Origin of the sequence: Paenibacillus sp. FSL W7-1088, from assembly GCF_037969855.1 — a bacterium.
Taxonomy (GTDB): Bacteria; Bacillota; Bacilli; order Paenibacillales; family Paenibacillaceae; genus Paenibacillus.
The window spans coordinates 7,147,806-7,205,476 of sequence record NZ_CP150216.1; the positions used below are offsets into that span (position 1 = coordinate 7,147,806).

Genomic DNA, 57,671 nt, shown 5'->3' on the forward strand with positions numbered 1-57,671 from the left:
CCATAGAATAAAAGTGTTCATGTGGCCTGTATTCAAAGTGATTACTTGCCGAAAAATTCGATTTGAAATTATCCTTCGTAATCATCTTCTAGTTTAGGTATGAATGGGGAGAGAAAGGGATCATTATTCTCCATTACTTTACCTCGGACTAAAGTGTAGACCTTAAACTGATTGAAGGTTTCCGTATCATCACTATCTCTTACATAAAGAATTCCATAGGAGCCTGGAGCTATTTCACCTACTTTTCTAAACACTTCGGTGGGATCATACTTTGATACAGGTTTGTGATTATCTAGGCCCGCTATCCATAGTTGAAAGTCACCATTAACTGCTCTCACGTCCAAAACACCTGTAGGCCAATTTAGCTCCTCTACATATTCCCGAAGATGTTGAATAACTAAACCATATTGATACTCATTTTCTTCAAACGACGCACACTCTCTAATGGTTGCCCATCCATGATATTCGTACATTACCTTTTACAGCTCCTTTATCCGTAAACTATGTTGACAGTGCTTCAAAACTATTTATCTTCTATAGTCGTTACTAACCTCAGAATATATACAGGATTGTACTTGCACTAATAAATGCGCTAGGTAATATATCTTGTACATTTTCAATTCTACTCGTCATATAATCTAACTCACTCCCGTTTAAATGTTCCTTTGCCCACTCCCTTAATCGTTTTAACTCAACTTCAGCAGCTTCTAATTGGTGAAAATATATTTTAGATCCATCCCGAATCAGGGCTATTCCTAATTCATGTATTGCTGCCTCCCAGTACTCATCGTAAAATTCCTGAGTAGCAATATTCTCACTGAGTGTAAGTTCACAGTTCCGATCTTCTATATCCCCGTTATATCTGTATAGGCCTACGGACATTACTATCCCCCCAAGATTGATCTACATGATCCTATTCGATGTCGCTAATATCTTGTACAGAAATATTTAAATGTCTCCAATACTTAAGAGGATAAGCTGAATCACCTACAACCATTTCGCCTTGTCTTATGGTAAAACTCTCGCCTTGTTCAAAGAGTTTTATCATCGGTTCGTAGAGGTCGATGTATTGAATTGCTTCACCCACTCCTTGATCTGCTAATTCGGAAACTTCTAAATAACCGTAGCAAATTACCTTCACATAAGGTTTTCCTAGCGTGTCCAGTTTTGAACAAGCCCGATATACCTTTTCATCTATAGCTTTTCCAAGAATTTTAGCAAAACTAAATAGGGGATATTGATCTATTGAAGCATCCATCTCATTTAATAATTGATTAACGCGTCTAAGGTATTCTTTAATCAAAACATGAGAAGAAGATTCTAGTGAGCTATCTTCTGTATCCTCAAATGAAATAGACGATAAACGTTCAATAGCTCTGGTTAGTAGCTGCCCCATGTGTTTCTCTCCTCTTGATTAACTATTAAACCTATTTAGAGTTACGTACAAGGTAACGACTAAATAACGCAGCCCTGGCAACTGCGTTATCGTTTTAAACTATGTTCTTTAATCTCAATCAGTCGTATTCAATATACACGCTGCAACCGTTCGTTTTGCCTAGTTCTAAAAATGTTGATATCTGATGTGCTACTTCTGGGAGAGTAGGAACAATATTTTTAACATTCTCTATTTGCTCACCAGTTACTTTACTCACATTGAAGGACTTAAATAAATGAATAGCTGAATCAAGGTCCTGTATTTCCCATGGACTTTCCTCATACCAACCTTCATGGGCATAGTATTCTTGTAGAATACCATTGTCAGTAGACTCATACTGGCACATAAGATCCAATAATGTATCAAAATATCCATTCCACATCTTTAGAACATTCTTTTGGGTAGGGTTCTCAAATAAAATTAATATTTCCGGTTGCCCCTCGTACCCCACATAAAAAACGTCATTAACTTTTTCTTCTTTCATCATATTACTCCTTCCAATGTCCTAGATCTAAAATCCGTACTTGTTCCGGTGTGGCAGTACCTGTTTTTCTTGCAGCTATTGCATCATACCACTTGTATCCCTCAACCCACTCGCTCTCTCCAATCTTGTAAAAAGACTGTGGCTTACTACCTCCACTACCTGGAATTGTCCTTTGAATTACCCAGGTGTTTCCTTGATCAATAGGAGCACCAGATGTCCTAGTGTGCCACCTAACCTCATACTTATATGTCCCATCATTCCATTTGTATGTTATCTGTTCATAGCCATCATTCATTGATTTAGCTTTCATGTTTGCACTTTCGGGAATCTCTATTGGAGCAGTCTGTGCATATCTTTTCGAAATAGCTAATTGTTCATCTGCATTCATATCAGAAAATTTCTTATTAGCTTGAATCTTTCCATTAGAACTCCCGTCTAGGCTTTTACCTGACTTCGCCTTAGCAGCCTCAATATGCTGCTTAATCTTCGCCACAGCAGGATTAGAAGCAGGCAATCGATAAGGCCCTTTACCACCCGGTATACTCCCACGAACCATCTGAATCGCCATGAATATCTGACTAAACTTCAGAGAGGTCACCATCATCTGAGCATACTTATCTGATACAGGCTCTCCTGTCGTAGGATGAATCCCCATCTCAAATGCCTTGATCTGTAACGCAAAAATATCTTCACCAGGCGGTTCAACGTTCACAGCTTGCATGCGATTAAAGTCCAGATTTCCCTGATCCCTCTGATAAGCCTGAAGAGCAGCCTGATCCGCAACACCATTCTCGTTGACAGGCATCCAGACCAATTTACCGAACATATTGATTTGCGCCATCCGATAGCCCTTATCACCCGAATTTGAATCACCTGATGATTTGGTCATCATAGCTGCGGCACCGACTGCTCCAAACGCACCACCCAGACTTCCCTTCTGGGCATCTGCATCCTGGAATCGCATGGCGATATCCTTCAATTCCTTGGATGTGTTCACCATACTCTCCAGCGCTTTATCCAGTATAGGTCGTGACTGCTCGAACTCATAGTAAAATCGCTCCTGCGTCGCGCCCATCCACATCATCTGAACGAACATGATCTGTCTCGTCAGATCACTTCGTATACTCTCCAACTGTTGTCTGGCTTGATCCACCTGATTCGATACATGATGTAGTTGTTCAGGGGTAACTTTGATTGTACTCATACGTTTCTCCGCTCATTCAAAATAGGATTATACTATGTTAGCAGAAGTGTAATATGTAAACTATCCGGCTAACATCCTGATTTCACCATGGTAAAAACACAAGCTGTGCTCCTCATCGGTGCTATGGTCCTATATGCATATACCCACCTCAAGGCATATTCTACCAGTTTCAGCAAATAGCTTTCCTACTTCATTTCCTCCAACATCACCCGATACCGTCCAATCTGCTCCGCTGTCGCCTCTTCGCGCAATGTTTCCAACAATGCCGTGCACCTTATAAAATACCGATCCATCTCAAGCTTATACGCTAACCGAATAGCCTGCAAAATGAACTCCACGGCCTCCTGTGGTCTTCCCATCCACTGTTCATACAAAGCCCGCTGGTAACAGCAATGGTACATATCATCGTTGTTTGAAGAATTCATTTCTGTACCATCGCCCTGTATCGGGTCCCCAAACATATGTAAAACCCGATCAACCTTCCACCTATACCGCACTGCTGCTTCCGTAATCACTTTCAGACCTGTCAGCCATTCCTCCGGATGCTCAAGCAAAAAGTTCACAAACTCCTCCAGCAGTTGCACCTGCCCGTCTTCAATCTCAAGAGCATACCGATTCACCTGTGCCTTATGCCTGAACTCCTGTACCACCTGCATACCTACCTCATCCAGATCCCCCATCCATCCCAGATCTGCATATTGATCGATACATGCTCGCGCCTGATCTACCTGTCCCATCATATGGTGAGCCATACCCCGCATTAGGTGACTGAACCCGTAATAGTAGACCAAAGGCCGCTCGGTATGTATATGTGGTGCAGGCACTCCCTTTGACCGATACTCCTGCCGCTCTTCATGGATCGCCTGCACACATTGATATAACATGTCCGCCCTCTCCATCACCTTGTTCCAACTTTCAAAAGCCACAGCCATCTCCAACATTTCAACAATGATGTCCGGTTTGAGTGATTTTAGGATAGATTTTCGCAAAAGGAGATCCTCCTTTGATAGAATATTACTCCTGTGAAGTGATGATACCCTTTTATTATACTACTTAAAATACGTAAATTGTACCATTATTGCTATATATTTTAACCTGACTTTTATGACCCATCTTATCTAAGCTTAATATGAGGTGATTCATATGTCAGGGTTACGCCAATTAATAGGCACACGAATTAGAGCAATGCGAAACACTAAAGGACTTACGCAACAAAAGCTGGCTGATATTGCTGGTTTAGATTATAGATATATCGGAGCATTAGAAAGAGGCGAAAGAAACTTTTCAATTGATACGTTAGAGAAAGTTCTTATCGCCTTGGATGTTGGCATTAATGAATTAACGCTAGCTTCAGGTGAAGACCAAGATAGCGTTAGGCAAAAAGCCATTGATGAGTATATTATTGGAAGTGCGAAACTTAACACTGAACAACTTCAATCACTCCAGAAAATTAATGGTGAACTATTTCGTATGCTTTAAAAATCACCTACCACTTTCCATAATAAAAAGAATAATTTAAACATAAAACAACCCAAATATACTCTTTGGGTTGTTTTATGTTTAACTATATTTGGGCTTCATTTAAAACATATTTTGAAAGTATATTCCCTCTCACTACCCTTGCTTGACGGCTAGTTGTTCCTGTGTACATATAGGCATAGTATTTACTAAAATCATTCTCTTCTCTTCCTAAATTTCGATTCTCCAGAACATTATCTTCAAGGAAAATCAATTTGTCGTGTACTGTCTTAAAGTCAAGCTTTTCTAATTCTCTGTTATATATTTCCACAAATAAGGTAAAGTAATTAGACTTACGATACCATATGGATTCCGATTTTAATCTTAATGCCTCTATAAAACTGAAAATCTCATTAAACCGCTTTTTATATGTTTCTTTATCTTCAAATTTATCATTGTATTCTATAATATATTTTTCGATCTCTCTATCTCGACTAAAGTATCCACCATGCATTACTGTAGCCAATAAACTAAGAATAAAGTACAAGTCCTCCATCCTCGATATCATTGACTCTGTTAAGAAGGGAAGGTTGTCCGTGTTTACTTTCTCTAAAATTTCTTTAGCAGTTGTAATAAATTTCCCATCATAAATCGCGTTATGGAGTTCAATATCATTCAAACCATATCTAGTTGAGTTTATTCTTTTAAATATATCAATTATTGTAGCACCATCAACATCACCGAGATCCCTAATTACAATATTGTAATTCAAAAAATCACGTTTGTCTTGATCCAATAGCGTTTTAAATTTAGGCACTAGATTTCCGAAAACTACTGAGTCCTCAGGCTCATCAATATATTGCAAAATGGTGCTCAAACGTTGTTGTCCATCTACAACTACCTCTTGCGTTTCAAGTTTATCCAGATCTATTCCAGATTGAGCAATATATACCTCTGGTATTGGCAGTCCATTCATAATTGTATCAATTAACTTTTCTTTATGTTCGTCACTCCATACAAATCTTCTTTGAAATGGCGGTTGTAGAATCAACGTAGGACTTGGACCTGAAAGTCGGGAATAAATATCTGATACTTTCTTTGTACTTGGTGTTGCTTGCATTTGTTTTGCCATGTTATTCTCCTTCTCCTCCCAAAATTTTCATACTATTATAGTAACCTTCTATCCCATTAATATAATATTTTTCCAAGTAATAGTGATTTTTATATAATCCAGCTTTCACTTCGTAATTTCCAACTTCGGATTTCCCGTTAGAAATTGAGTTGAAATAGCTAAACCACTCTTGCTTTAGAGCTTCAATTTGAAATGAAAGTGGTAACAAATCTGGTCTCATCCATCCTTTAACTAAATATCTCAAAAATTTGTTATATCTTTGCTTCTCATCTGGTGCAATGGTTTTATGAAACCGATCCATTGAATATTGGTAATCAGAAATTCTTTGATAAAAATATTCAAATAGTTGTTCATTTACGAGTACTACATCTATATCAGACTCGTAGCTGAAATCAGTACCTTTTATGTAACTAAATCCAAATTTTGCTGACCCAACGATAAATACTTCCCCAAAATTTATATTATACTGCCTTGCGATATTACTTCTAAACTCAAAATAATCATCTTCCCTTTCCTTAAAAACAAATGGAACACCGTGGAAGAAATATTTTCTTGTAAAATGTTTTCTTTCTTCATTACTTTTTGTACTTAAAATAGTTCTTTTAAATAGATCTAAATTCAACTGCTACTCCTCCCCACTATAACCATTGTACATCAATGATATTAGTATCACATATAGAATTACTGTCTTTCTTTCGCCACTTGAATGAATTCCCTCAGGCCCATGAGCCAAGTTTGCTGAGGAGGCTTATACGTGTCGTGAAGTCCTTTAGGTAATACCAATTGCAAATTGTTCGCGCGCATCTCATCTGTCTGATTTTCACTGATGCCGGGTTCCAACGTAAATAAATGTTTATTATCAACACGGTTAGCTTCAGCCAGCACCTGACGCCATCTGTCCTTACATGTAGACTTGACGCCCAGCATTGTCAATTTGGATTCAGGAAACGTCATATCACGATAATTTATTATATGTGGAAATAAGAAATCGGGCTTCGACTTGTTTTCCGTCATCTGTGTACGTGAATATGTAAGGTTATGAGCCTTGAAAATTTCCTCAAGATGATTTTCAAGTGCATACCCAACACGTGACTTTCTTCGATTATGAACACTAAGTGAGAACTGAATAAAGCTTTCTACATCAGTGCTTCCTTTACCCCGAAACCCTTCTTCAATTCGTTTAGATACAAAGTGACGCTCCAAGCGTTTGAATAGCTTCTCCTCCTGCTCAATCCATTTCAGTAAGGTCTGATCTGGCTCTTCATATGCAGAAACGTATTTCGTTGTTCTTCTAGCCAATTCGGAAAAAACAGAAGTACGCGGAAATCCGCCATCAAAATATGGTTCAAGTATATTATCCAGATAACTGCCATCAGGGTCTGCGACTTCAATACCCATCTCTTCCAAAATGTATCGAACAGCAAAATCTACTTGGGGGTCATGCCCATCCTCAATTGGTTGAAAATTAAAATCAAAACCGACTTGATCTACTCCAAACAACCAGAGTATCTGACTTTCCAATGTGCTCCCTGAGGGGATTAGAACCATAAAGATCTCTCCATTGGAACGCTTGGCCACAATAAGCGTATCACCTAGTCTTGCTTGGTCCATAACGTCATTGCTTTTAAAATAAAGTCTGTACTCAGTACGTATGGGGTGGGACTCACGAGCGTCATACCATGTAAGATTCCCCTCACAGGAGAAGCCCTCATTCTCTCCGGCCAACCAGAGAAAGCGGGCTTCATGTGCGATACGTTCAGAACCAAAAAGTATACGTAGTGGCTTACTCCCATTGAATTCATGTTGGTGTGACACTTCTTTGTTGACTTCGACTGAACTGAGGCGCTTTATAGCAATCCCCTCAAAATACTGTGAAAGAAATCCTTTTTGCATTGCGTAACACCCTCACAAATTATGGTTTATTAACACTGTCCGCCGATTTCTAAAGATGTCATATCTATTGTCTGCAACCATTGGGCACAGAGTTCTACTACTTCTTCTGTATTAATTCGATATTTCCCTTTTAATGAACATTCCCATATAACAGCTGTTCTCCATCCCATCTCTTGAAGACGGGCTATGTTCTCCTTATCCGAGCCCATATTCCGTGTGATCTTTGTTCGCCAAAACTCTGTATTGGACGAGGGCCACTTGAACAAGTGACACGAGTGACCATGCCAGAAGCATCCATTTGCAAAAATCACTGCATTATATCTGGGAAATACCATATCTGGCTTTCCCGGCAGTTTTTTGTCATGGAGACGATAACGAAATCCCAAACTGTGAAGTCCTTTTCTTAAAATCATTTCAGGTTTTGTATCTTTGCTCCGGATTCCGGCCATCATACGACTTCTTTCTTCAGGTGATACAATATCAGACATAAGCTTCAACCTTCTCAAATAGCATTTCTGCCTGATTGGTATCCTTGGTTGATCTCATTGCTTTAAAGATGTATGGTAACATATGTGAAGCTACAGCCTCCACAACAGGTACAGCAACTGAGTTACCAAACTGTTTGTAGGACTGCGTATCAGAAACTGGAATCACAAAGGGTGCCTGTCCTGCCTTATCAAAACCCATCAATCTGGCACATTCACGTGGAGTGAGTCGTCTAGGATTCTTTCCTTCCTGCTTGATAAGAATTTCTGAGCCATCTTTGTAGTATCTCGCAGACAAAGTGCGTGCAACATCTTCAGGACCAAACAAACCAAAACCAAACCCGTTACCTTTGGCTCTATGTTTCTCTGCATACCCCTGTAAATACTCCCATAGCCTGTCACTCAATGTGTATTTATCTGCCACTTTGGCATCAGTTAGTTCTGTATAAGGGAGTTCCGGCTCCTCTGATCCATTCTCAGGATGCAATATAGAACCAAGCTTCGGGCCAGATTGCGGAAGCTTCAAATCTTCAAAAGCGAATCCTACATCCTCACGGAAGCCTACTATAAATATACGTTCTCTGTGCTGGGGAACAAAAGGCTTTGCATCAATCACCCGGAAATCAACATGATACCCCAGCTCTTCTCTCAAAGTTTTAATTATTACTTTAAAAGTATTACCCTTGTCGTGACTCACGAGATTTTTAACATTCTCAAGCAAGAATGCCTTGGGCCGATTACGTTCTATCATTTGTGCAACATCGAAGAAAAGTGTTCCTTGTGTAGCATCATGGAACCCGTGAGGCAGACCAAGAGAATTTTTCTTTGAAACACCTGCAATTGAGAAAGGCTGACATGGGAATCCAGCAACCAAAACATCGTACTCGGGCATGTTATCCAGGTCAACTTCACGAATATCTCCATTTACAGGGTGATCACAATCATAATTGGCCTGATAGGTTTTTCTGCAGGCTAGATCCCACTCACTTGTAAAAACACATTTTCCGCCAATTGATTCAAAAGCTTTTCGTAAGCCTCCGATTCCTGCAAACAGATCAATGAATTTAAAGTTATACTCATCCGTCTGTTGTTGTCCGGAACGTACATTATAAATGGATGTAAGTTCTCTAAGCAGATTCTCTTCAGGCATGGACTCACCATTTTCCCAGCGATAAATTGTACGTTCACTTTTTCCAAATAGTTCAGCTACTTCCTTAACGGAATACCCTGTCATCTCACGAATATGTGCGAATTCTGTATCCTTGAATGTCTTCATAAATAATTTAGCCTCCCTGTCAAAAATATTCCCAGGGGGAACGTTTTTGACATAAGGATACCACGGACGAACACACTTTCGCAATTTTTATTTTATGTTTGTAAGCCATTGGAGCTCTCACATTTAACAAATGAAATTTAATACTCATTTTCCGCTCAATTTTCCTGTGTTATCAGCCGATATAATTATTGTAAATATTTGAAGGGGTGATATATTATGTCGATAATTAGAAAAACCTTGAGTAGAAATGATGTTAGTGAAACCGATGCGCATCAGGCTGGCATGTATATTTTGAAGCAAGACATCTCTTTTTTTCCTAGATTGGGAACTGATATACAAAACCCTCGTGCACATCTGGTTTTTGAAGATATGACAGGCAGGTCATGGACGTTTGATTTCATATACTACAACAATTCATTCTTTGGTGGAACAAGGGACGAATATAGACTGACACCAATGAATGATTACTTTAACCTGTACAACATAAGGGCAGGCGACACAATTATCCTTGAACGAACCGAAAATGGAAAATTTAAAATTAATCATGAAAAACAACAGTAAATTACCTGTAAATCATATCTCTCACTAAACTCTTCAAATAAGCTCTGGTCATAATTTTTGCAATTTTCAATATATGTAGAAGCATGACTCATCTGCCGAAATATTTAATCTACAGGACAGGAAGGTGCAGCGAAATGACAGTCGATGAATTAGGGGAAATTCTCAATAATATGTATCGAAATGCACCAGATGGAGATCAAGTGGTAAACATCCACTTGTTCGGTGTAAAATATGCAGACATTATTAACAGGAATGATTTCAGCGTAAAGGAAATTGTTATCGCATCGGGAATAAGCCTCTCATACACAACTGAAGTCAGTAAAGGAATTAAACTCTCTAAATATGTAGTTACCAAAGAATAATCATTGGATTTAGTATTTTAATATATGTATATTACAAAAAGAGTCATTCTTTTAGGAATGTCTCTTTTTAATTTAACTAATCGTTCTATAGTATGATTTAGAAAATTTAATAAATCTTTAATCATAATCTGAGAACAATCTTGAGTAATTATTTAATCTAACTTTAAATCAGAGGCATATGAAATGTATAAATATTACACATTCCCTTATTTCTCTTACTTTCAAACTACTCCCCGCTCAAACGCCGCAAACTCCACTCTGTTACGCCCATTCTGCTTCGCCTGATACAAGGCCTTATCCACCGCAGCAAACAGTTGCGTCAAATACCCCTCCGGATTCTCCGGCACATGCTCCACTTCAAAGTCCTCAAAGGAAAGAATGCCAATGCTAATCGTAATGGACACCTGCATAACCTCGTGATCCACCATAATGCGGTTGGACTCCACAGCGGTTCTCACGCGCTCCGCGATCTGGTTAGCCAAGTCATGCTCCGTGTGCGGAAGGTAGATCATGAACTCTTCCCCGCCATAGCGCGTCAGAATATCGGTACTGCGAATGGATTGTTTGACGGCCTCTGCCGTGTGGACGAGTACTTCATCGCCGATGACATGTCCATAGCGATCATTGATCGCTTTGAAGTAGTCGATATCAAGCAGCAGGAGTGAGAATGGTGTTTTGTATTGAATATTGGTAATGACCTCATGATTCAGGTGTTGGGTCAGATAACGGCGGTTGTAACAGTTGGTTAAACTGTCTGTCAGCGCGAGTTCCTCCAGTTTGCGATTGGCCTCGGATAACTCCTGACGGATCAAGTCCAGCGCCTGGTTTCGCTCCTGAAGCGTTACGTTCTGGCGATTCATCTCTTTCACATAGAAGCGCTCTTGTGAGACATCCTGGAACGTAAGGATATGACCGATCGGCACAAGAGCCGAATCCACAATCGGAGAAGATTGCAGAATATAGTGCCGAATGTTGTTGTCCCGTTCCACGATCACTTCAATATGAGAGAGGGTATTTTCTTTTTTCTTATAATGATTCACGAACTCCCGACAGCTGCCCACAACTTGAACAGACTCCAGAAATACCTCCATATCAAAAGAATCCCCCACATGCAGATCCATAAAGGATCGAGAGGCTTTGTTCGCTTCAACAATGACTTCATTCTCATCCAGTACCAGGATGCCATATGGAATCGTATTGATTACGTCCTCATGCGCGATGGAGACCAGATCGAACACATTGTATCTTTTGATCACATAGACGAAGAACAGGTCTGACAGAAAGATCCCCAGCGAAGTCATCCCAGGAATAATCGGTAACCAGTGGGCTAGAACGACATTCAGAATCGCATCAATGGTTGCAAAGACAGCCAAGACCAGGATGCCCCATAGGGTGATCCGCACCTGTTTTTTGATCATGGCAGACGTCTGCGATGAATACACCGCCCGGAACAGAACGACTAGAGACGTCAAGAAATAGCTCACCAGAATAACCATCACAACCCAGAACCAAGGGCCGTAAGCCCGCTCGATGTACCCGCCCTCCAGTGGAATGACGAACTCGTTCAATGGGTTGGCGACTACACCTATAGCCCCGATCACCGCAGGGATAAATAGCAGGAAGGTACCTTTTGCACTCAACCGCTCTGAATAACCGGTAATAAAGATTGTCAGCAGAAGCCACCCGCTCCCAAGCAGAGAGACCGCAACGAAAGACAACAAAACATAGAACAACTGCAGACCGGAATCATCCGTGAGCGTACTGGCAAATTGGCAGAAAGGCCAGAGCATCATCAACCCGTGGAATAAAAAGTACACCTTATGTAAGTTCGTAATTCTAACCGTAGCAAACACATATACACCTACACCGAACAATAGGACGAATAAAAAGAGATCATACCATACTAATGGGTTCACGAATCTTCTCCTTCTTAGATGCTACAATGACAACGTGATTGCTCATAATTCTATGTGATACCTATATAAAACTTCAATAAACACCTATACAATACCGCTACGTCAAACATTGGTTAATTTAACCATATCTTATCACACCACCATAAGGGTGAGTAGCCCATACACTGGAAGTCCGACCAACCTCTGATCGAAATCCTGATCTATTTTGCGTTTTTGTGAAGGAATCTGACTGTTCCATAAAAAAACCGCCCATATTCAACTGAGCGGCTAGCCAGCAACCTGTTCTTTTCAAATGATTTAAACCATTCGCGGAGTTAATCTCTCCGGCAGTAGTACTTCACCTGCTGATCAGGCTGCATCTACTCTTCTCGTATTTTGGCAATGACTTGCTCATGATTAAGTAACCGTTCGCCGTCAGCGACCTGTTTCTCTGCGACCAACAGCTCCGATTGCAGCTTATAACGCGTCTCGTTTCTGAGATACGCTTCATGACTCACCCCGACCAGCTCTGCTTCACAATTAGGTATATGAAGTGGTTCATTGTCCGAGAACAAGTCCGGATTTTCCTTGAGCATCTCCGTGATTACCTCTGCTGTCTTAGCCGCATCACACACTCTTACGACCGCATCACCGAGCTTTCCTTTACGCATCGCACCTTCGCGAACCAGTACCTCGTCTACTTTCCAGAAATGCTCCGACCATGGTAATCCACAATGTCTGCGGGACGGTACCGAAATCTGGCTTCCATCTGGTAAAACTGTATACAGCATCTCATGCTCGTCCGTCATTCTGCCAGGGATGTCCACCCACTCTTCGACCCCATGGATAAATGTATTCCGCTTCAAGTCAACGCCTACTAACAAGATCGTGGCTTTCCGATCGAGCAGTTTCCCCCATGCGGAACCTCTTGCACATGGCGTATCGTAGAGATGATCATCCTTCGTAAACGCCTCTGCATCCCGTCCCAGGGCTGCTACCGAGTGCGTTGGGTGCCACGAACGAACTACGCCCCGACGTTTACGAAAAAGTTCAGGCAGAACGCCCACGCAACAGGTAGAATTTTCCACGTGGAACAATGGGTTATCCGCATTGATGGTAGACCACGTATGGGTGGGAAGCACCAGCAATCCGTCTTTCATATAATCGCTAACGGCATCCAACACCGTATCTGCTCCACCTTCAACCTCGCCTAAACTCTTCATTGAAGAGTGCATAAGCAACGTACCTTGGCGATCCAAACCGAGCTGCTCCAGTTGCTGCATCAGGCTTTCTTTTGTGTACATATCCTTTCCTTACCTCCTTCAGTTCTTATCCCTTTTCAATGAAAAAGCAAACCCATGCTCAGTTTCACCTCATGCTTCTCAGCTTAACAAACAAAGGGCCGAGGGTTAACCCCCGGCCACAGAGAAAGATTTGTATAAGTTCATACAGTAGCTGCTAATTCACTTTTACTTAATCACAACGTACTCCAGATTCACCAGCTTCGCATAGGTTACGATTTGATCCGTAGTCAGGTTCAAGGATACAACCGTATGGTGACCGCCGCCATTCTCGATCCAGGCTTTAACCCCATCCTGGAAGTTAGGCTTCACATTCCACAATACACGGGCTACCGGAAGGTTAGGTGCAGGAACGGTTGGCTCAAATGCGGATACTTCATTGATCAACAGTTTGTAATGTGTACCGAAGTCTGCCATGGATACCACGACACCTTCGCCTGCTTTGCCATCGAATACGAGACGTGCAGGATCTTCACGATCGCCAATACCCAGTGGGGACACGATGATTCTTGGTTTCGTGCTGGCAAGTGTCGGGTCGACTTCAAGCATGTGAGATTGCAGGATCGCTTCCTGTCCAGCAGCCATCTCGTATGTGTAATCTTCCATGAAGCCCGTGTTCTCGTTATGGGCCATGATTTTCAGCAAGCGATCCAGCGCAGCCGTTTTCCAGTCACCCTCACCAGCAAATCCGTACCCTTGAGCCATCAGGCGTTGTACAGCCAGACCCGGAAGCTGTTTCATGCCATGCAAATCTTCGAAGTTCGTCGTGAAGGCACTGTAACCACCTTCGTCCAGGAAACGTTTGATCGCAATCTCATAACTCGCTTGCACACGTACGCTGGCTTCCCAAGCTTCCTTGCTGTTCGTGCCATAATCGAATTCATACAGGTCTGCATACTGAGCGATCAGATCATCGATTTCTTGCTCCGTTACGGCATTCACGTACTGCACGAGGTCGCCAATGCCGAAGTAATCAACGGTCCATCCGAATTGGATCTGTGCTTCCACTTTATCCCCTTCGGTCACACCAACGTTGCGCATGTTGTCGCCAAAACGAGCAACCTTGATGTTGAAGCTTTCGTTGTAGGCTACCGCTACGTCCATCCAATCTGCAACCTGCTGCTGCACTTCTGGACGCTCCCAGTAACCAACGACGATTTTGTTTTGTTTTCTCAGGCGTGCATTAATGAAGCCATATTCGCGGTCACCGTGAGCCGCTTGGTTCAGGTTCATGAAGTCCATATCGATGGTTGCCCACGGAATGCTCTCGTTGAATTGGGTTGCCAAATGCAGCAATGGTTTTTGCAGCAATTTTGTACCCCGAATCCACATTTTTGCCGGGGAGAACGTATGCATCCAAGTGATTACACCCGCCACTTCGTCGCGATAGTTCACTTCTTTCATAATGCTCGTGATTTTATCTGCGCTTACCGCCAAATCCTGCAATACGAGCGGGTACGGCAGAACACCGCTTGCATTGAGGGCATCCGTGATTTTCTGTGCGTTGGCTTTAACCTCGCCCAGTGCTTCTTCTCCGTACAAGTGCTGTGAACCAACCACAAACCAGAATTCTTTTGCTGCTGACATATTTTCATCCTCATTTCATTTTTATAGTTGAACAATATGGGTTTACACTAGCCACTCCGATTGCAGTACCATCTTCCGATCGCTGGTTATCCCCGGATTTCTTTAATCAATTTTAATAAGGATGATATCCGGTTATAAAGGCGAGCGCTTCGCTTCTTCAGATTGGTTCTGCCCTCTCCGTTATCGTGTAAAAAGTATAGTTGAACAAGTCATTCCCACACTAAACCACTTGGAAGCCAGAACATGCTTCCAGTCACTGTTATAACCAAATTACTTCTGTCCGTAATACGCGTCTTTCCCGTGTTTCCGCAAATAGTGTTTATCCAAAATGCCTTGCGGCAGTTCTTTAGCAAAGTTATTCAATTGCCGCGCGTACAGGTTCATTTTGCACACTTCCTCCAGCACGACACTGTTCACCACCGCAGACTTGGCATCTTTCCCCCACGTAAACGGTGCGTGACCATGGAGCAATACTGCTGGAACAGCCATCACATCAATTCCACGCTGTTCAAACGTTTCAATAATGACACGTCCCGTCTCCGCTTCGTAGCCCCGATCGATCTCGCCCTGGTTCAAGAAACGGGCACAAGGTACGGCACCATAGAACGTATCTGCATGTGTCGTTCCCATCACGGGTACGTCCAGTCCGGCTTGTGCCCAGATGGTCGCCCATGTGGAGTGTGTGTGCACGATGCCACCAATCTCCGAGTAATGCTTATATAGTACGGCATGTGTTGCGGTGTCCGAGGAAGGTCTCATCTCACCCTCCACCACATTACCGTCCAGATCAACCACAACCATGTCGCTTGCTTTCATCGTATCGTAGCTAACGCCACTTGGTTTAATGACGAACAGACCGCTTTCCCGATCAATTGCACTGACGTTACCCCAAGTGAATTTCACAAGTCCGTGCTTCGGCAGCTCCAGATTCGCCTCATAAACCTCTTCTTTCAGCTGTTCTAACATGTTATTCCCTCCCGTTCTCTACCAGATGATCTACCGCCGCCTGCTCAATCGCGAGACCCTTCCGGTAGCGTTCGATAAATGCTTCAAACCCTTTGACATCCGATGCATCCGGCGCAACTTCCTCACCCTCGACATCGCTAAAAACCTTCTGCTCAAGGAACACATCCAGGCTCTCCTGCTGATCCTTGTTGATCATGTACGAGGCCAGAAGTGCCATACCCCATGCGCCGCCTTCACCAGCGGTAGACATTACAGAGACCGGTACGTTCATCGCTGCGGCTACAATCCTTTGTCCGACGACAGGGGTTTTGAACAGGCCACCGTGAGCCAGAATGCTATCAATAGCTACATTCTCTTTCTCCGTCAGGATGTCCATGCCCAGCTTGAGTGCACCGAAGGCACTGAACAGATGTGTCCGCATGAAGTTTGCCAGATTGAAGTTGCTTTCCGGGGAGCGGACGAACAATGGACGGCCTTTCTCAAGGCCCGTAATGTTCTCACCAGAGTAGTAACCGTAGCTTAGCAAGCCACCACCATCGGGGTCTGCCTCCAAAGCCTTGTTAAACATCACGCTGAACAATTTGCCGGTATCCACTTCGTATCCCATCGCCTCGGAAAATTCACGGAACAAGCCAAGCCAGGCATTGATGTCGCTGGAGCAGTTATTGGCATGCACCATTCCTACTGGGCTACCATCCGGGGTGGTGACCATATCGATCTCGGGATACACTTTGGATAATTCCTTCTCCAGTACAATCATCGCAAATACGGATGTGCCGACGGAGATGTTCCCCGTACGCTTCCTCACGCTATTCGTTGCTACCATGCCCGTTCCGGCATCGCCTTCTGGCGGACAGAGCGGAATGCCTGACTGTAAATCATTCGAAGGGTCGAGCAGCTTGGCTCCCGCTTCGGTTAAATCACCAGCGTTCTCACCTGCGAGATATACCTTGGGAAGAAGGTCCTCGACCTTCCACGGATAACCTTTACTTGCAATCAGTTCATCGAACTGCTTGATCATGGACGGGTGATAATTATGCGTAGACTCGTCGATTGGGAAAATGCCCGAAGCATCGCCGATACCGATGGCTTTATTGCCCGTCAGCAGCAAGTGTATGTACCCGGCCAAAGTTGTCAGGTGATCAATGCGAGGCACATGCGCCTCTTCGTTCAAGATCGCTTGGTACAAATGAGCGATGCTCCAGCGTTCCGGGATATTGAACTGTAGAAGATCCGTCAGTTCTCTCGCAGCCTTCCCAGTAGTTGCGTTACGCCACGTCCGGAAAGGTACCAGCAGTTCTCCCGCGCTATCCAATGCGATATATCCATGCATCATGGCCGAGAATCCGATAGAACCTACCGTTTGCAGCGTGATTCCGTATTTCCGCTCTACGTCTTGCTTCATCTCACGATACGCAGTCTGAAGACCTGTAATAATATCCTTCTGGTTGTACGTCCAATATCCGTCTTTCAGGAGGTTCTCCCACTCATAACTGCCTGACGCGATGGTCTCAAAACGTTCATCAATCAACACAGCCTTGATCCTTGTTGATCCAAATTCGATGCCTAGTGAAGTGGCACCCTTGGTAATCGCTTCTTTCATATCCACATGACTCATGATCACGTAGTCCCCTCTCTGAGCACAGTAGGTAAAAGTAAAAATAGTATTGGCTTAAAAACGATTGAATTGGATTCATATTTCGGTTCATTGAAAAGAATGCGCTTTCCTTTTCTGACAGCCTTAGTATATTTTTTGTACGTACATTTGTCAATAATATATAATAGTTATACTTACATTAGTTAGAATATAACGTCTACACGATCTCATTTCTGTACTCAAAAGGTGATGTTGTAGGGTACACATCTCTATTTTATGACGGGATTTGTACGGTTTATTTTGTAAAACTGGCTGCTTTATTTCCATTCAGATCGATTCATGATAAAATATGTACGTACAACTATGGATATAACGATGTTTTCTTATAGATAAGTAACGATGAAAGAAGTGGAATGCGTGAAGCCAAAGTATCAGATCATCATTGACGATATCAAAAGCAATATCCTATCCGGAACCTATAGCGTAGGCGAACAAATCCCTACCGAATCCGCATTGCAGGACAGCTACACTGTGAGCCGCCAGACGGTGCGGAAGGCTATTTTGGAGCTATCGAACGAAGGGTTTTTGAGAAGTGAGAAAGGTTCCGGCACCTATGTAAGCAATCTGTATCGATCCAGAACCGGCGGGAACACGATGAAAAAAACAATCGGCGTTATCACGACATACATCTCCGATTACATCTTCCCTTCCATTATCCGCGGCATTGAAGGCCGGTTGAATGAAGATAATTATTCGTTGCTGTTAGCCAGCACCAATAACGATGTCGCACAAGAGAAAAAGGCGCTCGAAATGATGCTGTCCTACGGTGTGGATGGCCTGATTGTCGAACCGACCAAGAGTAATTTGTACAATCCTAACATTGCTTATTACCTTTCCTTTAAGGAGCAGGATGTACCGTTTACGATGATTAATGCCTTTTATGAAGAGCTGGAGGTGCCTTTCTTCTGTCTGGATGACGTACAGTCCAGCTATCTTGCTACCCGGGAACTGATCGCCAAAGGACATAGCCAGATCGGCATTATCGCGAAAATGGATGATTTACAAGGGAAGTATCGGATGAAAGGATATATCAAAGCGCTGGGCGAAGCCAAGCTGCGGTTTCATCCCGAGCAGGTGCTTTCGTTCGATACGGCATCGAAGCCGGACCTCTCCACCAATCTGGAGGTGTTCCTGGAGGATAACAGAGATGCGCTGACATCCCTTGTCTGTTACAACGATGAGGTGGGGCTAGAAGTCGTACATGCATGTAGAAAGCTGGGCATTTCCATTCCAGACGAGTTATCCATTATCGGTCAGGACAATTCGTACATCGCCAAGAACGCGAACATCAAACTCACGACGTTAACCCATCCCCAAGAGCAAATGGGCCGTGACGCAGCAGATTGGGTCATCAAGAAACTGCAAGGCAAAAAGGATCTGCCCACCAACACCTACTACCAGCCTGTGCTGGTTGAGGGCGAGACTGTAAAAGAGATTGAGCTGGAATAGTATTGGGACTACGCATGAAAAAAGGCCGTTGAATTGTTCAACGGCCTTCTATCCATATTTAAGTGATTAACTTACTCCCACCGAAGAGAAACCTATTCTACTTCGTTTGAGCTTCATCGTCATCTTCCAAACTCACGATAACACCTTTCTTCTCCAGTTTTTTTATGACCTGCTCCGCCTGTTCATTCAACGGATTGCCGGCCAACGATACCTCTATTAAATGGGGTATGGTCTCAAGCACTGCAATATCTTGAATGAGGTTATCCTCCACATAAAGATACTCCAATGTCGGATGGTTCTTTAACGGACTTAAATCTTGAATTTTATTTCCAGCCATAATGATCCATTCTAGATTCAATTTCTGAAGAGGGCTTAGGTCTGCTACCTGGTTGCCGCTGGCAAGCAAACTGGTCAACTTATGTAAATTTTTCAATGGCGTTAGATTTTGAATTTGATTACCACTAATCAAGAGACTTTCTAGATTACTTAACCCAGAGAGTGGGGATAGATCTGAGATCTGATTCCCTTCAAGAACTAAGAACTCTAGTTTTTTCAACTTGCTGAGCGATGTAATATTTTTTATTTTATGCCCAGGCATAATTAGATCCACCAGGTTAACGGCATGTTCAAGCCCTTGCAAATTGGAAATCTTGTTTTTGGTATCCTCGGCATATAACGATTTTAATTTCTTCAGATCGCTCGTCTTCACTTCTTTTTTAGATGATATCTTCAATGTTGCCCGAATAACTTTTGCCAGAGCCACATCTTTAATAACAGGTGCAGCCGACATGGTTGTTGCCGGTAATACTATGAGAACCAAACAAAATACAATCATATTTTTTACGAATTGAGTGGGCATTTCGAGTCTCCTTTAAGCATCTTAAATTATTTGTCATATGTATATATGAAATTCCCAGAAAAGTATATCTTTTACGATGGTACTTCCTTTCTATACCTTTGTCCATAAGATCCTGTCATTCTATCATCAGTAGCAGAGGTGGCAAGCGATATAGCTATTTTGTTCGAAGAAACTCCAAAACATCATATAATAACCTCTTAACAAACCTTCAAAACTGGTATATTATACAATTGTAGCAAAATTTTATTGTATTCGAGAGGAGATTGTATACTTGAAAAAGACGCTTTCAATGGTTGTCGTCGTGAATTTATTTCTCAGTTTTGCCTTCGGCTTTCAAGCGTTTGCAGACAATGGCATGGCCGAATCGGGAGTTCACCCTGATGCCCATGTCACAGAACAGATACTGCAGCCAAGTGGGGAAATGATATCCGAACTTACCAAGGATGCTTCTGAGTTGGATTCGTCCAAACTGAAAAAGCATCGGGTAAAGGCATCTGTAAATTTGGAATCGGCTACCGCGTCTTCAGAATTACAAAAGGGACTCATTTCGGCTCCGCAATCGGTTATCGCTACAGCCACAGCAGAGACTAATACATACACGGGCTACATCCAACAAGAAGGTACGTCCAGCTTTTTATACCCTATCTATGTACAACCGGGGAGCATACTGCAAGTACAAATGGATAATCCTGCTTCGGCGCAGCTAGATTACGATCTATATCTCTACGAATTTGACATGTCCACTGGTGATTTGAACCCCACTCCAATTGACTATTCCATATATGGCACGTATCTGAATAACTACGGAAATGGATCAAGAACCTTGTCTGAACATGTCGGTACCAAAAATAACACTGCCAGTTCCAAAGCCTATTTCATTGAAGCCTACGGCGCAGTTGGTGGCAGCATCAATGAACCATTCACGCTAACCGTCTCAACTAGCTCAACCTATGATTCGTACGAGACGGATGAGAATGCGCTTCATGCTTATCCTTTCACGGTGGCAACTGGTGGCTCTACTCTTTCAAGCCGCTCCATTAATTCGGAGGTCGATCAGGATTGGTATAAGATCACGGTTCCCGAAAGCAGAAATTATGACGCCATGCGTATCGATCTGGATCAAGCCTCTGTAGGTAATGGCTATAAAGCTGAATTGTATGGTGCATTAAGCAACAATCGAATGGCATTAATGCCCTCCGCCAACGGCAATGTGTCTCTAGGCACGGGCACATATTATTTGCGGGTGTATACCACAAGTAATTATTCGGATAACAACTATTTATTACACCTCCAGCCCGTGTTACGAGCCGATAAAGTCGTGATTACAGGTTATAATTCCAATGGTGGTCCGAATGACTACCCCACATATGCCTATGGTCGCTACTACCGGATAACGGGAACCAGTTTTACGGTGACTGGCGTTGCGGCAACTTCAGATAACTATGCGGTGGCCAATGCGGAAGTAGAAGTCATTTGGGAGAATGATTATTGGTCCGAAGGCAGCAACAACAGATTTCGGAGCGCCAAGGTGATGACAAACAGCAGCGGTCAATTCACTGCTACGTTGTCCCTTCCTCCTTCAACCGGGAGCATAAGTCAATACTTGCCGGGAGCCATAAGCTTCACGCACTACTATGATATTTGTGGTGTGCTGGCGAGGGTAACGAGTCGTCCGAGTGCAAATGATACGGATATTGTGTATCACTTTGCCTACAGTATTTACGGAGGTTAAAACAGAACGAGAAGAAGCAATGGGCGATTCGTCAACATGCCTGTTGCTTTTTTTGTCCAATCATATTAAAAATATGGAATATTATTCCGATACTATGATGAGAAGAGAATATTTGGAATATATCAAAACGAACAGGAGTGTGTTCATGATGAAAATTCAAAGCTCGCCCCAGCTTGACTTCAATGCCAAGATCAACTCGAGACAGCAGGCGGATAAGCCATCTTTGGTCACAGGAACGATACCCGGACTGTCACATAACAACGACACAGTGGAGATCAGTCAGGCTTCCAGACAGTTAGCAGCATCCGATATTGTAAATCATGCCGCTACATATTTTGGAACCGTTCAAATCAATGATTCCTTAAATCGCCTCCTCACAGATCAACCCTCAGAGGTGAAGGAAGCTGTCTATGGCATCATTCAATCCAATTTCATTACTAACGTAACCGGGGAAGAGGACAGATCAGCATTGCTGGAATTGGGCCTCACTCAAGCAAAGTATATCGCGGATAACTATATGAAAGGGGATCAAGCGACGGAATTCATGAATACGATTGGTCAAATCGCCGCCATCTCCACAACCAGAACGATAGACCCTGAGACGAAAGAAATCCATTACGAGACTCCTCCTCAGAGACCTGTTGGGGCTCCAGATGATTATATCGATCTAACTTATATGATGAAGAAATTTGAACCGAAAACGCTGGACAAGCTCCAGGATGCAATTGTGAACGGAAAAGACTGGAACAGCATCCTGCAGAGCTTCGCCAAAAATGTATCGACTAACCAGGACTGGTTGAAGGAATACAAAGAGGACGTAGCCAAATCGACCGGGAATATCGCTGGGGAGAACAGATTCGAAAAAGCCTCTACTTCCAGCTTGTCTGAGTTTGTCGAAGATATCAAGAACATGATTGCCCATGCTGGCTTAGAAAATAGCGATTTTCTGACAAACAATATAGAAGCATTTATGCGAACTTTGGTAATGCCGAAATCCAATGGAATATAGAGAAGATTCACCAACATGAGTGATAAGCATGCCACTGAGAATCAAGATAAGCATGCTGTATATGCCTATAATTGATTCTCAGTGATGTCATGCTTTACACCATTTTTCTCCTATTTGAATTTAATGTCAGCCACTTGACCACATTCAACAAAAAAAGCCCCATCCGTCGCCAAAAAGCGAATCGTAACGGTTGTTCCTACACCTTTCTTACTGTCATAATGAATTTCCCCGTCATATTTTTCTACAATATTAAAGCAGATCATTAATCCTAATCCGGTACCATTACTTTTTAATGAATAAAACGGCGTCCCAAGCGATTTCACCTCATCCTCTGACATTCCGCTTCCTTCATCCATGATTTTGATCTCGATATAATGTTGATTTCGTTTGGCTATTACAGTGACGGGAGTACCCATATTCGAGGCTTCCAAAGCGTTTTTAATTAAATTCATCAGCAGCTGCTTAAACTCAATTGGATTAATAAAAATGAAGCAACCCTCCTCTGCCTCGATATGCATCTGATTATCAGATAACATCGCATAGGAACGGACCAGCCCTGTTACGCTCTGAAGAGCATCCTTCACATCCACCTTTTCTGGCTTCTGATCTCGATTAGGCTTGGAAAGGGTTAGAAACTGAGAGGTAATCTGTTCAACAGTATTTAATTCATCAATCATTAATTTGAACTTGTTTTTGACTGGATCATCAAATGAAGGATCTTCTCTGTATAACTGCAAAAAACCTCGAACAACGGTGACTGGATTTCTAATCTCATGCGCCACAGCCGCCGTCAAATGGGCTATCATCTTCAGTCGCTCCGATTGTTGTAATTGCTCATGATAAAGCTGCTGCTTTTTCATACGACTAAAGGACAAATGGAAAATAAGAAATAATAGTATCTGGCTCGCTATAATATTAATGAGGTTCCCCAGGATATCATGATGTAAGTACGCATATATATTGCCTTGATCAATCAGGATGATGTAGCCAAACGTGAGCAAAATTAAAACTCCATTCATAATGATGGAGAAATAAAACAATTTTAAATCAAAGAACAGAATGGCAAGTGAGGGAATCAGGCAAATGAGAATGTACGTAGTCCAGGTCTCTGGATATAAGAAGAACAGGTTATAGAAATAAGCAAAGGCAAACAGGATGATGATCTTTCTGAAAACATAGGTTTCATGCTTGGGGTAGATCAACAAACAAACCGCTAGAATAGCCACACACAAAAAATGGATAACATATCCCACGGTAATTCCGCTTAATTCTGTCGTCGATAGGATTAGTCCAGATAACATAAGAGCAATGAGCGTTAACATGGAAATATAATATGTTTTTCGGTTCACCTGACTGTACAATTCTTTCATCCGCTCACCACTTTAAATTAATGTCGACACCTCGGTATGTATTAGCTCTTTTCTTTCCTATATTTAAAGGCATCCAACTGGATGCCCATATCTATAATAGCATTGTATCTCATTTAACTAGCTATACAATATGAAAATTTGAAATAAACGATTCCCAACACCATAAAGGCCAACATTGGTCAAACTAAGGCAAGGCTCGGAATGCCAAGTAGCCGTACGGATCACTGCCCGTACGGCTACTCTCGGGTAAAAAAATGCTTTTAGCTTACGAATTATTTCCAGATCTCTTCAGCAATTTCTTTGATAAAAGCAAGCTTCTGCCATTGCTGCTCTTCTGTCAGATGGTTGCCTTCTTCCGTGGAAGCGAATCCGCATTGCGGGCTCAGGCAAATCCGATCCAGATCAACATATTGCTTCGCTTCTTCGATACGCTTCAGAATATCTTCCTTGCTTTCAAGCTCACCAAATTTGGAAGAGAACAAACCAAGCACAACCTGTTGGTTGTCTTTCAGGAATCGAAGTGGCTTGAAATCGCCTGCCCGTTCGGTATCAAACTCCAGATAGTAGCCGGAGTAGTTATCAATGTTCAGGAGCGTTTGGGCGATCGGCTCATAACCTCCACCAACACCTGCATATGTTGATACGTAATTCCCACGGCATACATGTGTCGTTACTACGAGGTCCTCCGGCAAACCGGATACAACTTGCTCGTTCAATTTCGCAAGTTCGTTTGCATAATCGGCCACATTAACGCCAATCTGCTCCATGAATGCCATGAACTGCTGGTCGCAAAGTGCACCCCACGTGCAATCGTCAATTTGAACGCTGCGGCAGCCCGCGTCATACAAAGCCAGAATCGCCTCTTTGTACGCTTTGGCAATATCCGAAAGCAGCTCTTCCCGGTTCGGGTAGATGGCTTCCGTACTTTCCTTATTTTCTGCCCGGTCCAATTCAAACAGGAACTGTGCAGCAGCAGGAATGGATTGACGCGCAACGACGTCATCGCCAGCAACACCTTTTAAGAATGCATAATGCGAAACGAACGGATGGCTGCTGAAGCTTACTTTGCCGGTCAGACGTGCTGTTTCGGGTCTGGATTTGGCACCGTTAAACTCGTAACCTTGATCAATGATGGTCCGGTCAACACCGTCAAGTCCCCAGAAGAAGTCCAGATGCCACCAAGAACGACGGAATTCCCCGTCGGTTACAGCTTGAAGGCCAACTTCTTTTTGTTTTTGCACGAGCTTCACAATTTCAGCGTTTTCTACTTCCTCTAGTTGCCCAGAAGTCATTTCACCGTTTTGGTATTTCGCTCTGGCCTCTTTCAACGCGCTTGGGCGCAAGAAACTGCCTACAATATCATATCGAAATGGAGTGACGGTCCGCTGTTTAGGTTTGGTTTGAATGCTCATATTTTAATCTCCCCGTAAATTAATTATAAGATTAAATATAACATATCCGATCGGATTTACTGTTCTATGAAAGAGCTATAGCAGGTTATAGTTATAAGCTATAGCTGAATCCAACTTTCCTTTACCCATGAGGTCTCTTCCATCCAAAAGATAAATTTATTTACCTTATTGACTTAAACCATAGTTTAAGTCGTATGCTATTCCTGTCGACAGAGTTAACACCTATTTGGAGGTCTCCAACATGAAGTATTTTTCCATTAGCGAAGCATCAGCCCAATTGAATATTCCAGATTCAACGTTACGTTTTTATGAGAAAAAAGGACTTCTACCCTTGATTGAACGTGATGATGCTGGCAGGAGATTATTTTCAGAAGTTCAGATGGCCTTATTGGAAACCCTTGTTTGTTTAAAAAACACGCATATGCCCATTAGTCAGATTAAGCAATATATGGACTGGATCATCGAAGGGAACTGTACGCTCGAGGACAGGCTTGAAATGATGCAAAATCACAAGCAAGCAGTACTGGATGAAATTTTGTTGATGCAGGAATCCCTAAAGGGCATTGATTTTAAAATTACACGTTACACCCGTCAAATACAGGAAAGAAACGAAGAAAAAGATACCTAAGAGGAGAGATACTATAATGAAACTTTCGGGAAATACAGTACTTATTACTGGCGGAAGCTCCGGGATCGGATTAGCATTTGCAGAACGCTTCTTAAGAGCTGGAAATACAGTTATTGTTACTGGACGACGTGAAGCTGTACTTCAAAACGCAAAAGAAACACACCCGGGCCTTATTACGTATGTGAATGATCTGAATATTGAATCCGAGCGGGTAGCGTTGTTTGATTGGGTAACCACAAACTATCCGGAAGTGAATGTGTTAGTCAACAATGCTGGTATCCAACAACGTTTTAATATGCTGACAGCGGATGCGAAGAATGATTGGAGTTATTTTGCCAAAGAAATTACAACGAATATTGAAGCTCCTTTTCATCTGTCCATGCTGTTCGCTCCTTACCTTTCAACCAAAGAAGAAGCCACAATGATTAACGTGACCTCCGGATTAGCCTTTACACCGTTTGCCATTGCTCCGATATACTCAGCAACCAAAGCAGCACTTCACTCCTTTACAATCAGCCTGAGACACCAGCTTTCGGATACGTCTGTAGAGGTCATTGAAGTTGCTCCTCCTGCAGTAAGTACAGATCTGGGTGGAGCAGGATTGCATACGCATGGAGAACCATTGGATGCCTTTGCAGATGGAATTTTCGAAGGATTACAGGAGGGTCATAAGGAAATTGGCTATGGTACCTCTATCGCTCGTTTGCGCATGTCCCGAGATGAAGTCGATGAATACGCAGAAACTATGTATAACGCAACGAAAAGTCTAATTGAATAACTCGCCTACGAGACACGTGCGACTCACCCGTTTCGCTGTATATTAATAAAGAGGCCATTCCAGCTACGGAACGGCCTCTTTAAATTTTATATAAAACTCATGCATCTACTAACCTTGAATACATATGGAGATCGTTAAATGTTCCTTCTAATGTGAAACGGAGCTTTTGTAAGAGCTTTATCGAATTCACATTTTTGGGATCAACCTTAGCTTCGATTCGATTCAGCTTTATAGAAGAGAATGCGTGATTCACCAAAGCACGTACTGCTTCCGATGCATATCCTCTTCCCCACGATGATTTAGCAATATCATATCCAATTTCTGCTTTTAAGTTGTCAAAATCCAAAGAATTATATCCGCAAGAACCTATAATTTCGTTGGACTCTTTTTTAATTATGGAGAAACGAATAGCCTTACGATCTTGAGAGAGATTATCCAGAAGTTTGATCATTTCTTTCGCTTGCTCTACGTCAGTAAAACAACTAACATTCATAAATTTAGTAACATCAGGATCAGACCAAACGGTGAACAAGCTCGAAGAATCCGACACCTTCATTTTTCTCAATTGTAAACGTTCTGTGTGTAACTCTGTAATCAATTCTTTTACCTCCATTAGGATTTAATAGTTAGGTTTAAGATATTGATATCTGCGCATAGTTCAGTCCCTTCATTTTCAGGCTATTTACATTATACCAAGAATTTTGACCTAATCAGAATCCACTCTAATGATCTCAAGTCAGCGTAAGAATGATCTGTTCTCCGGAACGGGTAATCTTGTAGATACCTTCCTTCATGTCAATGCCATAGTGCTTTTTCAGCAACCACTTTGCGTTACGATCCGTCTCCACGACGACCAGATAATCGTATCCGCTCAGGAGATTATCCATATTATCCTCATAGAACAACACGATACCGTCCACATGCGGAGCATACAAGAAATACTTCCCGACATACTGCATGTAGTAATTCGTGACCTGCTGGTCCCTATCCGAGGCGTAGAACAGATATCTGTTGTTGTCCTCCTGACCATCTTTATACCAGCGATCACCGGTAACCGCATGGATTTTGTAAGGGAGCGTCGTATCGTAGGTTCTGGCAATCGAGACGATCCCGTTGTATTCCGATAAAAGAATGGTCGCCGCAATCGCCATACAGCCAATAATTCCTTTTTGATAATGCCCCTTCGTCTTGACCGTCTTGAAAGCTTGATAATCAGGCACCTCACCAATCCGATAATGGAATGAACGCTCCAGGTCAATTGCAGCGCACAGCACCAGGCTACCTGCGAACAGCACCACGATACTCGACGCATAACGCTCGAATCCTGCCAGTCTGACGGCCTCATCCAGCGGCATGGAGAAGAGATACAACGCCAGAATGCCTGCATAATACAGCAACAATACAACATCCAGCGCAATCAGTGCTTTCCATAAATTCCACTTCTTCTTGAGCACCACATAGGCAAATATCGAAGCCGCAATCGCTACAAACTGGAAAATGACTATACCGATGACCGGCCGGGTCGTAATATCCGTACTCGATTTTAAGAACAGCCACAGAATCTCATGCATCTGCTCCGCCGTTTTGCCGGATTGAATCCCGGAAGTGGCCACATCGAATTTGTTATCGACACCCTGAAACACCGTTGCCATCCGCCAGCTCCAGCCGAAGTATGGAATCAATGTACCGCAGATGGTGCCCACTACGGGGAGTGCATCTTTCCAACTGGACTTTTGTCTGTGTTTAAGCCATGTATACACCAGGAAAATCAGGCCGATAGCTGCAAAAATAATGCCTGTACTTTTAATGACTGTCAGCACACCTGCAAGTGGGAGCATGATTATACATGCTCGCTTGATATCATGACGATATTGATATATCACCGCCAGGATAGCGAGCGCATAGATCGGAAGCAAGAAATCCACGAGCAGGTTGGTAATCCGAATCGTAAGGTTGAAGAAAGACAGTGTAGATAACCCAAGTCCGAGAAATGCATACAGCAGAAAACGTTTCTTCTCGGAAACGATGCCAAACATGGCGTAAAAACAGGAAAAGATCAGCAAACCTTGTGCCAGAAGCATCACGGACTGGTCATGCCCCATGAAGCGACAGACGTAATAAATAAACGACGAGGTCCCTAGTGGATAATTTTTAAAATCAATTAGATTCGAATCCGGTGTCGGAAAAGCATCTGTGCTGAGCATCTGCTTCAAAACAATCGCCCAGTGGGAAAAATTATCGTAGTGCGTCAATTGATTTTGGAAGAGGACCAGCAAGAAAATGAACGTGCCTGCCAGGAATGAAAATTGGAATAAGGAAAAAGAAATGCGAAAGGATGCCCCTCGGCGCATTCCGAGAAACACCATTCTCCCATACAATAGTAATCCGACGAGAAGCAGGATAAGGCTGCCAACGTAGAGCTGACCTACCAAGCCGCTAAGAAAGACAATACATGCTATGGAGGAAAACACAAATACAGGGATGAACTCCCAACGTATAGATAGTGCCTTTCGAACAAACTGCATGTAACCAATAAAGGAGAATATCAATAAAACTCCCATCACAAATTGAAGCATATACAGCATATCTATCTCTCCTAACCCTCTCTGGTGAAACGATCGGCATGTGGATGGGTCAAATCACTCAGCAATTGATCTATCAAACCGCGCTCCACGATATCATCCATATTCTCCACCGAGAGAAGCACTTCGCGACGATTGGCTGTTGTTCTCCCTGTATGCTGCAAAATGACTTCAATATTACTCTTCGTATAAAAAGTAACGATCGCTCCTGCCGTAATGTCACCATGGAGACCCGTAGCGGAAAAGAAACGATAATTGAAGCTGCGCAGCGTACAGCCCGCATTATTGGTGAAATGAATTGGAAGCTGAAGAGAAAGCCTCGGCATTTTTCTCTGATCCGATCTAGGTTGAACAATACGTTTTTTCACATTGCGAAGCATATCGTCGTATGCCGTATCCCACAGATTCATCTGCTCTGGCAACGAGTGTTTACGGTCGTAGATAATTTGCATGTATTGACGGTTATCCGTCTCATCAATCGGCTGAACCGTCGCGGAATAACGCCAGCCTTCCCCATCCTGTTTCACATAAACGATGACCGCATTGAGATTGGCCTCATACCGCTCGGATTTTACGACCAGAGAGATCGTCTTCTGTTCAGGTAGATAAATGGGATACGGGACATAAAAGGCAATACCTTGTTCGGATACATCTACTGTCTTGGCCTCATAGCGCAGATTCGTGTCCTGATCGTGGATCGTGACATCTTCCTGTGCCCGAATCCGCTCTGTCTCCCGATACGCACGACGGCCGATCATAAAGAACAGAGCATAACACAGCGCAATCATATTATGAACGAGCCAGAAAATAATGATACTGCTGAAGAACAGCGCGATGCCATACTTGCCGTTAACATATCGAATCACAGCCGCAATCGAAAGCATAAGCAGGAAGATATGCGGAAGTGCATATAACAGAGCAGACATCCATTTCCGGCCTTTCGCTCTGCTTTTGTTCGTAACCTTGAATTTTTTCTCGCGGATACCCAACGTTTCAAGGAGAACCGGCCATATCAGATAAGGCATAAATATCGTATCAATAACCTGACTCCAGCGCTGATTCCGAATATTGCTCGACAGATAACGCATCGATAGACTGTAGAAGAAATAGGACGGAAGCCAGAATATTAAGATTTGCCAGAAGGTTGTGTTTACAATCTTAAAATCGAATAGTGCAAACAAAATGGGTGCCAAAATGAAAATCAACCGGTTAAAGAAGGACCACCAGTATAAGAAACTGCTTAAATAGGTTACTCTCGTCCAGAAAGGAAGCTTTTCGGATATAGGAGCACGCGTATTTTGCAGGCTCTGAATAATACCCCTTGCCCAGCGAATTCGCTGCTTAATCATGCTCGGAACTGTTGTTGTCGTCTGTCCGGCAGCTTGAACCTCTTGAGTTGCATACGTAATATAGCCTTCCTGCTGTAAGCGGATGCTTGTCTCAAAGTCCTCGGTGATTGTATTCAGCGGAAAACCGCCGATATCTTCCATGCCTTGACGGGAAATGATCGTATTACTTCCCGTATAGGCTACTGCATTGGAGGCATTACGCAGGATGTTCACTTCTCTGGAGAAGAAATCCTGCTCATTCGGAATGCCTTGCTCTGCATACAGGTTAAACTGGAACAGATCCGGATTGTAGAAGCTTTGAGGGGTCTGTACGAGCCCCAGCTTGAACTTCTTGTCCATTTCATCCTCACGGCGAAGCCGCCATTGCCCGTTCTCTTCTATAAATGTGGAGAGCAGGAAATACGGTATGGTTTTCATCAAGAAGGTGTGCTGCGGGATCATGTCTGCATCAAAGGTTGCAATGAGTGGAGAAGTGGTTTTGCTCAGGGCATTATTCAGGTTCCCTGATTTGGCATGCTTGTTGCCGGGGAAACCCAGATATCCAACGCCAAACTGCTTCGCAAGCTCCTCCACCTCAGGTCGTGCTCCATCATCACACAGATAGATGTGAACCTTCTGCTTGTCCGGATAATCCATGAACGTACAGGCATTGACGGTTTTATACAACAGATCGACCGGCTCATTATGGGTGGCAATGAACACATCCACATCCGGGTAATATTCGGGAGGGACGATGGGGAAGTCGAGTTGCGTACGTTCCTTTTGCATCTTTTGAAAAAACAATTCAAAAGTGGTCAGTACGGTTACCATCTCAGCCACAATGAGCAGAATGCCGAAGATGACGTTCAGTACGCCTTCCCCCCATGGCAGGGTAAAGAACATCCGCCATAGCAAATAAATGGACATCAGGATCATGGTGATGACAAAGAAAATATTCTGCCTTTTTTCGTTTTGCACTACAGCTGCTTCCTCCTTGCTGCAAATACCCATCTTCGCTGCAATTGAAAACTGAGCAGGAACAGCAAGGCATCACAGACAAATTTCGCAATTTTTTCATCCACGAAGAAAATCGTATGGAACAAATATACCCCCGTACTGGAAAGCACAATCACGAATCCGCACAACGTCAAATAGCGCCATAGACTGCCCTGACTATCCTCTTTGCGGAATACAAAGTGCCTATTCAGTACATAGTTAACGACAATCGAAATAATTCTCGCAATCACGGTTGCGAGCAGAATTCTTAGATAATCCTGCTGACCCAACATGGGCCGCAAAAAGTCGATCAAAAACCACGCAATTCCCAAATCGACGACCGAACTCGCCACGGAAGAGGAAATAAACCGCAGGAAGTTAGAGAACAGTACACCCATTACCCGAGCGCTGTCCTGAATCGCTTTAAAGTGTGTCCCTGCATTTCCATTCTCATAGATAACTTGAATCGGCATGGTATGAATCGGTATACCGGATTGAATACATGAGATGAGCATCTGCAGCTCGTATTCGAAACGAGTGCCGCGAACATCTTGCATGAAAGCCAGCAGCCCGGGGCCAAAGGCTCGAAGCCCGGTTTGGGTATCTGACAGTTTTTTGCCGTAAAGCATAGCAAAAATAAAGGACGTCATCCGATTACCCAGCAAAGATTTCGGCGGTATGCCTCCCTCGCTGAAGTTCCTTACCCCGAGAACCAATGCATCAGGATGCTGTCTGGCTTCTTTCGCAAGTCTGTAAACATCCTCGGCTGCATGCTGCCCATCTGAATCCGCTGTGACGACGTAAGAAGACGCATCGAACTGCTCTCCGATATACTTAAACCCAGTCTTAAGTGCAGCACCCTTTCCCAGATTTTCCACATGCCGCAGCAAAACACACCCGTTCACACTCAGCTCTTCGAAAATCGACTGATACGCTTCACCAGACCCATCGTCCACAATGACAATATTAGTCAAGCCATATTCTCGCAATTGCCGTACATAGGCTAGAAGTCTCTCATCTGGCTCAAGCGATGGAATAAGGATGATCGTTTTGCCGTCTTCACTTTTATCTATAATCATCCTAGTTAAGCCTCAATTCGACATATTTTCACAAATTCTTTTTGAATACTGAGAGTATAACATCGAAAGAGTAGACAGTAAACGAACAAACTGTATATATTTTGGTAAAAAAGTTGTATACACATTCGCATTAGTGTATAGGCAAAAAATACTAGGAATAGGACTGTGGTATACACAACGAAAAACTCGCCACGATTATGGGCGAGTGGATGTTCAGGTATCATGTAACCATGCTAATCTATTCGAATTGCCTCGATATAAAGCTCGATGTTTACTTCATTTCCAACGACAATTCCGCCCGTTTCCAGAGGCGAGTTGAAGCTCAAACCAAATTCATTACGATCGATACTGGCATTCGAATGAAATCCTGCACGTTCCCGGCCACGAGGGTCTTTATTAAACCCTTCAAAAACGGTATGAAAAGTGATAGGTTTTGTTACGCCATGGAGCGTTAGATTGCCTGCAAGTTCATATTGCCGTTCGCCAGTAAGAACGCAGTTGGTGCTTTGAAACGTAATCGCTGGATAGTTGGCGGCATCAAAGAATTCTTCGCTCCTCAGGTGTTCATCGCGTTGCCGCTGGCGAGTAGTGACACTATTTGCGTCGATGGAAGCCCGAATACCCAGGGTTGTTACATCGTTGGGGTCAAAACTTAAAACCGCTTCGAATTGCTCGAATACACCTTTGATTTTATTGATCATTAAATGCGCCACCGAAAACTCGACGGAGCTGTGATCAGGATCTACTTCCCATTGGATACTGTTCATAAATAAATTCCACCTCGATAATCATATTATGAGAAAGGTTACCCTATCTCCAAAACACTGCGTTATTCGCATACCGTTAATATATAAAAACGCTACTGACAACGTAATGTCAGTAGCGTTTTTGCATTCCAGCATTTTATAATTTCCTCGTAAATCTGATGTCGGACTGACTCAGGCCCCTCTACCTTTACATTTCCTGCTGGATACGAATACGCCGCCCTATTCCCTACTGCAAAGACAATTTTCCATCTTCCATCCGGTATACCTTGTCGCAATATTCAAGCATACGTTCATCATGAGTAACCATAATCGCTGCTTTCTGACGTGAATTCACCTCTTGGGCGATGAGACTGACCACTTCATGGGCACGTTTGGTATCCAAACTTGCTGTCGGCTCATCCGCCAAGATGATGTTGGGATTATTAATTAGAGCACGAGCAATCGCTGTCCGCTGCTTCTCACCACCCGATAGCTCCTCTGGGAAGCTTCTCAACTTCGAGCCCAGACCCAGCTCTTCCAGCAACTTCGTGGCGAAAACCTTATCCTCCCTTTCAACCTTTCCCGACATCCTTTTTATGATGAGCAATTGATCCAGAACATTTAGATAAGGAACCAAATTCGAGGATTGCATAATAAATCCGATTTCTTGTAGCCTTACATTCGCCAGCTCTTTGGCAGTAAGTGTAGAAATATGATGTCCATTTAGCTTAACTTCTCCTTCTGAGGCTTGAAGTAGCGCTCCAGCAATAGACAAAAACGTACTTTTACCAGAACCCGACGGTCCAACTACAGCCACAAATTCACCCGGCTCCACTGAAATGGACACATGATCAAGTGCTGCGATCCGATTGCTTCCTTCGGCATAATACTTTGTGACTTTACTCATTTGCAATCCCTTAGTCATTATTCAACCCTCCCGAGCGCCTTGAGGGGATCAATCTTTGTAATCTTTCGAACAGATATCATCGAACTTAACATAGCGATAATCAGCAAGATAACAGAATACGTGACGACAAGACTGGTTTCCAGCTTGAATGGCATGCCCTTAGGCATAATGGCTGCTGTCCCATAAGTAAGCAAGATTCCAACGACAATACTGGTCAGCGAAAGCACAAACACTTGAGATACAATGGATTTGCTCAAAAATCGGTTACTAGCGCCTATCGCTTTCATAATGCCGAACTGGTTAGTCTTCTGCATCGTCATTACATAAAAGAATACCCCAAGCACGAAGGCGGAGATAGCGAGCAGAAATGCAAGCATCATTAAAATCGTACCATTCTCTTCTTTGTACCCTGGCATTCCTTGAACTGCTGCCGTTCTAGTCACCGTGTCCGTACTTGTTAGCATGTTATTCATTACGTTTGGATCGATATCCTTGCCTTGTAACATAATTGCATTAACGGGCCCTGCAACTCCCTTATCCGAACCCGGGGCCGCAAAGGTGATCTTTCGCCATTCAGCCATCGGAGTAAATACCGACGCTACGTGGTTATATGTCTGATTCTCGACAAATCCGATAATTGTCAATGATTCTGTCGTGCCATCTAATTGAAAAGTATCACCAATGTTATAGCCCTCATCCTTCATGGTCGAATTCACCACGACACCAGTAGGGTTCGCAGAGGATAGACTTTCCCCTTCCACGACAGCAGGTTCCAAGAAGCTCCCTGGGTTGATGCCTATAATCGCAATATCCAACTTCTCCTCATTTTTGATGCTTTGTTCCTTCAACGCCGTTGCCATCGTGCTTCCCATAGGTGTGGCAGCACTCACATTTGGTAGCAGCTCCACTTCCGCCATTAATTGATCCGATAGTAGCGACTTGCTCATTGATGACTGCGACCCTTCTTCAAAAATGACATAATCCGCCTTCATCGTCTTGAATGTTGACGCAGCTAACGTAGATAAACCATTTCCCAAACCGGATAAGATAAATACCAACCAAGCTATTAGTACAAAAATGATGATGATCATTAAAAACCTTGTTTTACTATGCATCAATTCCTTCATAGCTAAAAACATTCCTATTCCCAACTCCTTGCCTTTATTTTTTTGACACTTGTGTCATATTTAAGCGGCTATTACACTTTGCTAGCTACTTCATTAAACAATATAAATGACACTAGTGTCAAATTAAATCCAAGACCGATGTTAGCTCTTGGCTCCTCCGATCCACATTTGAAACAACAGCTTCCCCCAATCAGGTGCAGGGATATTCAGCATATTTGGCGTATCAATCAAGTTAAAAAAAACACTAATAAGTACAGGAAGTGGCATATCTTGTCGCAAGCTTTTATCCTGTTGTGCGCGTTCAAACAATCGTGATAATTGAATTTTAAGAGTCGTATGTGCTTCCTCAATATATTCAAGATCTCTTGCTGCCGCCGAAGAATTAGTAGTATTAATTTTACTGGCATTTCCCAGAAGTTGATGAAGTGTAGATTCTTCTACGTAAACGAGAAGTAACTGTTCGAGAGCGTCCATAGGATCAGTCTCATCAATAGCTAACGCATTTTCTAATACCGTTACCATTACGCGCTTCATACAAGCAGCCACGATCTCTTCTTTATTAGAGTAATATTGATAAATAGTGCTTCGGGCTCCTGACAGATGCTGTGAGAGCAACTTGAGATGAAAACCGTCGTATCCATGCTCAAGCACTAATTTTTTTGTCGTATCAAGTAGCTCTGTCTCCGTAAAAGATTGTTTTCTTCCCATTGAATCTCTTCCTTTTTATCATTTAAGATCTGTTTTATTAGCTATCTTCACCTAATAGTTTGATATTGTAAATTTAAAATGAGTCCTATCTCTGCTCTTATTTATTATCAGTTTAGCATATGTTTATGAGCATTTCCCAAAACAAGTGGCCCAAACATTTTGAAGGGAGCCATCGTTGAACGCCCTCAACCGCAAGTGGACGAAGTGCTCGTTCGCATCGTGTATGCTGCAGTCATTCCACTTGACTATAAAATTCGTAACGGTTGGCTTCAAAATGTTTTTCCTGCGACATTCATGAACTCCATCTAACAACGAAACAACACGGGTGCATAGCGCATAACGTGTTGTTTCTTTATTCCATAGAACCAAGCTAACTTCGATCGTATGGCTGCGTTTCTCCCAAGAAAAAACTTTCCCCTGTGATGGAAACTCGACTTTTCCATAAGTAACAGATAAGCAATTCGCCAGGCGAGCCATGTTGTGTTATAACATGGTTCCCATACTTTATTTATGATACGTTACACAACAAAGAGAACAGCCCCCAGGCTGTTCTCTTTCGAAGTCTGTCTTAAAAGCATGTGAACGAGCTAATCCGATTCAAATCAATACCGAAGTATCCCCAGAAGAAACCGAACCATCTGAACCCTGCAACAGAATTACGCCCGACGAATACCGGGAAGAACCAGAATTGCTCGCCATTGTTCAGCCAAATGTATGTGTTGCGGAACATGCAGCGTCTGATCCCGCCAGGGTCGATAGCATATGTGGCGGTCTGCATTTGTGGTATGAACTGCGGTGGAGGAGCCGTCGGCGGTTGAACGCCTCCGGGTGCACCCCCTGGAAAACTCGGCCCTCCCGGTCCGACTGGTCCACCTGGAAACCCTCCACCAGGCCCCGGCATTGGAAAAAATCCCATATGTGATCGCTCCTTTCAATGAGTAGGCATAATCATCATATGCATTCGCGGAAAGGGCGACTGGGCAAATGTAAAAAAAAACGCCAAACACGTCCATAAACTGCTGGCGAGCAGCTAGATAGTCCATTTCGGCTTGCTCAGCCAAGTTAAAATCTACTGCATGTAAACATAAAAAACACATCCTAAATTGGGATATAGCTTTCACCTGGAAAGCTTATTTACCCAATAGGATGTGTTTTCCTGTTTTAATATAAGGTTTGAATCAGTTCTACATTATGAAGCTTTTGCTGCAACAGCTTTTTGAATTAAAGCTTTGGCATCGTTAGCAGAAAGACCTTGTTTAGGTTGAAGCAGGTTCTTCTCTGCTGCACTAAGAATACCTTTGTCAATCAGTTTTGCCATCGATTTTACCGCATAGGTAGAAACGGTTTTGCCATCTTCAAAGCCTGCAATGATTGTAGCCGCATTTTTATCAGAGGATTGGTCTTTTACCAATTTAGCAAGAATGGTAGCCGCTTCTTCACGTGTGATATCACGATCAGGATTAAAGTTACCACCGTAGCCTTGAATGAATCCAGCATGAGTCGCTTCAGCAATTGCATCTGCATATGCAGCGTTAGCAGCAACATCCTTGAATGCAGGTGCTGTCGCTACTTCGTTCAGTTTCAACAGGTCTACAAGAGCACTTACAAATTCAGCACGGGAAATGAATTCTGTGCTTACAGGTGTTTCTGTTTCCTCTGTAGATGCAGCTAGATTCGTGATACGTCCTTCCGTTTTAGCCACAATGTCAGCGCCTTTAAACGTATCTACAATGTACTGGTAGAATACATCCAGATCGATAGGACCAGCCAAGGATGATTTAGCATCTACTAGCACTTTATAGTTATCTCCACCTGCAGCCATAAAGTTGTTAACTACAGCCGTATATGTTTTTGCAGGATCAACAGGTGTGCCATCTTCAAGAGTGAGACCAGTAACACGTTCTGCCACTGGCTTATTGAAATCGGCAGTATATTTCAAGCCAGAGATCTGTAGAGTTTTGGTGTTTGGTGTACCGTCAGCGTTGGTCCCCCATTGTTGCTGCAACAAGGTTTTAATTTGTTCGCCAGTCAGCTCCAGTTTCACTAGAGTGTTACCAAACGGTTGGATTTTAGCAAGATCAGCAAAGGTCACATCGCCTTTTGGCAGATCCGCACGAATACCACCTGGATTCATAAATGCAAAGTCAGCAGCGCTTGCCTTATCTCCAAAATCTGCATGACGCATTGAATCTGCAATGAGGTTGCCAAGAGCGGCTTCGTTATTATAAGCATCTGTACGGGTAACAGAACCATCCGTTGTACCTACTGGCTTCGTCAGCTCAGGATGCTTGTCTAATGATTTTTTAATAATAGCTAAAGATTCAGGGTCTTCTTTTACACCCTCTTGGAAAGTCGTTGTAACGCTAGCTGATTTCTCAGTTACATCCCCAGTAGCAGGGTCAATCATCAATTTAATATCTTCAAATGCCGTACCATAAGAATACGCTTGAACGATCAATTTTCCATTCACTTCACCGTTAGCTAAAGCATGGTTGTCACCTGCGACGATAACGTCAACAGGGGAATCTGCTGGCAAAGCTTTTGCCAAATCAGCCGCTTCTCCAGTGGTTACGCCTTCTTTGGTTGTTGCTGGATCATGCGCCAAAACGATGATCGTTTCTACACCTTGATCTTGCAACTCTTTTGCATATTTATTAACGGCTTCAACTTCTTCTTCTGCACTTAGGAAACGCACGCCAGCTGTCCCAGATGGGGATACTTTGGCAGGTGTGGATTTCGTCACTAACCCGATGAATCCAATTTTGACTCCGCCCACTTCTTTAATAACATAGGGTTTAATCAATGTTTTGCCAGTGGCAGTTTCAATGACGTTTGCATTGACGTAATCAAATTTAGCACCCGCATGAGTTACTTTGCCTTCTTTTGGATCAAGACCACCGAAGATTTGTGCCTTCAAAGCAGCGATACCTTGGTCGAATTCATGATTGCCCAGAGATGCTACATCGAAGCCCATCATATTCATCCATTCCATGGTAGGCTCGTCCCGATCGAGAGATGAGACTGGAGCAGATGCACCCACAGAGTCTCCATTATGGAAGAGAAGGGAATGTTCATATTTTGCTTGTGCTTCTTTTAAGTAGGTTGCTAGAATTGGAGCCGTTCCTGCCTTTTTATCACTAACGATCGATGTGGTATCTAACTGACCGTGGAAGTCATTGATACCAATTAAGTGTACTTCTACATCGTTGCCTGCGGCAGAGACAGAACCTGCTGCGCCCAATAGTTGGGTGAGTAATAGTGCAGCAGTTGCCACACGAATTGTGCTTTGGCCCAAAACTTTTTTCCAATACATGAATTAACAAAACCCCTCTCCAATTTTCGATCCTGAAATATTTTACCATAGTTCAATTCATAAAAATCATAAAAAATATAAAATGGATGTAAAAAATTTAGAAGATTGATAGAGGAGATGCAAACCTGTATCTCGAGCTGCACCAAAATTAGTGTTGGCTTCATTTTATTGACGCGAATGCTAGGTTTAATCTAGTTCAGGAGACAAGAGGTTATGACACAATGGACATGAGTGATAGATTCAGAATTTCATATAGAAAAATATGGATTTTATATTTTTTGTTGCTATAATGGAAAATAAAGTATGTATTCTCGCCTGATGATGCGACTCCTCTACTAAAGAACACTTAGCTTCCATCTCCTAAAAAGCACACATTCCATTACATAATATGTATCAAAAATTTTCACACTTTCTTTAAAAGGAGGTGACCGTTGGGAGCATTTTAGATCTTCGTTCCCGTCTTCCACCAATTGGGGCTAGCGTTAAACCATTATAAAGAACATAGGAGCGTGTCCAATGAACAGACAACTTTTCCCCAGATCTTTTCGAATTCTTATGGCTTGCTTGTTGATTCTTGCATTTGCCGTACCAGCAACTGCTTCTGCTGGCTATATTGGAGATAAGCTCACGATCGGCCAAAGTATGGCCAAGGGTGACTATCTCACCTCCCAAGATGGCAGGTTCTCAGCCATTTGGCAGAATGACGGGAATTTCGTTATCTATCAGAATGGTTCTTCTCTTTGGAGTAGCGGTACCAGTAACAGTGGGGCTCTTTCGTTCAAATTTGAACCACAATACGGGAAACCTGTCATCTATAAATATGGCATGAAATATCAAGATGTTTACCAATATGGTTATCGTTATGGTTTCAACCCGGCTACAGGTAAATTCGAATATTACACTGGTTGGGGATGGGATAAAGTTTTGATGATTGATACTTCTGTACAGATAGCTGCTTGGTCTCCCAATACCACCTCATGGATTCCAGGTCATCACGGGAGCAGCTTACCGGCTAACACAACAGGTGATACACTGGTCATGCAAAGTGATGGGAATTTAGTTCTCTATAACACAACCCTGACCAATGACTATTATCCTAACAGTTGGATTCCTGTTTGGGCTTCCAATACGGGCGGGCGCTAAATTTAGATCGAGAGCCGCATGATGTGCGGCTCTTTTTTTGTTTCCCCAAGGAAGTTGATAGATTACTTACATGTAGCGAGGGATATTTACATACAAGGAACTTTAACGAGTATTTTTCGTATTAAATAGACTAATTAACATATACAGGATGTGATAGTTTGACAGGAATTATAGGTGTTTTAGTCTTAATAATAGGATTAATTATGGCGATTTGGCCTTACTTTGCTTGGTATTTACGACTGGGATGGAACTTTAAAGATGCGGAGCCAAGTGACTTAGCATTAAATGCTGGACGGATTTCAGGTATTGTCTTAGTGATTGTCGGTTTTATACTAATCGTTTCAAGTTGCTCCACAGGAAGCGGAGCGGACAGCAAATGGGCAGAACAATTTAAAGAAAAACTTGATACAGGGCAAGTAAAAGAAATCAGTATCGGCATGATTAATCCCACCATATTAAGCGAGGAAGAAAAAAATACGGTTATCCAAATGATACAAGATGCAGAACTTAGACCTTTTGATGCAGGTGATGTTGTTGGATCGAACAATGCTGGGAAAATTACATTTACAGATGAAACGAGCCTAGACATCGTTATTTTCGGACCATCTGGAGGAATCGAATTGCATTCGAAGGCTCCCGAGATGGAGTATAAGATAATGAGTGAAGAGTTAAAAAATTGGTTTCAAACAAATTATAGTGATTAGTATTGTCATTGATACTAAAGAACGCTGCTCAACTGGATGCAGGCAGTTATTACGATAAACGTAGTTAGAAAGGAAACCCCATGAATAGTTCCTTGAAGCAACTAATGAAATCATTATTAGCACCAGTGTTTCCCGGTGGAATCATAACCATTCTGATATTTTATCTTGATTACTTTCAATTCGAACTTGTTGAGAAATTTCTACTGTTTGCGGCTTTCGTCATTGTACCTCTTGTGATTTTACTTTTGAACCATGACGAAAAGAATAAACATCAACGAATGATATATGCTGCTATGAAATGGCTTCAATTTCCCGCTGCGCTTTTTACCCTGGCCTCGGTAATGAGTAGTAAGATGTGGGGGTTAGAAAGTACGGCAATCCCAGGGATTCTGTCCCTTGGATGGCTACTGTTCACCCTACTGCTTGGCATCTATGGCTTGACCACGATTGTGATCTCTAAAGGAAAAGCAGCGGAAGTAGCGATTGGAGCGGGGCTCGTTTATTTTTTTGTCGGGGGCATTTGGTTTACCTTATATCAATATCAAGTAAACCTCTTCCAGGCTAATCCTGCAACGCATGCGTTAAGCTCGCTCCACTTCCATTTCTCATCTGCTATCGTTCCAATTTTTATTGGTGCACTGGGGCGCATCATGACGAAGAAAAGCTGGTATCCCTGGGTTGTTGCCATCGATATCATCGGACCCATCTTGATTGCTATTGGTATGATTTTCTCCAAGCCGATAGAGTACATTGGTGTTAGTTTATTCGCCTGCAATATTGTGGTATACACCGCTTATCTCCTTGCTTACTTGAGGAAAAATGCTTTGGATATTAAGGCAGCCTTCTTCTTAGGCCTTTCTTGCCTAGCCTTTTACACGGTTGTTGTTATTTCCATCTTCTATCCGTTACTGAAAAATATGTACTCCTTAACCATACTCGATTTTATTCCCATCTATGGATCTCTGCATGCGTTTGGTTTTGTCTTATGCGGACTGATTGGTTGGGTGTTCATGCTAGACTTCATTAAGGAAAAGGCTAACCAATCGGGGCTCTAGCGGATTTCCTTCACGAGGTGATAGATTAGCTAGATCATACTCAGGTTGATTTTGAATCGCCAAAAGCCTACGGAATGAATCCCGTAGGCTTTTGATTATATAAAAATTCAAGGAGGAAATGTAGAATTAGCTTAATGCTTTTACTAAAGCTTCTCCAAATTCTTTAGCGCCATCCGGACCATCGCCAGTGATAATATCTTCATGAGCAACAACATGTTTTTCAACATATGTTACTTTATTCGCTTTTAATTGGTCTTTTTGTACATCTACTGGATAGCAAGTAGCCTCTCTTCCGGTAAGTAAACCGGTTTTAGCTACAGTAACCGCACCTGCACAAATTCCTGTTACCAGAACTTTATCAGTATACGCTTGTTTCAAGTAATCTTGTAATTCTTGATTCCCCCATAGATGATCGTTCGTACCAGATCCACCAATCACTGATACAACATCATAATCAGAAGCAATAACGTCAGAGAAAATGACCTCAGCAGTTGCTTTGCCTTCATAATCCCCTATGATTTCACCTGTTTTTGTACTTGCAATGGTCACATCAATTCCGTTGCTTTCCAATTCGGCTTTTGGTTGAGATAATTCATCCTCATTGAAACGTTCTGGTGGTATAATAAAGAGTGCTTTTTTACTCATTTGTAGTTCCTCCTAATTAGTGAAAAAGATTGTCGGTCAGACGACTATTTTAGTCTACTGCTTGTTTTCTTCACTGTGAAGTATGCACTTTTGTGTAAGAAGGTTACCTACAGGTTACAATTGATACGAGTAGGGAGGTAAGAGCTTATGCCAGATACGTTTAGAGATGAAGTTAAAGAAAAGATCATAAATGGTGATTATAATTGTGAAAAAGAACTTACCTTATCCATTCTAAGTGGTAAATGGAAAATTGTTATTTTATGGCATTTAGGTGTAGAAGGACCGTATCGATTCAGTGATCTCCAAAGGCTTTTTCCAAAAATATCTCATAAAATATTAACGAATCAATTAAGAGAACTGATGGAAGATGGAATAGTTCATCGCGAGGTTTATCCAGAAGTTCCACCCAAAGTGGAATATTCCATGACTGAATTGGGGATGACTTTACTTCCTATCGTTGAAATGATGTATGAATGGGGAAAAAATCGGATAGCAGAAATCATAAAAGAAATGGATATACCGGAATCAAACAAATAATCCCTTACTCTTCGACAGCTTCTTGAATACACTCTGAGACCTTTTGCTTCGTTACCCTTGCTTTATGAGCAATCGTTCCTTCCTTTACAGGATCTCGGGCGCTACTTTTCAAATCAATTTGGCTACTTGTCCAATAGTGAATATATTCTTTTATATTAGAACAGCAATCGAAATTTCATCCGAAAATTACTAATGAACTCTAGCAGTGAACTTAAGGTGATATCTTCTATACTACTAACACTTCATTCACCTCTATATTAAACTAAAATTCACTTATGCTTAAGACCTTAAGTCTAATAGTGATCATGTCAATATAGTACTAATTAAAGGGCATACTAATAAGGAAAGGATGTGGTTCATCGTGACTACAATGAAGGCGGTAGGATTAACTCGTTACCTTCCAATTGACAATCCCCAAAGCCTGGTGGACATAGTTGTTGAAAAACCAAAAGCAACAGGTCGTGACATTTTGGTCAAAGTTACAGCTATATCGATCAATCCTGTTGATACAAAGGTACGAGCGCCTAAGGAAAAAGTTGAGGAAGTTCCTAAAATTCTAGGTTGGGATGTGGCAGGAGTCGTCGAAGAGACAGGGCCAGACTGTTCATTGTTTCGTCCGGGAGATGAAGTTTTTTATGCTGGCAGTATTGCACGACAAGGCGGAAACAGTGAATACCATCTGGTCGATGAACGAATCGTTGGGCGCAAACCTGTTTCCTTAAGTTTTGTGGAAGCCGCAGCTCTTCCCCTAACCTCCATTACAGCCTGGGAAGCATTATTTACCCGAATGTCTATTTCCCAAGATCCGGGTTTCAACAAAGGAAAGGCTCTGCTGATTATTGGTGCAGCCGGGGGTGTAGGTTCCATTGCCACTCAGCTTTCAAAACAAGCGGGGCTTACTGTAATCGGGACTGCTTCCCGATCGGAGACGGTTAGCTGGGTTAAATCAATGGGCGCGGACTATACCATTAATCACCATGAGCCACTCCTTCCACAACTTCAATCAATTGGATTTACAAGCGTTCCGTATATTTTTTGCCTGAATGCTTTGGAAAAACACTGGACTGGTATTAGTGAAGCTATTTCTCCGCAAGGGGTTGTATGCGCAATTGATGATCCGACCTCTCCGCTGGACCTCACATTGCTTAAGCAAAAAAGCGTCACCTTCGTGTGGGAGTTTATGTTTACTCGCGCTGTTTACGAAACAGATGATATGATTGAGCAGCATTTATTGCTTAATCGTATTGCTGATGCTGTGGATAACCAAAAATTAAAGACAACACTGGCCCAGGTCCTTGGACCCATCTCAGCAGAGAATCTCCGGCAAGCCCACAAATTTTTGGAGAGCAATAGGACGATTGGTAAAATTGTACTGGAAGGTTTTATTTAAAAACCTGGTTGCATCTTTCGGGTTTTTGATTAACCAATCGGCTTAAATGAAGTAGTTTAGCCAGGTTCGTGGTATAATGGTGTTTACCTGATTAACATTCATCATTCTGCCGAGATGGCGATGATTAAGGAGATTGAACTTTGACGAACAACCATGATATTGGAGCAATTAACGAACTACCGGAAAACTTTGAAGAGCTCAAACGAGCGGCTAATCGGTCGGCAAGCTGGAGAGACCGACTGAATGCAGTGAACGAATTGGGAAACTGGGATACAGCCCCTACCATACAGTTACTACATTATGTTTTGAAAAATGATCAAGTGTTTCAAGTGCGCGAAGCCGCATATCTTAAGCTTAAGCAGATGGATGAAGATGTACAAATGCCTGCCAAAAACAAAGGCGATTTGTTTAAAGGTCTTAACAAAATTTTGCTGCGGATTAAAAAAAGCCTTCCCGAAGGTCACACATTTGAGCAATTTAAGGAAAAACTGCAAAAGACACGTCTGGATATCTATGATACTTACGAGGGCGACAAAGATGCTGAGTTCGACTCCTGGCTCCATGGAATTTGGGAGACACTAGGTAGAAGATAGCCGCCGTTACCGTATAATAGCTGAGTACAAAGCCACTCCAAAAAATGGAGTGGCTTCTTTATTTCTTATTATTTTGATTTCCACCAGAAAAAAGTTAGAGCGTATGGATTAATTCCAAACTTCTTCTGCAATTTCCTTTACATAACGAAGTTTACGCCATTGTTGTTCTTCCGTTAAAATATTGCCTTCTTCTGTAGACGAAAAACCACATTGTGGGCTCAAACAAAGTTGCTCAAGTGATACATAGGTTGCCGCCTCTGCAATCCGAGCCTTAATTTGTTCTTTATCCTCTAACTCGCCTGATTTCGATGTGAGTAAACCAAGTACGATTTTCAAATCTTTTCGATTCACATATTGTAATGGCTCGAAACCACCTGAGCGCTCATCATCAAACTCTAAGAATAATCCATCTACGTTTAAGCCTCCAAAAATAACTTCAGAAGCGTACTCGTAACCACCCGTTGAGAAATAGTTCGATTTATAGTTACCACGACAAATATGCATCGTCACAACTAAATCTGCCGGTTTATGAGCCAAGGATTCATTAATCATTCGCTGCATCGTTTTCAACTCTTCCGCCGGTTCCAGACCTTTAGCACGCAGCTTATCGTGACCAGCTTCTGAGAATAGATCTGCCCAAGCGGTATCATCCAATTGCAGGTATCGACATCCCGCATCATAGAAGGCTTGAATGGCTTTTTGATACGCCGCAATCGTATCCTGAAGGAATTGCTCCCGATCCGTATAGGTATTGGCACCATTTTCCAACCGATATAGAAGCATGTTGGGACTTGGAATGGTCTGTTTCACCACTGCGTCACCTGCATGCTTTTTCAAAAACACAAAATCCTCAACAAAGGGATGACTCGAGAAATCAACTTTACCAACAACACGAATCCCACCCTTGCGAGTTTGCATGTTATGGAATTTTGGTCCATCTATTTGCTCATATAACTCTACGCCATCCAAGCCATCCAGAAAATCAAAATGCCACCAGCTTCTGCGGAATTCACCATCGGTAACGGCCAATACGCCATTTTCCTTTTGCTTTTCAATAATTCGAATAATCTCTTTATCTTCCACAGCTCTTAATTCCTCATATGTGATATTGCCTGATTTATATTGTTCACGTGCCTGACTTAAATTTGCAGGACGTAGAAAGCTACCTACATGATCATTACGAAATGGTATCATAACTATTTCTCCTTCTAGCTTTTTGGTTCACTGAGTATAGCATGATTGGAATGATAGCATGTTATATGAAAAATGCATGACTGGTCATAGCTTTTAACAATAGCTAAAAGACCCCAAAAGCAAAAAACACAACCTCATAGGGTAGTGGATGTGGTTTACCTTATATCAGTATCAATTTAGCCTAACATTCACCTTCCTATCTCTCCCATTATATTTATTTTCTAGTATAATAACTGGATACAACAAACATTTTAAAATAGAAGGAGAGTTGTTATGGAATATCATGTATCCATACATGGGAATGATCAAGGAAAAGGAACAGCGGATCAACCCCTTCGTACCATATCACGCGCTGCGGCTCATGCCATGGCTGGTGATACAGTTATTGTTCGTGCGGGAATATACAGGGAATGGGTTAACCCGGCTAATGGAGGAACAGCGGAGCATAGAATCGTCTATCGATCCGCAGGAGACGGCGAAGTCGTCATTACAGGAGCTGAACGGGTTACCAACTGGAAGTCTGAAGGAGACGATGTTTGGCGTACAGAAGTACTCAATTCCATCTTTTCTGTTCGCAATCCCTTTGAAGTTGAACTCAGTGGAGACTGGTTGTTTGACGGGCCCTTCCCGATTCATCTCGGCGATGTCTATTTGGATGGCAAATCATTGTATGAATGCGATAGCATTGAAAGCGTTAACAACCCTGGAATTTGGTCCGAAGCCAAGTATCCCAAAGATTCATTGTTAAAATGGTATGCCGAGGTTGGTTCTACAACAACCAAAATCTGGGCCAACTTTGGTGGAAAAGACCCTCGTACGGAAAATGTAGAAATTAATGTACGTCCTTATTGCTTCTGGCCTGAGAAACCGGGAATTAACTACATCACCGTAAGCGGTTTTACTCTTCGTCAAGCCTCCCCCCAATGGGCGCCACCTACAGACTACCAGGAAGGATTGATTGGACCTCACTGGAGCAAGGGCTGGATTATTGAAAACAATATCATCAGTGAATCCAAATGCGTTGGTATTAGCCTGGGTACCGAAATCGGCACAGGGCACACCAAGTCTTTGGAGAAGCATAGTAAAGGCGGCACTCAACGCGAGCAGGAGGTTATTTTACGAGCATTACGCTCCGGCTGGCATAAAGATCGCGTCGGCAGTCACATTGTTCGAGGTAATGTGATTCATGATTGCGAACAGGCAGGTATTGTGGGTCATATGGGAGCAGCCTTCAGCCACATTTATCAGAACCGTATTTATAATATTCACCACAAACGACTCAGACATGGTGCCGAAGTAGCCGGAATTAAACTGCATGCTTCACTGGATACTCAAATTAGCGAAAATATAATGTATAGCTGTTACCGTGCGCTTTGGCTGGACTGGCAGGCACAGGGCACTCGCATCAGCCGTAATGTATTTTTTGACAACCTTTCGGAAGATCTCTTCGTTGAGGTTTGCCATGGTCCGTATATGGTCGATCACAATCTATTTCTCTCTCCGATGAATTTCAGAAATATGGCTCAGGGCGGGGCATTTGCTCATAATTTGTTTGCAGGCCGATTTGTAGTCCGTTCTGAAATTACTCGTATTACGCCATATCACTTCCCTCACGAGACGGCCATGGCCGGATACTCCAATATCACTGGGGGCGATGACAGGTACTACAACAATATATTTATTGGTGACAATGATCCTAATAAGGAACCTGTGCCCATCACCTTTTTTGAGCATCTTCCACTTAAACCAAGGGATGAAGTTGGAGAGGACGGGAAGACGGTCATGGACGGGGTTCCGGACAATTCCATATGCTATCTGCATGCTGTGGGACTTGGCGGCTACGATCAACATCCAGATGTGAAAGATAAGAAATGGTGGGAATACACCAAAGAGGAGCTTATGGAGCTTGGCGATGCCGCGAAGGATCTCTTTATAGGCAATGCCGTTCTTCCGGTGGCTATGGGTGGCAATGTATTTCTTAACGATGCGGTTCCAAGTCGTCACGAATCCCAAGCGAAGATAGTTGCACAGAAGGGCGTAAAAATTGAGATGAATCCTGCACTAGGCAAAGTGCACATTCAGATCCATGATCCCGAATTGCTTCGGGGAACCTCTGCAATGTTAGTTACCACGGATCTGCTTGGAAAGACTTATCATGCCAACATGAAGTTTGAGGAGCCGGACAGCAGCCCATATCATTTTGACTCCGACTTTTTCGGAACAAAGAGACCCGATGCAGTTGTCACACCTGGTCCCTTTGAATTAACCGAAAAGGGTACGATTGATTTTGAAATTTAATTTATGATTGAGGATCCAGTCATTCTAAATGATTGGATCTTTATCCTGACTCATATCAATCAATGATTCCAACACTTAAAGACGAACTCCCCAGTGACAAAGAAGAAACCAAAACCTTCGGCCATTTCAACCCCAGTTCATTTTGACAAATAAAGTGAGAGAGTGCTAGATTCTAATTATATTCATTCTTTAAATGGGGTGGGCCTATGAGAAAAAAACTACAAATTTACATATCGTCTACTTACTACGATCTTATTGAGGAAAGACATACCGCTGTTGAAGCCGTACTTCAAGCTGGTCATATCCCTGCGGGAATCGAGCAATTTTTCAAGGAAAGTCCAATGAAAATTAGGAAGAGATGGATCGACGAGTCCGATGTATATGTCCTGATTCTCGGAGGGTTCTATGGTTTAACACTTCCTGAAGATGAATCCAAGAGCTATACCCATTGGGAGTATGAGTATGCCGGAGAAGCGGGCAAACCTAGATTTGCTTTTGTTGTCACAGATGAAGCATTAAGACAAAAGCCATACGACTTCGCAGCAATTGAATACTATCAGAAGTTTCAAGAATTTAAGCAATCCGTCATGGAACAAATCCCTATCTATTATGTTGAAGATGTACGGCACATTAAAATGGTACTTCATGATCAATTGCCGGAGTATGCAGCAAGAGAGGATTTGTATGGCTGGCTTTCTGGCAAGAATGTCCCGGACGTCCAAAAGCTGTTGGAAGAGAATGCAAGATTAAAGGCGGAGTTGGAGAAAATGAAATGAAAGTTGGTCTAAAGGCGACAGCTCCCAGCTATCGTCTTTTTCAATTTTTTTAAATAATCGAAGCTCCTGGTAATCCTCACCTATCATTTGAGGTCGCACTTTGTTCTTTACCCCATAGCGAAGATTCTTTCTTTTCCATAGCCAGAATGCTATGCCCAGGTGACCTCTTACGTGTTCACTTTTCATTGAACTACCGCACACGTTAGCTTAACGCAAGTCGTAACGGTATCTTGTCGTTAAATCCCTCGTCCGCCATTCATAACCGTTCTATACATTTTTTCTGCTTCAATTGGGCTTTCTTTTGCCGTCATATGGTGCGGAATAACACGGTACACTTGAACCGGTCCGCCGAACACGGCCGACCTATACTTGTCCACATGCTGCTTCGACAAGGGGCGGTTATAATAGCCAGGTACGTATTTATTGATCATTTCCTGAAGTACATGGGTGGCTTCATCCAAATCAGTGATTGGCTCTGCTTGCCCAAATACCATTACGCTCATATAAGCCGTATCCGTTTTGGCAGGTACCGGGTCAGTGATGGTCCCATATTCCTCACATACCGTAAAACATACCTCTGGATTTTCACTCATGACATGATTACGCCTTCCATCTCCAGCCCCGTGAAAATAGAGCTTCTCCTCAGCCCACACATAATTAAGCGGTACAACATAGGGCAGGGTCCCATCAACCAACCCAAGATACCCAATTCTCGCCTGATGAAGGAAACATTCAATTTTCTCTTTATCCCGGCATTCCCTGATCTTGTAACGAACCGAATTCATTTCTAAACCTCTCCTTTCACTCATAACACACTCATCCCACTCTAAACCCCGATACTCTTCTAGAGTGCAGCTACGACTAGATTGCAAATATCAGGGTTATTACGGTAGTATATCAGTGAATGGATTGCATTAAAACATCCAAAGATATAGGTTATAAGCAATCCATAATGAGCATTTATAATTGGAACTTCTATCTGGAGGTGTATACGATGATGAAAGTGAATCGTAATGACAAGAGACCAATCTGGCAGCAATTGCTTGATCAAGCGATTCATAATATTATGAGCGGGATCTGGGCGCCAGGGGAATTGCTGATTCCTTCCCGCGAACTTGCTCATATGGTAGGTGTCTCTCGCTCAACAATACAGATCGTCTATGAGGAATTGCTAAGTCGAGGCTATACGGTTACATCTCGCCGAGGAGGGACGCGGGTTAGTAAATGGCAACAAGTCACTGAATCAACAAAGGAAATAATAGCAGATGGCCCCATTCCCCCCTCACTTCCTTTGTTGAACTCGGCTGTCGATCAATTACACGACTGGTTCGAAGGCCAAGAACATCCTGACGTGGATATTGATTTTAGTCCCCATGAACCCTATGTAGACGGACAATTTCAAAAGAACTGGCGACAATCGCTTCTGCACGCATCCGCTGCAATGGATTTATCCAACTGGTCTTACGGTAATCCCTGTGGTTTCACACCATTACGTGAGCAGATTCAGCGTTATTTATCACTTGAACGAGGCATCCATATCCAAACCAATCAGATTCTGTTGACCTCAGGAGCTCAGCATAGCATTGACTTAATCGCACAATCGCTTTTAGCTGACGGAGACACTGTCTCTGTAGAAGATCCCGGTTTTCCAGCTGCCTGGATGGCGATGAAATACCGGCGTATGAATGTGGTGCCCGTTCCCGTGGATAAGTATGGTCTAGTGGTTGAGCATATTCACCCGCAATCCAAACTGATCTTTACAACCCCTTCACACCAGTGCGCGGTCGGAGTCGTTATGTCGGAGCCGCGTAGGCAACAATTGTTACATAAGGCTGCTCAAGAACAATTCTGGATTATTGAGGACGATTATGATAGTGAATTTCGATATCGCGGCGAACCACTTCCAACGCTGTTTAGCCAGGCACCTAATAATACCTTGTACCTCATGAGTTTTTCTAAAATGATTGCTCCAGGCATTCGTATTTCGGCTATCGTTGGCTCTGTGGAGGCCATTGCTCAACTAGCCAGGGTACAGGAGCTGATTTACCGCCATCTTCCGATTATGGACCAGTTGACTCTAACCCACTTCATCCAGAATGGGCATTTTATGCGCCATATGAGAAGAGTCAGAAATGTGTACCGACGAAGACATGAAGCCATGACAAAAGCTATAGTGGCAAGTGGTTTGGGAGAGCGTTTCACACTAAGTGGGGTAGAAACGGGATTGCATATGCTCCTTGAAGCTGAAGAGTCATACGACGAAGACACTGTAACTAAGTTAGCTCTTCAAAAGGAAATACGTGTATACCCTCTTCGACCTTATTGTTTGGAAAGCAAACGAAAAGGATGGGTGTTGGGGTTTGCAAAAGTAGATGAAGCATCGATTGAGCAGGGGGTTCATCGTCTTGCGGAGTTGATCCTATAGGGTCATCATGTGGGAATTGAGGAGAAAGCAAAAGAGACAAATGGTTGCAACCATATCCGTTGTCAAGAATTTCGCCTTCAATGGGGAGATTATCGCTAAGCATGTAAACCATAGGCAAACAATGATATAAAAAACAAGTTTGTCCGGTACCTTCTTTTTCTGGGTATCATCCCCCCCTCAATCGATTGAGGGGGGGTGTGTCAACAGTTCGGTTCAGTCTAACGGGTCTATCGGCGAATCATTAGCCGAAGCGCTTAACCGCCAATCCTTTATACCCGGTTCCAGGGCTGTGATCCTGCCTGCCTTTGCGGGTTTTTGAGGGCAGGCAGCAGGATGCCGTCGATTAGCGCTGTGAAGAATTGCTTCTTCAACATTCTCCAAGCTTTTCGCAACAAAATTGGCTTCAGGTCAAAAGTGATCAATTAATCACAATTCTGCAACCCTTTATTTCCTCTGCAGTGCTTTTATCGTTGAGGCGATTCCCTCCTGGAAAGGGGTTGCAATGACCGGACCGATGAGTCGTTCGTACTTGTCTCGACTTAGAGTCAACGGTTCTTCGGTCAAGTAAAGCATCTCCACGACTTCCTTCATGACGGGCAAGCCGATTCCGAGCAGGGACAAGCCCAGCTTCTTCAACGGAATGACCGGTTTGACGCTGCCACTCGCCGATTGCGCGATCTTCACGATTTCTCTTCCAGCGATCGACCCGGCCCCCGGTATATTCCAATTTTGCTCGTAGGCGAAGTCTTTGCCGGCCAACTCGACAATCATTGCCGCTGCGTCCGGCAGATAGATGAACTCGCGAGGAGTATGCATATTGCCGATGTGGAACGCCATCTTGCCGGCCGCGATTGCTTCCAGAGTCGAGCCCAAATAAGAAGCTTCGTTGGCCGTAGGTCCGTAATAATCGGGCAGACGGGCGATCAGAACCTTGGCCCGGTTCCACCGCTTGCTGAATAACATCCGTTCATATTCCAAGCGAACTTTGCCTTTTCGAGTATGCGGTTGCTTGGGATGCTCCTCGGTCACCGGGTTAGCCTGTCTCCTGCCGTAAGGGTAAATACCGTCAATCGCGACGACTCGGACAGCCATGCGCTCAGCCGCCTCCATCACCGACACGCCCAGCGGAATCAACTTGCTCGCCATCTCATGGTAAGGAACATTCGCGCAATGGAACCATACGTCCGCGCCGCCTGCTTGAGAAGCAATATCCTCGGGTCGCATCGCGTCCCCTACGACAAGCGTCAGATGCCCAGGGTTGCCTAGCCGAGCTGCGAACTGTTCTAATTTCTGACGTGAGCGCCCGAATGCAATCGTATCGACCCCTCTTCTTACCAGCTCTTCCGTAATCGCGGCTCCCGTTCCGCCCGTTGCTCCAATCACCATTGCCTTTGTCATCGTCATTTCATCACTGCTCCTTTATATCATTGGTTATTGACTAATTATTGATTGATTACTAACTGGATTAAAGCACTGCCCGCTCTCTTTATCTATCCTTCAGTTCCGGCAAGTGGATAGCCTCGGCAATGTTGCACAGCATCCCTCGAGCTAGGAACAGCATCGTACTCTCTTCGGGATTCGAGATCTCCGCTTGGCGGAATGCTTCAAGCACCATTCGGTGCACCTCCCGGAACCCATAACGCATGGCATCTTGAATCGGGACTTCTTGAATCGTCTGCGCCTGCATCTGCAGGCGCATTTCATTACGGTGGCTCTCCGAGATTTTCTCGTAGGTTTCAATGAATTCGGCTTGCAGCCGCTCCGAAGTCGCGGACTCGATTACTTGGCGGAAGGACTTGATGATTCGCAGCCAAGATACCTCAAGCGCTGACAGCAGCAGCTGTTCCTTCGTGGCGAAGAAACGGAACACGTAAGGCTGCGAGATTTGTGCCCTCTGCGCGACTTGTGCCGTAGTGGCTCTGTAGTAACCGGTCTCGGCAAACACTTCAATCGCCGCAGAGATGATGTCGATTCGGCGGTTGATGGATATCTTCGCGTCTTTGGTCATGACATGAAGCTCCTTTGCGAATAACGAAAGTCTTTAGTTATAGATCGGGTAGATTGCCTGACTTGGTTCCTACCCGGTATGGCGTCGTAATGCCTTCGTAATTCAGCATCATGCTCATGCCCATCGAGGCATGCTTGAGGTTGTGGCAATGGATCATCCAGAGGCCCGGATTGTCTGCTTCCAGGTACAGCTCGTAGGTCTCGCCTTCCTTCGTCAGAAGCGTATCGAGATAAACCGGGCTGCCTTGCAAGGCAGAGCCGTTCTTACTCAAGACTCGGAACACGTGCCCGTGCAGGTGGAAGGGATGGTCTCCTCCGCCTTCGTTGGTTACGGTAATGAGAACATGGTCTCCCTTCTTCACGGTCATCGGAGGAATCTCATGGAAGGACTTCCCGTTAATTGACTTGGTGAAAAGAGTTTGGCCGAGCTTAAGCTCATAGTGCCGATCGGGTTTGATTTGCAAGACGGGGTCGTTAGGCAATGGGGTGCCGTAATGGACGAACGAGAACAGCTGCCCCCCTTCCTTATGCTGCGGCTGGCTTCCGCTGCCTATCGTAACCGGCAAGCCTTTAGCCGAAGGGCTGCTGACGACGACTTTGCCCGACTCCGGAACTTGGATAAGCAGATCATAACGCTGGCCCGCTCCTATCGGAACTATCTTCCCTTCCAGTAGTCCGGGTTCATGCAAATCGTGGCCATCCATCGCCATGACCCGGAAGGGTGCCCCGTCGACGCCGAATTCCATCGTTTCATTGCCCGAATTGATCAGCCTTAGCCTGACCTGTTCGCCCGGTTTGCCCGGGATCGACAGTCCGATCACGCTTCCGTTCACCAGCATGGAAGAGCCTAGCTGTTGATAGAGAGCCGTTGCCTCAGATGTTGAAGGATCGGATTCGGAACCTTTCTTGGGCTCGACGATGAGCGCACCTAGCAGTCCCTTGCTCACCTGAATCGAGCTCATCTGGTGGGAATGGTACCAGTACGTACCTGGAGTCGTCGCGATAAACGAATACGTGAACTGTTCCCCCGGCGGCACGGCGTCTTGCGTTACTCCCGAAATGCCGTCTTGCGAGCACGGGACCGCAAGTCCGTGCCAATGAATCGTCACGCCGTCCTCGATGTCCTTGTTATGCAGAGTAACAACTATCCGATCGCCCTCCGTGACGCGGAGTTCCGGCCCCGGGGATATGCCGTTGAAGGTCCAAGCTTCGACGGTCTTGCCGTTGTCCAGCTTCAATGTCGTCTTGGCGGCCGTCAGATCGAACTTGCGGATCGGAGCCGATGACTCCGGGATTGTGATAGAAGCACAAGATACCCCGCCTTCTTCGGAAGAAGAAGACTCCCTGCCCTCCATATGCTCCATGCCCGTCATATCGGCCATGCTTGTCATACTGGCCATGCCAGCCGCCATCTGATGGTGAGCCATGTTGATCTCTTCTGGCTTCTGAAGCCTCATTTGCCAGAAATAAGTGCTTAGCGCCGCTCCGAGCAGAAGCACCAAAGTCAAAGGAAGTCCGATATAAATCAGGCGTTTGCCGATTTTTCTTTTATTCTTCAAGAGTTCTTCCACCTCACACGATGATTGATTAGTCAATTACTTGTCTCCCGAAGTCAGCTGCAAGCTCTCGGCTGCCGTTTTGAGAGCGGCGAGCCAGGCGCTAAGCGAGGCCTCGAGTGCAGCGCTCATTCCGTCGGGGTCGGCGGCAACGGGCGGGCCGTCCCAAGACTCCGTGGTGTGCACGAGTACTCCTTTAGGCGTAGGGGTGATGCTCCATACATGGACGCCTTCGATACCGTGTGCCGGACCTCCCCATACGATACGATTCATGGGGTCAACCTCAAGGATGGTGGAGACGATCTGTAACCCATGAGTCTCCCACCGGAACGTGCTGCCAATCGCGATCGGTCCGGATAATCGCACTTGTGCGATGTCCTTCTGCCAAGTCGGCCACTGCTCGATGCCAGTCTGTATTCCCCATACGGTCTCCTGCGAGGCCTCGATCTCAATGGACAGGTCGACGATGACCTGGGCGTTCCGGTCAACATCGATTGCTCCCCCCCGTACAGACATTCCTTCCGTGTTCTCTGATCCCGTCACGCCGACTGCCTCTTTCGATTTTTTCATTTTCAACGACCTCATTTCGCTGGATTTGGAATTGAATGATTGTACTTTGTACTTCGCCAACATGCGTTTTACCGTTGATGCTATACCTTCTTGATAAGAAATCGATACGCCGCCATAACCTTTGCCATATGTTCCAAGAGCGTCCCAGCGCTTCTCGTAGCGATCCAACATTCCCTTGACCTTCGGCTCATACAACTGAAGCAGTCGCCGCTGCCACCCTCCGATTGGCTCGAACCGCGGTGCCGCTTGGACGACTGGGCTCGTGAAGTCAAAGAGCTCCGCTTGCGAGATCGGGCCTGTGCCGCGCAGATGCCAATCCCCCCCATATGCGGACTCCATCGAAGCCAATTCCAGAACATACCGGGCGGCATCGTCCACGTAAAGGTAGTCTCTTCTGACGGACGGATCGATGAGGAGCTTGACGGGTTTCCCTTGAACGATTTTGCGAAGCGCATAATGAATGAGCGTGTTGGAGACGGCGTCGCCGTACAACTCCGGGCTGAAGATTCGCATGGAAGTCGCGCCGGGAAGGTTCGGGTTCATCGGTTCCTCCTCATCGGCGGGAAGATATACCCCTTCGAGGGTAACCGTCTTGGCTCCGGTCGCCGCTGCGACGCTTCGAACGGCTTCCAGCATGCGCCGTACCTTCTCCGGGTTATCATCGTAGGTCAAGTAAACCCCGCAGAAAATCACGTCAACGCCTTCCGCGGCAGCCAGCAGCTTGCTCCGATTCCCGGCCTCTCCTCTCGCCGTTCGCAGAAGCGATGAGGATGAAAAGGCCTCCTTCAGCGCTTCCAGCTTCCTTTGCGATCCCGAATAGGCAACGACTTCGACATTAGCCCCGATTAATTGCTTAACAAGCGCCTTTCCCCACCCGCTGCCTGCTCTCACTACCATTGCTTTAAGCATTCTGATCACTCCTAGGTTAAGGTATCTAGAGATTCTAAATCATGTTGACTTGGTTCCTAGCCGATACGACTGCAATTAGCTTGTGATTGATTAGTCACTTACTTTGGAAGACGAGGTTTCCGCACAATCGCTAGAACCACTATCGCTCCG

At 43.8% G+C, this 57,671-nt stretch carries 55 protein-coding genes and 2 pseudogenes (2 of these 57 cut by a window edge); 19 read left to right on the top strand and 38 right to left on the bottom strand.

Annotation, left to right across the window (positions count from 1 at the left end; all coding sequences use genetic code 11):
- Window positions 1–11, top strand: partial view of a hypothetical protein gene (locus MKY42_RS32115; protein ID WP_339847656.1) — the 3' end only. It extends 247 nt beyond the left edge of the window; 11 of the gene's 258 nt are visible here — the last part of the coding sequence; its start codon lies off the left edge, out of view; it ends in the stop codon at window positions 9–11.
- Between the two features lie 57 nt (window positions 12–68).
- Here MKY42_RS32115 and MKY42_RS32120 read toward each other — a convergent pair whose 3' ends face one another.
- From MKY42_RS32120 to MKY42_RS32145, 6 genes are all read right to left on the bottom strand, one after another.
- Entirely contained in the window at window positions 69–473 is a 405-nt protein-coding gene (locus MKY42_RS32120) for an Imm7 family immunity protein (protein WP_076329331.1), read from the bottom strand.
- A gap of 79 nt (window positions 474–552) precedes the next feature.
- Window positions 553–882, bottom strand: a complete 330-nt coding sequence (locus MKY42_RS32125; protein ID WP_339847659.1) for a hypothetical protein — start codon at window positions 880–882, stop codon at window positions 553–555.
- A gap of 31 nt (window positions 883–913) precedes the next feature.
- Complete coding sequence (locus MKY42_RS32130; protein WP_339847662.1) at window positions 914–1,396, bottom strand: hypothetical protein; 483 nt, start codon at window positions 1,394–1,396, stop codon at window positions 914–916.
- 118 nt (window positions 1,397–1,514) lie between these two features.
- Window positions 1,515–1,922, bottom strand: coding sequence for a hypothetical protein (locus MKY42_RS32135; protein ID WP_339847665.1), 408 nt, complete (start codon window positions 1,920–1,922; stop codon window positions 1,515–1,517).
- A gap of 1 nt (window position 1,923) precedes the next feature.
- A complete protein-coding gene (locus MKY42_RS32140; protein WP_339847668.1) occupies window positions 1,924–3,123 on the bottom strand; it encodes a WXG100 family type VII secretion target in 1,200 nt (399 codons plus the stop codon).
- Window positions 3,124–3,308: 185 nt separating this feature from the next.
- The gene (locus MKY42_RS32145) at window positions 3,309–4,112 is read right to left on the bottom strand and encodes a DNA-binding protein (protein ID WP_339847671.1); all 804 of its coding nucleotides are present in this window, start codon (window positions 4,110–4,112) and stop codon (window positions 3,309–3,311) included.
- Window positions 4,113–4,266: 154 nt separating this feature from the next.
- Between MKY42_RS32145 and MKY42_RS32150 the strand changes: the two genes are divergently transcribed.
- Window positions 4,267–4,602: a helix-turn-helix transcriptional regulator gene (locus MKY42_RS32150; protein WP_339847674.1), complete on the top strand. Its 336-nt coding sequence runs from the start codon at window positions 4,267–4,269 to the stop codon at window positions 4,600–4,602.
- 85 nt (window positions 4,603–4,687) lie between these two features.
- Here MKY42_RS32150 and MKY42_RS32155 read toward each other — a convergent pair whose 3' ends face one another.
- The 5 genes from MKY42_RS32155 to dcm are packed head-to-tail and all read right to left on the bottom strand — an operon-like array spanning window position 4,688 to window position 9,367.
- Complete coding sequence (locus MKY42_RS32155; RefSeq protein WP_339847677.1) at window positions 4,688–5,713, bottom strand: DUF262 domain-containing protein; 1,026 nt, start codon at window positions 5,711–5,713, stop codon at window positions 4,688–4,690.
- Window position 5,714: 1 nt separating this feature from the next.
- Window positions 5,715–6,335, bottom strand: a complete 621-nt coding sequence (locus MKY42_RS32160) for a hypothetical protein (protein ID WP_339847680.1) — start codon at window positions 6,333–6,335, stop codon at window positions 5,715–5,717.
- Between the two features lie 59 nt (window positions 6,336–6,394).
- A complete protein-coding gene (locus MKY42_RS32165; protein ID WP_339847682.1) occupies window positions 6,395–7,606 on the bottom strand; it encodes a type II restriction endonuclease in 1,212 nt (403 codons plus the stop codon).
- Window positions 7,607–7,635: 29 nt separating this feature from the next.
- Entirely contained in the window at window positions 7,636–8,094 is a 459-nt protein-coding gene (locus MKY42_RS32170) for a very short patch repair endonuclease (RefSeq protein ID WP_111620246.1), read from the bottom strand.
- Entirely contained in the window at window positions 8,087–9,367 is a 1,281-nt protein-coding gene (gene dcm / locus MKY42_RS32175; RefSeq protein WP_111620245.1) for a DNA (cytosine-5-)-methyltransferase, read from the bottom strand. The genes MKY42_RS32170 and dcm overlap by 8 nt, the downstream gene beginning before the upstream one ends.
- Before the next feature lie 216 nt (window positions 9,368–9,583).
- On the opposite strand from dcm, the gene MKY42_RS32180 reads away from it, so the two are divergent.
- Together MKY42_RS32180 and MKY42_RS32185 are read left to right on the top strand one after the other, a co-directional pair.
- Window positions 9,584–9,928 (top strand): EcoRII N-terminal effector-binding domain-containing protein, encoded by a 345-nt coding sequence (locus MKY42_RS32180; protein WP_339847687.1) that lies wholly within the window; start codon window positions 9,584–9,586, stop codon window positions 9,926–9,928.
- Between the two features lie 134 nt (window positions 9,929–10,062).
- Window positions 10,063–10,290 carry a hypothetical protein gene (locus MKY42_RS32185; RefSeq protein WP_339847690.1) on the top strand — a complete coding sequence of 76 codons (228 nt, stop codon included), beginning with the start codon at window positions 10,063–10,065 and terminating at the stop codon, window positions 10,288–10,290.
- A gap of 221 nt (window positions 10,291–10,511) precedes the next feature.
- Here MKY42_RS32185 and MKY42_RS32190 read toward each other — a convergent pair whose 3' ends face one another.
- From MKY42_RS32190 to MKY42_RS32210, 5 genes and pseudogenes are all read right to left on the bottom strand, one after another.
- Complete coding sequence (locus MKY42_RS32190) at window positions 10,512–12,206, bottom strand: diguanylate cyclase (protein WP_339847693.1); 1,695 nt, start codon at window positions 12,204–12,206, stop codon at window positions 10,512–10,514.
- 530 nt (window positions 12,207–12,736) lie between these two features.
- Window positions 12,737–13,489 (bottom strand): annotated as a pseudogene (locus tag MKY42_RS32195) (AAC(3) family N-acetyltransferase); the annotation flags it as partial.
- Window positions 13,490–13,654: 165 nt separating this feature from the next.
- Window positions 13,655–15,073 (bottom strand): L-arabinose isomerase, encoded by a 1,419-nt coding sequence (gene araA / locus MKY42_RS32200; protein WP_339847696.1) that lies wholly within the window; start codon window positions 15,071–15,073, stop codon window positions 13,655–13,657.
- A 270-nt stretch (window positions 15,074–15,343) separates the two neighbouring features.
- Entirely contained in the window at window positions 15,344–16,039 is a 696-nt protein-coding gene (locus tag MKY42_RS32205; RefSeq protein ID WP_339847697.1) for an L-ribulose-5-phosphate 4-epimerase, read from the bottom strand.
- A 1-nt stretch (window position 16,040) separates the two neighbouring features.
- Window positions 16,041–17,657, bottom strand: coding sequence for an FGGY-family carbohydrate kinase (locus MKY42_RS32210; RefSeq protein ID WP_339847699.1), 1,617 nt, complete (start codon window positions 17,655–17,657; stop codon window positions 16,041–16,043).
- A gap of 396 nt (window positions 17,658–18,053) precedes the next feature.
- Here MKY42_RS32210 and MKY42_RS32215 point away from each other — a divergent pair, with 396 nt between their 5' ends.
- Complete coding sequence (locus tag MKY42_RS32215) at window positions 18,054–19,145, top strand: GntR family transcriptional regulator (RefSeq protein WP_339853198.1); 1,092 nt, start codon at window positions 18,054–18,056, stop codon at window positions 19,143–19,145.
- Between the two features lie 97 nt (window positions 19,146–19,242).
- Here MKY42_RS32215 and MKY42_RS32220 read toward each other — a convergent pair whose 3' ends face one another.
- Window positions 19,243–20,004: a leucine-rich repeat domain-containing protein gene (locus MKY42_RS32220; RefSeq protein ID WP_339847701.1), complete on the bottom strand. Its 762-nt coding sequence runs from the start codon at window positions 20,002–20,004 to the stop codon at window positions 19,243–19,245.
- A gap of 262 nt (window positions 20,005–20,266) precedes the next feature.
- Here MKY42_RS32220 and MKY42_RS32225 point away from each other — a divergent pair, with 262 nt between their 5' ends.
- Complete coding sequence (locus MKY42_RS32225) at window positions 20,267–21,736, top strand: hypothetical protein (protein ID WP_339853200.1); 1,470 nt, start codon at window positions 20,267–20,269, stop codon at window positions 21,734–21,736.
- Between the two features lie 145 nt (window positions 21,737–21,881).
- The gene (locus tag MKY42_RS32230; RefSeq protein WP_256222225.1) at window positions 21,882–22,745 is read left to right on the top strand and encodes a hypothetical protein; all 864 of its coding nucleotides are present in this window, start codon (window positions 21,882–21,884) and stop codon (window positions 22,743–22,745) included.
- A gap of 110 nt (window positions 22,746–22,855) precedes the next feature.
- On the opposite strand, the gene MKY42_RS32235 is transcribed toward MKY42_RS32230, so the two are convergent.
- Window positions 22,856–23,605 carry a HAMP domain-containing sensor histidine kinase gene (locus MKY42_RS32235; protein ID WP_339847705.1) on the bottom strand — a complete coding sequence of 250 codons (750 nt, stop codon included), beginning with the start codon at window positions 23,603–23,605 and terminating at the stop codon, window positions 22,856–22,858.
- A 782-nt stretch (window positions 23,606–24,387) separates the two neighbouring features.
- On the bottom strand, window positions 24,388–25,527 hold the full coding sequence (locus tag MKY42_RS32240) for a 5-methyltetrahydropteroyltriglutamate--homocysteine S-methyltransferase (protein ID WP_090902776.1): 1,140 nt from the start codon (window positions 25,525–25,527) through the stop codon (window positions 24,388–24,390).
- Window positions 25,528–25,768: 241 nt separating this feature from the next.
- Here MKY42_RS32240 and MKY42_RS32245 point away from each other — a divergent pair, with 241 nt between their 5' ends.
- Both MKY42_RS32245 and MKY42_RS32250 read left to right on the top strand, forming a co-directional pair.
- Window positions 25,769–26,155 carry a MerR family transcriptional regulator gene (locus MKY42_RS32245; protein ID WP_090902774.1) on the top strand — a complete coding sequence of 129 codons (387 nt, stop codon included), beginning with the start codon at window positions 25,769–25,771 and terminating at the stop codon, window positions 26,153–26,155.
- Window positions 26,156–26,171: 16 nt separating this feature from the next.
- Window positions 26,172–26,933: an SDR family NAD(P)-dependent oxidoreductase gene (locus tag MKY42_RS32250; RefSeq protein ID WP_110000401.1), complete on the top strand. Its 762-nt coding sequence runs from the start codon at window positions 26,172–26,174 to the stop codon at window positions 26,931–26,933.
- 97 nt (window positions 26,934–27,030) lie between these two features.
- Here MKY42_RS32250 and MKY42_RS32255 read toward each other — a convergent pair whose 3' ends face one another.
- The 8 genes from MKY42_RS32255 to MKY42_RS32290 form a co-directional block, all read right to left on the bottom strand.
- On the bottom strand, window positions 27,031–27,531 hold the full coding sequence (locus MKY42_RS32255; protein WP_339847711.1) for a GNAT family N-acetyltransferase: 501 nt from the start codon (window positions 27,529–27,531) through the stop codon (window positions 27,031–27,033).
- A gap of 133 nt (window positions 27,532–27,664) precedes the next feature.
- Entirely contained in the window at window positions 27,665–29,458 is a 1,794-nt protein-coding gene (locus MKY42_RS32260) for a hypothetical protein (protein ID WP_339847714.1), read from the bottom strand.
- Window positions 29,459–29,529: 71 nt separating this feature from the next.
- Complete coding sequence (locus tag MKY42_RS32265) at window positions 29,530–31,821, bottom strand: glycosyltransferase family 2 protein (RefSeq protein ID WP_339847717.1); 2,292 nt, start codon at window positions 31,819–31,821, stop codon at window positions 29,530–29,532.
- On the bottom strand, window positions 31,821–32,918 hold the full coding sequence (locus MKY42_RS32270; RefSeq protein WP_090902764.1) for a bifunctional glycosyltransferase family 2/GtrA family protein: 1,098 nt from the start codon (window positions 32,916–32,918) through the stop codon (window positions 31,821–31,823). The genes MKY42_RS32265 and MKY42_RS32270 overlap by 1 nt, the downstream gene beginning before the upstream one ends.
- Before the next feature lie 233 nt (window positions 32,919–33,151).
- Window positions 33,152–33,685, bottom strand: a complete 534-nt coding sequence (locus MKY42_RS32275; protein WP_090902762.1) for a YceI family protein — start codon at window positions 33,683–33,685, stop codon at window positions 33,152–33,154.
- A gap of 226 nt (window positions 33,686–33,911) precedes the next feature.
- Entirely contained in the window at window positions 33,912–34,589 is a 678-nt protein-coding gene (locus tag MKY42_RS32280) for an ABC transporter ATP-binding protein (protein ID WP_090902761.1), read from the bottom strand.
- Window positions 34,589–35,710: an FtsX-like permease family protein gene (locus MKY42_RS32285; RefSeq protein ID WP_090902759.1), complete on the bottom strand. Its 1,122-nt coding sequence runs from the start codon at window positions 35,708–35,710 to the stop codon at window positions 34,589–34,591. The genes MKY42_RS32280 and MKY42_RS32285 overlap by 1 nt, the downstream gene beginning before the upstream one ends.
- Window positions 35,711–35,839: 129 nt before the next feature.
- Complete coding sequence (locus tag MKY42_RS32290; RefSeq protein ID WP_090902757.1) at window positions 35,840–36,406, bottom strand: TetR/AcrR family transcriptional regulator; 567 nt, start codon at window positions 36,404–36,406, stop codon at window positions 35,840–35,842.
- A gap of 159 nt (window positions 36,407–36,565) precedes the next feature.
- On the opposite strand from MKY42_RS32290, the gene MKY42_RS32295 reads away from it, so the two are divergent.
- Window positions 36,566–36,715 carry a hypothetical protein gene (locus tag MKY42_RS32295; protein ID WP_177185811.1) on the top strand — a complete coding sequence of 50 codons (150 nt, stop codon included), beginning with the start codon at window positions 36,566–36,568 and terminating at the stop codon, window positions 36,713–36,715.
- Window positions 36,716–36,974: 259 nt separating this feature from the next.
- Here the strand turns inward: MKY42_RS32295 and MKY42_RS32300 are convergent, their stop codons facing one another.
- Both MKY42_RS32300 and MKY42_RS32305 read right to left on the bottom strand, forming a co-directional pair.
- On the bottom strand, window positions 36,975–37,322 hold the full coding sequence (locus tag MKY42_RS32300; protein ID WP_090902755.1) for a transporter: 348 nt from the start codon (window positions 37,320–37,322) through the stop codon (window positions 36,975–36,977).
- Between the two features lie 273 nt (window positions 37,323–37,595).
- Window positions 37,596–39,719 (bottom strand): 5'-nucleotidase C-terminal domain-containing protein, encoded by a 2,124-nt coding sequence (locus MKY42_RS32305; protein WP_179262325.1) that lies wholly within the window; start codon window positions 39,717–39,719, stop codon window positions 37,596–37,598.
- 516 nt (window positions 39,720–40,235) lie between these two features.
- Between MKY42_RS32305 and MKY42_RS32310 the strand changes: the two genes are divergently transcribed.
- From MKY42_RS32310 to MKY42_RS32320, 3 genes are all read left to right on the top strand, one after another.
- Complete coding sequence (locus MKY42_RS32310) at window positions 40,236–40,862, top strand: hypothetical protein (protein WP_090902751.1); 627 nt, start codon at window positions 40,236–40,238, stop codon at window positions 40,860–40,862.
- Between the two features lie 158 nt (window positions 40,863–41,020).
- Window positions 41,021–41,566, top strand: a complete 546-nt coding sequence (locus MKY42_RS32315) for a DUF6199 family natural product biosynthesis protein (RefSeq protein WP_339847728.1) — start codon at window positions 41,021–41,023, stop codon at window positions 41,564–41,566.
- An 80-nt stretch (window positions 41,567–41,646) separates the two neighbouring features.
- The gene (locus MKY42_RS32320) at window positions 41,647–42,621 is read left to right on the top strand and encodes a YndJ family transporter (protein ID WP_339847730.1); all 975 of its coding nucleotides are present in this window, start codon (window positions 41,647–41,649) and stop codon (window positions 42,619–42,621) included.
- A 126-nt stretch (window positions 42,622–42,747) separates the two neighbouring features.
- Here the strand turns inward: MKY42_RS32320 and MKY42_RS32325 are convergent, their stop codons facing one another.
- Window positions 42,748–43,266, bottom strand: coding sequence for a DJ-1/PfpI family protein (locus MKY42_RS32325; protein WP_090902745.1), 519 nt, complete (start codon window positions 43,264–43,266; stop codon window positions 42,748–42,750).
- A 147-nt stretch (window positions 43,267–43,413) separates the two neighbouring features.
- Here MKY42_RS32325 and MKY42_RS32330 point away from each other — a divergent pair, with 147 nt between their 5' ends.
- The gene (locus tag MKY42_RS32330) at window positions 43,414–43,803 is read left to right on the top strand and encodes a helix-turn-helix domain-containing protein (RefSeq protein WP_090902743.1); all 390 of its coding nucleotides are present in this window, start codon (window positions 43,414–43,416) and stop codon (window positions 43,801–43,803) included.
- Between the two features lie 25 nt (window positions 43,804–43,828).
- Here MKY42_RS32330 and MKY42_RS32335 read toward each other — a convergent pair.
- Window positions 43,829–44,033: pseudogene (locus MKY42_RS32335) on the bottom strand (LytTR family transcriptional regulator); the annotation flags it as partial.
- 140 nt (window positions 44,034–44,173) lie between these two features.
- On the opposite strand from MKY42_RS32335, the gene MKY42_RS32340 reads away from it, so the two are divergent.
- Window positions 44,174–45,193 (top strand): zinc-binding alcohol dehydrogenase family protein, encoded by a 1,020-nt coding sequence (locus tag MKY42_RS32340; RefSeq protein WP_256222288.1) that lies wholly within the window; start codon window positions 44,174–44,176, stop codon window positions 45,191–45,193.
- A 140-nt stretch (window positions 45,194–45,333) separates the two neighbouring features.
- Window positions 45,334–45,786, top strand: coding sequence for a HEAT repeat domain-containing protein (locus MKY42_RS32345; RefSeq protein ID WP_090902740.1), 453 nt, complete (start codon window positions 45,334–45,336; stop codon window positions 45,784–45,786).
- Between the two features lie 108 nt (window positions 45,787–45,894).
- Here MKY42_RS32345 and MKY42_RS32350 read toward each other — a convergent pair whose 3' ends face one another.
- Window positions 45,895–46,980, bottom strand: coding sequence for a 5-methyltetrahydropteroyltriglutamate--homocysteine S-methyltransferase (locus MKY42_RS32350; protein ID WP_090902739.1), 1,086 nt, complete (start codon window positions 46,978–46,980; stop codon window positions 45,895–45,897).
- Window positions 46,981–47,253: 273 nt separating this feature from the next.
- Here MKY42_RS32350 and MKY42_RS32355 point away from each other — a divergent pair, with 273 nt between their 5' ends.
- A complete protein-coding gene (locus MKY42_RS32355) occupies window positions 47,254–49,278 on the top strand; it encodes a right-handed parallel beta-helix repeat-containing protein (protein WP_339847735.1) in 2,025 nt (674 codons plus the stop codon).
- 206 nt (window positions 49,279–49,484) lie between these two features.
- Entirely contained in the window at window positions 49,485–50,054 is a 570-nt protein-coding gene (locus MKY42_RS32360) for a DUF4062 domain-containing protein (protein ID WP_339847737.1), read from the top strand.
- Between the two features lie 236 nt (window positions 50,055–50,290).
- Here the strand turns inward: MKY42_RS32360 and MKY42_RS32365 are convergent, their stop codons facing one another.
- The gene (locus MKY42_RS32365; protein WP_339847740.1) at window positions 50,291–50,839 is read right to left on the bottom strand and encodes a pyridoxamine 5'-phosphate oxidase family protein; all 549 of its coding nucleotides are present in this window, start codon (window positions 50,837–50,839) and stop codon (window positions 50,291–50,293) included.
- A gap of 209 nt (window positions 50,840–51,048) precedes the next feature.
- Between MKY42_RS32365 and MKY42_RS32370 the strand changes: the two genes are divergently transcribed.
- Window positions 51,049–52,479 (top strand): PLP-dependent aminotransferase family protein, encoded by a 1,431-nt coding sequence (locus MKY42_RS32370; protein ID WP_339847743.1) that lies wholly within the window; start codon window positions 51,049–51,051, stop codon window positions 52,477–52,479.
- A gap of 444 nt (window positions 52,480–52,923) precedes the next feature.
- On the opposite strand, the gene MKY42_RS32375 is transcribed toward MKY42_RS32370, so the two are convergent.
- From MKY42_RS32375 to MKY42_RS32395, 5 genes are all read right to left on the bottom strand, one after another.
- Entirely contained in the window at window positions 52,924–53,877 is a 954-nt protein-coding gene (locus MKY42_RS32375; RefSeq protein ID WP_177185837.1) for an NAD(P)H-binding protein, read from the bottom strand.
- An 88-nt stretch (window positions 53,878–53,965) separates the two neighbouring features.
- Window positions 53,966–54,487: a helix-turn-helix domain-containing protein gene (locus MKY42_RS32380; RefSeq protein ID WP_339847745.1), complete on the bottom strand. Its 522-nt coding sequence runs from the start codon at window positions 54,485–54,487 to the stop codon at window positions 53,966–53,968.
- A 37-nt stretch (window positions 54,488–54,524) separates the two neighbouring features.
- Entirely contained in the window at window positions 54,525–56,045 is a 1,521-nt protein-coding gene (locus MKY42_RS32385; RefSeq protein WP_257031750.1) for a multicopper oxidase family protein, read from the bottom strand.
- 36 nt (window positions 56,046–56,081) lie between these two features.
- A complete protein-coding gene (locus MKY42_RS32390) occupies window positions 56,082–57,521 on the bottom strand; it encodes an SRPBCC family protein (RefSeq protein ID WP_339853204.1) in 1,440 nt (479 codons plus the stop codon).
- 98 nt (window positions 57,522–57,619) lie between these two features.
- Window positions 57,620–57,671 carry the 3' portion of a DHA2 family efflux MFS transporter permease subunit gene (locus MKY42_RS32395; protein ID WP_339847751.1) on the bottom strand. Its footprint extends 1,382 nt past the window's final position, so the window shows 52 of its 1,434 coding nt (coding positions 1,383–1,434); its start codon lies off the right edge, out of view; the stop codon is at window positions 57,620–57,622.

Bases quoted from the DNA above. Each gene is read 5' to 3' on its own strand.
- MKY42_RS32120 (WP_076329331.1), bottom strand. From the start codon at position 473: ATGTACGAATATCATGGATGGGCAACCATTAGAGAGTGTGCGTCGTTT.
- MKY42_RS32125 (WP_339847659.1), bottom strand. From the start codon at position 882: ATGTCCGTAGGCCTATACAGATATAACGGGGATATAGAAGATCGGAAC.
- MKY42_RS32130 (WP_339847662.1), bottom strand. From the start codon at position 1,396: ATGGGGCAGCTACTAACCAGAGCTATTGAACGTTTATCGTCTATTTCA.
- MKY42_RS32135 (WP_339847665.1), bottom strand. From the start codon at position 1,922: ATGATGAAAGAAGAAAAAGTTAATGACGTTTTTTATGTGGGGTACGAG.
- MKY42_RS32140 (WP_339847668.1), bottom strand. From the start codon at position 3,123: ATGAGTACAATCAAAGTTACCCCTGAACAACTACATCATGTATCGAAT.
- MKY42_RS32150 (WP_339847674.1), top strand. From the start codon at position 4,267: ATGTCAGGGTTACGCCAATTAATAGGCACACGAATTAGAGCAATGCGA.
- MKY42_RS32155 (WP_339847677.1), bottom strand. From the start codon at position 5,713: ATGGCAAAACAAATGCAAGCAACACCAAGTACAAAGAAAGTATCAGAT.
- MKY42_RS32165 (WP_339847682.1), bottom strand. From the start codon at position 7,606: ATGCAAAAAGGATTTCTTTCACAGTATTTTGAGGGGATTGCTATAAAG.
- MKY42_RS32170 (WP_111620246.1), bottom strand. From the start codon at position 8,094: ATGTCTGATATTGTATCACCTGAAGAAAGAAGTCGTATGATGGCCGGA.
- dcm (WP_111620245.1), bottom strand. From the start codon at position 9,367: ATGAAGACATTCAAGGATACAGAATTCGCACATATTCGTGAGATGACA.
- MKY42_RS32180 (WP_339847687.1), top strand. From the start codon at position 9,584: ATGTCGATAATTAGAAAAACCTTGAGTAGAAATGATGTTAGTGAAACC.
- MKY42_RS32185 (WP_339847690.1), top strand. From the start codon at position 10,063: ATGACAGTCGATGAATTAGGGGAAATTCTCAATAATATGTATCGAAAT.
- araA (WP_339847696.1), bottom strand. From the start codon at position 15,073: ATGTCAGCAGCAAAAGAATTCTGGTTTGTGGTTGGTTCACAGCACTTG.
- MKY42_RS32205 (WP_339847697.1), bottom strand. From the start codon at position 16,039: ATGTTAGAACAGCTGAAAGAAGAGGTTTATGAGGCGAATCTGGAGCTG.
- MKY42_RS32210 (WP_339847699.1), bottom strand. From the start codon at position 17,657: ATGAGTCATGTGGATATGAAAGAAGCGATTACCAAGGGTGCCACTTCA.
- MKY42_RS32220 (WP_339847701.1), bottom strand. From the start codon at position 20,004: ATGCCCACTCAATTCGTAAAAAATATGATTGTATTTTGTTTGGTTCTC.
- MKY42_RS32230 (WP_256222225.1), top strand. From the start codon at position 21,882: ATGATGAAAATTCAAAGCTCGCCCCAGCTTGACTTCAATGCCAAGATC.
- MKY42_RS32235 (WP_339847705.1), bottom strand. From the start codon at position 23,605: ATGAAAAAGCAGCAGCTTTATCATGAGCAATTACAACAATCGGAGCGA.
- MKY42_RS32240 (WP_090902776.1), bottom strand. From the start codon at position 25,527: ATGAGCATTCAAACCAAACCTAAACAGCGGACCGTCACTCCATTTCGA.
- MKY42_RS32245 (WP_090902774.1), top strand. From the start codon at position 25,769: ATGAAGTATTTTTCCATTAGCGAAGCATCAGCCCAATTGAATATTCCA.
- MKY42_RS32250 (WP_110000401.1), top strand. From the start codon at position 26,172: ATGAAACTTTCGGGAAATACAGTACTTATTACTGGCGGAAGCTCCGGG.
- MKY42_RS32260 (WP_339847714.1), bottom strand. From the start codon at position 29,458: ATGCAGTTTGTTCGAAAGGCACTATCTATACGTTGGGAGTTCATCCCT.
- MKY42_RS32270 (WP_090902764.1), bottom strand. From the start codon at position 32,918: ATGATTATAGATAAAAGTGAAGACGGCAAAACGATCATCCTTATTCCA.
- MKY42_RS32275 (WP_090902762.1), bottom strand. From the start codon at position 33,685: ATGAACAGTATCCAATGGGAAGTAGATCCTGATCACAGCTCCGTCGAG.
- MKY42_RS32280 (WP_090902761.1), bottom strand. From the start codon at position 34,589: ATGACTAAGGGATTGCAAATGAGTAAAGTCACAAAGTATTATGCCGAA.
- MKY42_RS32285 (WP_090902759.1), bottom strand. From the start codon at position 35,710: ATGTTTTTAGCTATGAAGGAATTGATGCATAGTAAAACAAGGTTTTTA.
- MKY42_RS32290 (WP_090902757.1), bottom strand. From the start codon at position 36,406: ATGGGAAGAAAACAATCTTTTACGGAGACAGAGCTACTTGATACGACA.
- MKY42_RS32300 (WP_090902755.1), bottom strand. From the start codon at position 37,322: ATGGGATTTTTTCCAATGCCGGGGCCTGGTGGAGGGTTTCCAGGTGGA.
- MKY42_RS32305 (WP_179262325.1), bottom strand. From the start codon at position 39,719: ATGTATTGGAAAAAAGTTTTGGGCCAAAGCACAATTCGTGTGGCAACT.
- MKY42_RS32310 (WP_090902751.1), top strand. From the start codon at position 40,236: ATGAACAGACAACTTTTCCCCAGATCTTTTCGAATTCTTATGGCTTGC.
- MKY42_RS32320 (WP_339847730.1), top strand. From the start codon at position 41,647: ATGAATAGTTCCTTGAAGCAACTAATGAAATCATTATTAGCACCAGTG.
- MKY42_RS32325 (WP_090902745.1), bottom strand. From the start codon at position 43,266: ATGAGTAAAAAAGCACTCTTTATTATACCACCAGAACGTTTCAATGAG.
- MKY42_RS32330 (WP_090902743.1), top strand. From the start codon at position 43,414: ATGCCAGATACGTTTAGAGATGAAGTTAAAGAAAAGATCATAAATGGT.
- MKY42_RS32340 (WP_256222288.1), top strand. From the start codon at position 44,174: ATGAAGGCGGTAGGATTAACTCGTTACCTTCCAATTGACAATCCCCAA.
- MKY42_RS32350 (WP_090902739.1), bottom strand. From the start codon at position 46,980: ATGATACCATTTCGTAATGATCATGTAGGTAGCTTTCTACGTCCTGCA.
- MKY42_RS32355 (WP_339847735.1), top strand. From the start codon at position 47,254: ATGGAATATCATGTATCCATACATGGGAATGATCAAGGAAAAGGAACA.
- MKY42_RS32360 (WP_339847737.1), top strand. From the start codon at position 49,485: ATGAGAAAAAAACTACAAATTTACATATCGTCTACTTACTACGATCTT.
- MKY42_RS32365 (WP_339847740.1), bottom strand. From the start codon at position 50,839: ATGAATTCGGTTCGTTACAAGATCAGGGAATGCCGGGATAAAGAGAAA.
- MKY42_RS32370 (WP_339847743.1), top strand. From the start codon at position 51,049: ATGATGAAAGTGAATCGTAATGACAAGAGACCAATCTGGCAGCAATTG.
- MKY42_RS32375 (WP_177185837.1), bottom strand. From the start codon at position 53,877: ATGACAAAGGCAATGGTGATTGGAGCAACGGGCGGAACGGGAGCCGCG.
- MKY42_RS32380 (WP_339847745.1), bottom strand. From the start codon at position 54,487: ATGACCAAAGACGCGAAGATATCCATCAACCGCCGAATCGACATCATC.
- MKY42_RS32390 (WP_339853204.1), bottom strand. From the start codon at position 57,521: ATGCTTAAAGCAATGGTAGTGAGAGCAGGCAGCGGGTGGGGAAAGGCG.